Consider the following 55278-nt stretch of genomic DNA (forward strand, 5'->3'; position numbering starts at 1 on the left):
CGCTGTCGCCAGAGTTGACGCAACGACGACGGGGCCTCGGTCCAGGCGATGGCCGACTCCTCGTAGACGACCCGCCAGCCGGCCCGCAGCACCTTCATGGTCAGGTCGGTGTCCTCGGCCAGCGTGTCCGACGGCACCCCACCCACCCGCAGCAGCACCTCGCGGCGGAACGCACCGATCGCACCGGGGATGGTCGGCATGCACTCCAGCACGTCGTACATCCGTCGGTCGAGGTTGAAGCCGATCACGTACTCCAGGTGCTGCCACCGACCGAGCAGCCGACGCCGGTTGGCGACCTTGGTGTTGCCGCTGATCGCCCCCACCGACGGGTCGGCGAAGCCCTGCACCAGGCGGTACACGGTGTCCGGCTGGAAGACGGTGTCCCCGTCCACCAGCACCAGCAGGTTCGCCCGGGCGGCCCGGATGCCGGTGTTCAGCGCCGCCGGCTTGCCGGCGTTGGCCTGCCGGATCACCCGTACCCCGCGCAGTCGCATCCGCTCGACGATGTCGGCGGTCCCGTCGTCCGACCCGTCGTCGACGACGATCACCTCCAGCGCCGGGTACGCGCTGGCCATCAGCGACCGGACCGTGGCGGCGATGTTCGCCGCCTCGTTGTACGCGGGCACGATCACCGAGACGGGTGCCCGCACCTCCGGTCGGTCCCGCCGCGGACGGCGGACCCGGCGCACGTGCCGCTGGGCACAGACCACCTGCACCACGAGACGTGCGATCCCCAGTACGAGGGCGGTGGCGAGCAGCACGTTCATCACGTCGGCCGCCCAGCGGGCACCGGTCTGGGTCCAGCGCAGCGCGGTGCCGCTCAGCCGGGCACCAACGCCGGCCGGCACCATCGACGGCGAGGCGTCGATGCCGGCGGAGACGGTGGTGAACCGGTAGCCCTGCTCGCCCAGCGCGGGCAGCAGCCGGTCCAGCGCGGCGAGGGTCTGCGCCCGGTCACCGCCGCCGTCGTGCATCAGCACCACCGCTCCCCGGCCCTGCTTCGGGGTGGCCGCCCGCACGATCCGGTCGGCTCCGGGGCGCTGCCAGTCCTTGGTGTCCAGGTCGGTGAGCACCGCGACGTGCCCGGCACCGGCGGCGGCCCGCAACGCGGCGTACTCGGACCCGGTCAGCGCCGTCGGCACCGAGGAGAACGGCGGCCGGAACAGGGTCACCTCCCGGCCGGCGGCCGACGCGACCGCCTTACGGGTCAGCGACAGTTCGAGGTCGCGACGCCACGGCGACACGTCGGCGAGGTTGGCGTGGGTGAACGTGTGCGACCCGATCTCGTGCCCCTCGGCGAGGATCCGCCGGACCAGTTCGGGGTGCTCGTTGACCCGGGCACCCACCACGAAGAAGGTGGCGTGCGCGCCGTGCCGGCGCAGCACGTCGAGAACCTGCGGCGTCCACCGCGGGTCCGGCCCGTCGTCGAAGGTCAGCGCGATGGTGCGGTCCGGCAGCGCCCGACTGACCGGTTCGGCGCGGTCCAGCCGCAGCACCGGCCCGCCCGAGCCGACGGCGGCCGGGACGTCCGGCGCGGGCCGCGCGGTGGCGTTTCCCGAACCACCGGCGAGGCCACTCACCAGACCGTTGACGGTGAGCGCCGCGAGCAGCAGGAGCAGCCCGAGCAGGAGAAGCAGCCAGTGTGCCCGGGGGTCACGCCGGGCCACGTGTTTCGCCATCGTCACTGCGGCTTACCGGGCGACCTGCTCGGCTTGGCGGTGTTGCGGTGCTCGTCGCCGCGACCCGGTCGGTCGGTGGCCGACGGCGCACCGGTGACGTCGGCGGTCGTACCGGCAGGGGTGGGGCTTCGGTCGCCGGCGGTCCGGGTGACGCGCGGCAGCGGCGCCGACGTCCGGGTCAACGGCGACGGCGACGGCGAGGTGGCCACCCGGGGCTGGTTGATCTCGTCGACGCCGGCCTCCACCGGGCGCGTCCCCCGGGAGTCGTCCGACCAGCCGGGCAGCGGCACCGAGGTGTCCAGGAAGAGCCCCGCGACGATCAGGGCCAGGCTGGTGAGCAGGCCAAGGCCCATGGCGGTGCCAGCGATGACGGTCAGCCGCCGACGACGCCCGGTGCCGTCGACGAACACCGGCGGGGCGGTGCCCGGTTGGTTGTGCATCTGGCGAACTCCCATGGTCACCGTGCCGGGACCGTCGGGTCCGACACCGGAAACCCGATCGTCCGGGCCTCCGGTGCACACAGCGACGCCGCCACCTGCTGTGTTACATCGACTCAGGCCGTACGCAGCTCGTCCAACGCCGTGCTGGTGCGCAGGAAGAGCAGACCGACACCGACCGTCACCAGCACCGCGGCCAGCGTGCCGGCACCGAGCCAGGCCAGGTGCTCCAGGGGTACGGGAACGGCTCGCTCGATCCCGGGGGTGTACACGATCCGGGTGTACTGCTCGCGGGTGGCCGGGTCGTCGCACAGCGCGGCCGTGGCCTCGCAGATCTCCGCCGATGAGCCGCCCGTCGACACCTTCGCGATGAGCCCTCGACCGAGCAGCGTGCCCACGGTGAGCGCGAGCAGGATCGCCGGCACCGCCGGGGTCAGCGCCTGCCAGGCCACCGAACGGCTCAGCACGGCGCGGGGCACCCCGGTGGCCACCAGCGCGGCGTAGGCACGTCGGCGGGCGACGATCCCCTCGACCAGCGCGACGATCAGCCCACCCGTCGCGATCAGAATGGCCACGGCCACCGCGCCGTCGACGAGATCCATGGTGGACAGATAGAAGGGGTTGTCGCCACCGTCAATCCCGGCGAGTCGACTCTGCTCCCGCTCGAGCTGGTCCTTGGTGGCGAAGTAGGCGCGCTGGGCGGCCGCACCCCCGCCGAAGATCACGGCGGCGAGCAGCGCGGCGAACGTGCGGCTGCCCGCCCACGGGTCGGCCATCAGCCGACCGGCCGCGAGCAGGGCCGCGGGACGGCGGGCGTGCCGGCGCAGCAACAACCCGCAGTTGTACGAGATCCAACCGGTGCCGATCACCACGCCGACCATCGCCGCGATCCCACTCGCCGCGAACATCAGCGGCATCAGCCAGGTCACCAACTCCTCGTTGTCGTCGAACCGTTCCCCCACCGGCTGGATCGCCGCGAACGAAAGCACACCAAGCACGATCAGAACGCCGGCCCACGGTCGCGGGCCGCGCTCGCGGGGGGCCTTCCGGCTCACCCCGAGCGGGCTGGTGGTGACCGTACGCAGCATCACCGCGGTGGCCAACGCCGCGACGACCGGCAGACCGAGCACCACCCCGGCCAGCGCGCCGGGTGACGGCAGCACATCGGTGGGCAGGGCCAGTTGACCTCGCGCGTCCGGGCGGTGCAGCAGATCGCGACCCACCAGGTAGACACCCAGCCCGGTGAGCGTGCCGAACAGAGCGGCCACGCCGGTCTCCAGCACCACCAACCGGGTGACCTGCCCGGGAGTGGCGCCGGCCAACCGGAGCGCGGCCAACCGGCGGTCCCGTGCCGGCGCGCCGAGCCGGGCGCACTGACCGGCCAGCGCCAGCACCGGGAGCATCAGCATCAGCAGCGCGAACGCCGTACCGCCACGCAACCCGGGCTCCACCAGCAGCGCGTTGTGGTACTGCTCCGACCACCTGTTCGGGTTCTCCTCCGTCGCGGTGGGCGTGGGGATGGCCAACACGGTGAGCGCCGCGAGCCCGGCCAGTGTCGCCAGCAGGGCGCTGAGCGCCGTGAGCACCACCCGGGCGGTGTCGGTGCGGGTGCCGGCGAGGGCGAGCCGGACCAGCGTCGCCGGTCTCACCGCGCGCCGCCGGCCAGCGGCACGTCGAGCCCCAGGCCGGTGTGGTCCACCAGGCCGTCGCGCAGCACGATCTCCCGATCGGCGTACGCGGCGATCCGCGGCTCGTGGGTGACGAGCAGGACGGAGGTGTGCTGCTCACGGGCGAGCCGGACCAGTTGGGTGAGGACCTGTTCACCGGTGAGCGTGTCCAGCGCTCCGGTCGGCTCGTCGGCGAAGAGCACCCGCGGTTCGGTCACCAACGCCCGCGCCGTGGCGCACCGCTGCTGCTGACCGCCGGACATCTCACCCGGCCGGACGTCGGCCAACTCGGCCACCCCGAACCGTTCCAGCCAGGTGAGTGCCGCCACCCGCGCCTCTCGCCGCCCCGTGCCGGCGAGAAGCAGCGGCAGGGAGACGTTCTCCGCCGCGGTCAGTTCGGCCACCAGCTGGCCGAACTGGAACAGCACCCCGAACTCGGTACGCCGCAGCCGGGACCGGGCCGCCTCCGACCAGGTGTCGATGCGGTGCCCGCGCCAGCTGACCTCACCGGCGTCCGGCCGGAGGATCCCCGCCAGGCAGTGCAGCAGGGTCGACTTGCCGCAGCCACTCGGCCCGGTCACGGCGACGATCTCGCCCTCGGCCACGTCGAGCGTCACGCCGCGCAGCGCGGGCGTCGGACCGTACGCCCGAACCACGCCGCGAGCCTGGAGTTGCGTCACGGATGCACCTCCCGGTGCCAGTCGGCGACCCGGCCCAGGGTGGCGTGCAACCACCCCAGATCCGCGTCGAGGTGGGCGATCGCGAAATCGGCCGCGATCACATCGCTGAGGGTGGCGGTCGGGTCGGTCTTGACCACTGTCAGTTCCCGCAGGCGTGCGGTGTGCGCGGCCCGCTGGGCGACCAGGTAGGAGCGGGCCCGGTCGACGTCGGCGACCAGCAGCGCCACCACGACCTTGGCGAAGAGCGTGCTGGCCACGTACGGCATCGGCGGTTCCACTGTGGACAGCCACTGGTCCAGCGTGTCCCGCCCCTGGTCGGTCAACGCGTACGCGGTGCGGTCCGGCCCGGCCACGCGGTCCTGCCCGGCGGCGGCCACCAGCCCGTCGCGTTCCAGCCGGCCGAGAGTGGCGTAGACCTGCCCGAAGGCCAGCGGCCGGGCGCGCGGCAGCCGCTCGTCGTGCGCACGCTTCAGCTCATACCCGTGCCGACTGCCCCCAGCGAGCAACCCGAGCAGAACATGCGGCGTCGACACCCCGCCCACTATTCACCCAGCGAATACCCAAGTCAACAACCCCACCCCTCCTGCCCCCACCCCTCCCACCCCCATCTGAGTTGATCAAGAAGTTTGCGTCATCCAATCGACGAAATCTGACGCAAACTTCTTGATCAACCAGGACAAGGGGTGGGGTTAGGGGGTTTGGGGCCAGGTGGGGGTTCGGCCGGTCTGGGTCAGGAGGTGGGCCAGGTCCGAGGTGGGTGTCTCGGTGGGGGTGGTGGGCGGGACCGGGTCGGCGAAGACGCCCATCTTGCGGGCGGTGGGGCCCAACTGCTCCACCAGCGCGTGCAGCTCGGCCACCGCCTCCGGCGCCGGGTGGTACGGCTGGCCGGTGGCGACAGCGAGGTCCCAGCCGTGCACGATCAGGTCCAGCAGAGCCATGCCGCCGACGACGGACTGCGGCATGCCCATGCCCGGTGACACACCCTCCAGTGTGGATGGCTCCGACCAGGCGGCGATCAGTCGGCCGGTCTCGACCTCGAAGCGGTCGCGCCAGCCGTCGGCCAGGTGGTCGGGCTTCTCGGCCCACTCCACCTGCCGCTTCTCGGCCAGGTCCTGAAAGTTGATCACCACCTGGAAGAGGTGGTTGAGCAGATCACGGACCAGATAGTCCTGGCAGGGCGTGGGCAGGCCGAGCTGGTCGTCGGAGATGCCGCGTACCACGCCGATGGTTCCCGGAGCGGCAGCGGCCAGCAGATCGCTAGTCTGAGTGGACATAGGGCCAGCGTATGAGGGTGGTCTTGAACAAATGCGACAGCGACCGCGTGGCGACAGCCGGGGAATCCTGGACCCCGGGCGGCTGCTGCGCGAGGTGCGCTTCCGTCGGCACCTGCCGACGGAGTCGCTGCGCCAGTGGGTCGAGCACTACTGGTTGATCGACTGGTCGTTGAGCACACCGTTCGAGCAGCGGGTCGTGCCACACCCGGCGGTGAACGTGGTGTTCCGCAGTGACGACGGCGACGGCGACAACCACGCACACGGTCCCGAGGCCGGCGAGGTGGCCGGGGTGGGCCGCGACCTGTTCCGGATCACGCTCAGCGGCACCGGCCGGGTGTCCGGGGTGCAGTTCCGCCCCGGCGGGTTCCACCCGTTCTGGCGTCGCCCGATCAGTGAGCTGACCGGCCGTCGGGTGCCGCTGCCCGCCGGCCGGCTGACCCACCCGGATTTCTCGATGTTCGCGCCCTCGGGGCCAGCCCTCTCGACAGCCAACGACGATGAGCGCTGCCGGGCACTGGACACCCTCCTCACCGGCTGGCAGCCCGAGCCGGACCCGATGGCCGAGGAGGCCGTCCGGCTGGCCGAGGCGATCCGCACCGACCGGACCGTGCTGCGCGTCGACGACCTCGCCACCCGGCACGACGTTCCGGTCCGCCGGTTGCAACGGCTCTTCATGGAGTACGTGGGGGTCGGGCCGAAGTGGGTGATCCGCCGCTACCGGCTCCAGGAGGCGGTCGAACAGGCCGCCGGCGCTCCGCTGAGCTGGGCTGACCTCGCCGCCGACCTCGGCTACAGCGACCAGGCCCACCTGGTCCGCGACTTCACCGCAGTGGCCGGGGTGTCCCCCGCCGCGTACGCCCGCTCGGTGCGCTGAGCAAACCGGACGTCAGCGGCGACGCAGAACGACCACGGCGACGTCGTCCTGGATCTCCGGCGGGGCCAGTTCCACCAGCAGTCGAGCGCAGAACTGGTCCAGGTCACCGTCGACGGTCGCGGCGACCCCGGCCAGCGCGGCCAGCCCCTCGTCGATGGTGGCGTCCCGTCGTTCGATCAGCCCGTCGGTGTAGAAGACCAGCGTGGCCCCGGCCGGCAGCACGAACTCCAGGTCGGCCGGGCGGGGGGCGCGAACGCCGAGCAGCGGCGCCGAGTGCTGCACGAACTCGACCTTGCCGTCCATCACCATCAGCGGCGGAAGGTGCCCGGCGCTGGCCAGCCGGACCCGCCCGGTCGGCGGGTGCAGCAGCAGTACGCAGAGCGTCGCCAGCTCGTTCGGCAGCAGTGTCCGCATCAGCTCGTTGACGCGGTGCAGGATCTCGCCGGGCTGGTGGCCCTCGACCGCGTACGCCCGCACCGCGTGCCGCAGCTCGGCCATGACCGTCGCCGCGTGCAGCGAGTGGCCGGCGACGTCCCCGATCGCCAGCAGCAGGTGCCCGTCGAGCATCACCAGCTCGTAGAAGTCGCCACCCACCTCGGTCTGCGCGCTGGCCGGCTCGTAGCGCACCGCGAGGTCCAGCCCGGCCACTGTGGGCAGCCCACGCGGGAGCAGGCTGCGTTGGAGGGTGACGGCGATCCGGTGCTCCTCGTCGAACGAACGCTGCGCCTCCACGGCCGCCGCCACCGCCTGAGCCAACTGCTTGAGCACCGGGGTCCGCGCGGTCTGGGTGGCGGTCGGGACCACCACGTACAGCGGGGCACGGTCCTCGCGCAGTCGGGCGGCGGCGATCGTCACCGTGTCGTCCGCCGGCCAGTCGACAAGCCCCCAGTTCGCGGGGGCCTCCACCCGGACCGTGGCGCCGGTCGGCACCCCGGTGTCGTCGACGACCCACGGCACCACGGCGGCCACCGCGCCGGGGCCGGCGCAGACGCCCGCGAGGCAGTCACCGTCGAAGGTCTCGGCGATCACCGCCGCCGGGCTCTTGAAGATCTGGGCGGCGCCCTCGGCGGCGGCCTCCAGCAGGCGCGCGAAGGTCGGCGCGGCGTGCACGGCGACGGTCGTGTCGGCCAACCCGAGCAACCGCTCGGCGAGCAGTTCGGCCCGCTGCCGGGCCTGGTAGTAACGCAGCACCGCCCGGGTGGTGGCGATCAGCTCCTCGGGCTCGATCGGCTCGGTCAGGTACGCGTCAGCGCCCCGGGTCAGCCCCTGGGCGCGGTCGGCCACGTCCACGGCGTGCGCCGACACGTGGATCACGGGCATCGCCGGGTGCCGCGCCTTGATCTGTTCGCAGACCTCGTAGCCGCTCAGGTCGGGCAACCGGACGTCGAGAACCACCAGGTCGATCCGGTCCACCTCGACCCGGGCCAACGCCTCGGCGCCGTTCTCGGCCTCCAGCACCGTGAACCCGGCCCGGGTCAGCCAGCTGACCAGCAGGTAACGCTTGGTACGACTGTCGTCGACCACCAGGATGGTTGTCGGCCCGCCGTCCATGTCGTCACGCCCCGCCGGTGGGCAGGGAGACGGTGAACGTGCTGCCCTCGCCCGGCGCGCTGGTCAGCTCCAGCGTCCCGCCCAGCAGCGTCACCAGCCGCCGGGCGTACGGCAGGCCGAGGCCGGTGCCGCCGACCCGGGTGGCTCCGGGCACCTGGTAGAACTCCTCGAAGATCCGGTCGTGCAGCTCGGGAGCGATGCCCGGCCCGGTGTCGGTGACCTCGAACTGCCAGCGGTCGCCGTGTTGGCTGGCCCGCAGCCGCACCTCGCCGCGTTCGGTGAACTTCAACCCGTTGTGCAGCAGGTTGCGCAGCACCTGGCCGAGCAGCACCTCGTCGGTGCGCAGCACTGCCGGCCCGCGCGGCTCCTCCACCACCAGCTCCACGTTCGGACGGGTGGCCAGGGCGCGCAGGGTGCCGCGCAGTTGACCGAAGACCGGGCGCAGGTCGACCTCGACCACGTCCGGCTCGATCCGGCCGGATTCCGCCTTGGCCAGGTCGAGGAGTTCGTTGACCAGGTTGAGCAGATCGGCCGCCGACGAGCGGATCAGCTCGACCTGGCGGCCCTGCTCGTCGGTGAGCGGGTCGGAGGCGGAGTCGGTGAGCAGCCGCCCCAGGCCGATGATCGCGGTGACCGGGGCGCGCAGCTCGTGGCTCACGTTGGCCAGGAACCGGCTCTTCGACTCACTCGCCGCGCGGAGCTGGGCCGACTTCTCGTCCAGCTCGGCGTAGAGGGCGACGACGCCGCGGTTGGTCTCCTCCAGCTCCTCGGTGAGCTGGTTGTAGAGCGCCAGCACACCACGGTTGGTCTCGGCCAGTTCCTCGTTCAGCACCGCCAACTCGTCGCGCTGACTGCGCACCTCGTCGAGTGCGGCGATGAGCTGACCGTTCTGGGTGGTGAGCTCGTCCAGCGCGCTGGCCGGCGCGGTGCGGCCGAGTTCGGTGCGGAACTCGGCGAGCCGCTCCGGGGTCGGCGTCGGCGCGCTGGCCGGGACTCGTCGGGACATCCTCACGACCGTAACCCCCTCGACGGTCGACACGCTCAGTGTGTCAACCAGTCGGGACACCGCGCCGGACTGCGGCTGGTAGCGGCCGTCCGGCAACGGGGACATCGGGGCCAGGTCGGCGCGCAGGTGGAACCGGCCGTCGGCACCCGCGTCGACGTGGAAGGAGACGTCCGCTCCCGCTGTCGTCCGCAGCAGGTCCCGGGCGACCTCGCTCAGTGCGGTGGCGATCCGGACCTGGTCCTGGTGTTCCAGGCCGACCACCATGGCCACCTCGCGGCCCCGCTGGCGGATCACGAAGATGTCCTGCTCGACCCGCAGCGCCATCTGCAGCAGCGGCAGCGCGGCCGATCCCTCGGTCATGCCCACGACCTCGCTACCAGTACGCAGGCGTCGTCGCGGCGCACCCCGGCGTCCCGTAGCAGGGTCGCCGCCATGACCAGTGGGGATCTCTCCGCCAGGCCCGGGTAGTCGGACATCCGCCACCGGTCGACCACCCCGTCGCTGTGCATCACCAGCCGGGCACCGGGGCCGAACGGGTAGTCGTACTCCCGGATGGCCGGTCGTTGGTGGCCGGCGATGCCGGGCAGCGACACCAGCCCCCGGCGCTGGCCGCCTCCCTCGACGATCACGCCGGAGATGTTGCCCAGGCCGGCGTAGTGCAGCACACCGGCCGTCGGCACCAGCTCCGCGACCGCGAGGGCCGCGCCGCGGGTGTGCGACATGCTGCGGTGCAGGTGACCGACCACCACCGCCGGCGGGCCGGCGGGGGCGTCGCGGAACGCGGCCAGCGCCGCCTCGGTGGCGGCACCGGCCAGCGGGCCGTGCCCCAGCCCGTCGCTGACCAGCACCTGGTGCCGCCCGTCGGCGACCCGGACGGCGTAGCCGTCGCCGCTGACCGTCTCGCCGGTCAGCGGTCGGGTCAGAGCACCGGCCCAGGACGGCCGGGCCGCCTCGGCCGGCCAGACCTGCACGGCGAGGACGGTCCCCCGGCCGGACAGCGAGTATCCGTCGAACCAGCTGGCCTGCCGGACGATGGCACCCAGACCGATGCCGAGGGTGCCGGTGGTGGAGTGCCCGTCCCGCGACGAGACGGTCAGGTCGGCCATGCCGGGCCCGGAGTCGATGGCCACCAACTCCACCCCGGCCTGCCCGGCGCGGCGTACCGGCCGCAGCAGCAGGACACCCTCGTCGGCGTGCTTGACCAGGTTGCTGGTCAGCTCGGCCGCGACGATGGCCAGGTCGGCGATGCGCGCCGCACCTATCTCCACCTGCGCGCCGAGGCGCTCGGCGGCGCGTCGGACGGCGCTCGCCGCGCTGCTGGCCTCCACCCGGAACCAGATGCCACTGTCGGTGACCGCGTCGGCGTTCACCTGGACCACTTGGTGACCGTGATCCGCGTGCCGGTTTCCGCTGACGTCTCGATCTGGAACTCGTCGACCAGGCGGCGCGACCCGCTGAGCCCGAGGCCGAGGCCGCCGCCGCTGGTGTAGCCGTCGGTCATGGCCAGGTCGAGGTCGGCGATGCCCGGCCCGGAGTCGGCGAACACGATCTGCACACCTTTGCGTCGGCCGTTGTCCACGACCGTCACCTCGACCGAACCGCCGCCGCCGTACACCAGGGTGTTGCGGGCCAGTTCGCTCGCCGCGGTGACCAGCTTGGTCTGGTCGACGAGGGACAACTTGCTGGCCACCGCCACGGCGCGGACCAGTTGCCGAACGCGCACCACGTCCTCATCGCTGCGAACCGACTGCGCCTGTGGCTGGCCCAGGTCGATGCCCGCGGTCACGGCGTGGCCGTCTCGGCGTCCGGTTCGTCGTCGAGCTGGTAGTCGAGCTCTTCGGCGTGGGCCGCCGCGATCAGCTCCATGCCGCGTTCGACGTTCAGCGCGGTACGGATGCCGTTCAGCGACAGCCCCAGTTCGACAAGGGTGATGGCGACGGCGGGGCGCATCCCGACCACCACCGTCTCCGCGTCGAGCACCTTGGAGATCGACGCGATGGTGGAGAGCATCCGCCCGACGAAGGAGTCGACGATGTCCAGCGCGGTGATGTCGATGATGACGCCGTGGCAGCCGGTGGCGACGATCCGCTCGGCGAGGTCCTCCTGGAGCTGCACCGCCGTCTGGTCGGACATGTCGAGCTGGATGGAGACCAGCAGGATGTCCCCGATCTTGAGGATCGGCACCCGTTCCATCAGGCGTCCCTGCGTGGCTGCCGGCGGGCGGTTTCCACCCCGTTGAGCCGCAGCACGTGGCGCAGCGCGTCGGCGAGGCTCGCCTTGGTGGCGATGTCCCCGAACTCGATGCCGAGCGCCACGATGGTCTGCGCGATCTGCGGGCGGATGCCGGAGATGATGCAGTCGGCGCCCATCAGCCGTGCGGCCACCACGGTCTTCAGGATGTGCTGGGCGACCTGGGTGTCCACCGCCGGCACGCCGGTGATGTCGATGATCGCGTACGGCGAGCTGGTGTCGACCAGGGTCTGCAGCAGCCGCTCCATGACGACCTGGGCGCGGGCCGAGTCCAGGGTGCCGACCAGCGGCACGGCGACGACGCCCTCCCAGAGCTTGACCACCGGCGTGGAGAGTTCGAGCAGCTGCTCGGCCTGGTCGGCGATCAGGCTCTCCCGGGTACGGACGAAGCTCTCGAAGGTGAACAGGCCCATCTCGTCGACAAGCTTCGAGAAGGCGACGTAGTCCGGTAGCGCGGTCGGGCCGCCGGCCTCCTGCACCAGCTCGGCCAGCACGTCCTTGAGCGCGAAGATGCTGATCGTGGTCTCGCTGGCGGAGAAGCCCTGCCGGGCCCGACCCCGGGACAGCTCGGAGAGCGCGGCGCGCAGTTCGGCGGCGCTGTCGGCGGACAGGTCGATGATGCCCTGGTCGCCGGTGGCGACGATGGCACGGTGCAGGTCCTGGACCTGCCGGCGCAGCTCGGCCTGGCTCAGCCGGCCCCGCAACGAACTGGTGACAATCTCGGTCCACCGAGTCGTGACCCGTTCGTCCTGCTCGCTCAGCAGCGCGGCGAGCCGACCACTTTCTTCGGTGCTCAACGCCATTTCGAACCCCCTTGACCTGGACCGGGCGGACTCTATCACCGGGGCCTGACCAACTACTTGCCCCGTAGCAACGGAATGACGATGACCACCGGATCACGGCTCCCGTTCTACCTCCGAGGGTGGTCGTGGGATACCGTTCCCCCGATAACAGGAGGTCTGGCGAATGTCGTTGACGGTGCACACGGAACAACGCGGCGACGTGGTCGTCGTGGCGGTCGCTGGCGAGCTGGACATGGCCACCGCACCGCAGCTGCAGGACCAGATCACCGATCTGCTCGACAAGGGCCGCAACCGGCTGGTGTTCGACCTGGCGGACGTCTCGTTCTGCGACTCGACCGGTCTGTCGGTCTTCGTCCGGGCGAAGAACAGCTGCGACGAGGCTGGCGGCGTGGTCCGGCTGGCCGCCCCGCAGCGGGGTGTGCTGCGCATCCTTGAGGTGAGCGGTCTGGTCGAGGTGCTGCACACCTACCCGACGGTGGATGAGGCAGTCGCCGGCGAACCGACGCCGGCGTCCTCCTGACCGCTGCGGCTCGTCACTCGTCCTCGACGTAACGGGGACGAGCGATCGCCATGCCCGCCGCCGTCTGCACGGCGAGGGCGCCCAGCAGGAACCCGATCGGCGCGGTCCAACCACCGGTGGCCTCGTAGAGGATGCCGACCATCAGCGGGCCGAGGGCGGCGATCACGTAGCCGGTGCTCTGCGCGAACGCGGAGAGCGCGACGGTGCCCTCGGCGGTGCGGGCGCGCAGGCCGATGGCGGTGAGGATCATCGGGAACGCGCCCTGACCGATCGCCAGCAGGGCGACCCAGAGCAGCGCGGCACCGTGCGGTGCGAGCGCCAACCCCAGGTAGGCCAGCGTCGACGCGGTGGTCAGCCCGAGCACCAGCGGACGCAGGCTGCCCAACCGGCCGGCCAGGGTGGGCATCAGCAGCGCGATCGGCACGCCGAGCGCGGTCACCCCGGCGAGCAGCAGCCCCGCCGACTCCGGCTGGTAACCGGCGTCGCGGAACAGTTGGGCCAGCCAGCCCATGATCGCGTACCCGCTGAGCGACTGCGCCCCGAAGTAGACGGCCATCGCCCAGCCGAGCCGGGTCCGCGCCGGCCGGACCCGGGTGGGTGCGGCGACGGCCGCCGTCGGGGTCGCCCGCCGCGCCGCGGCGCGGGTCCGCAGCGCCAGCGGCACCCACGGGAGTACGGCCACCGCGGCCATCGCGGCCCAGACGCCGAGCCCGGCCCGCCACGACCCGAAGGCGTGCGCGATCGGCACCGCGGAGGCGGCGGCCACCGTGGTGCCCACCGTCAACGCCATCGTGTACGCCCCGGTGACCAGGCCGGTGCGGTGCGGGAAGTGCTGCTTGACGAGCATCGGCAGCAGGATGTTGGCGACCGCGATGCCGGACAGCGCCAGCGCGCTGGTGAGCACGAAGATCAAGGCCGAGTCGGTGGCGACCCGGAGCACCTGGCCGACGGCGAGGGCGAGCATGGCCACCACCAGCACCCGGGCCGGTGCCACCCGGCGGACCAGCCACGGGGTGAGCGCGCCGAGGCCGGCGAACGCGATGGTGGGCAGGGTGGTGACCAGGCCGGCGGTGGCGCCGGAGAGGCCCAGCCCGTCGCGGACCTCGTCGAGCAGCGCGCCGAGGCTCGTCACCACGGCCCGCAGGTTGAGCGCTACCAGCAGCATCCCGACCAGCACCAGCGCGCCACCGGTCGCCGGGTGCGTGCGCCGGCCGGCGCCGGGGTCCCGGCTCGGGCGGGGGTCGGCGGTGGCGGGGGCGGGCAGCGCCGGAGCGGCGGTTGGTGGCGGGGTCATGACCGCTAACCTACAATCATGGGATGAATTTGGGACCGGTGATGTAACCAGTGCCACCGTCTGTGGAATTCCCCTCCGCGCCGCCCGCGCCGCCCCGCGACCAGCCGCCCGCGCCGCCCCGCGACCAGCCGCCCGTGCCGCCCCGCGGCCATCGGGTCCGGCAGACCACCGAGCAACTCCGCGCGCGGATCCTCGGCGGCGAGTGGCCCGTCGGCGCGCGCATTCCCACCGAGCCACAACTGGTCGCCGCGCTGGGTGTCGGGCGCAACACGGTCCGCGAGGCGGTCCGCGCCCTGGTGCACGCCGGGGTGCTCGAATGCCGGCAGGGCTCCGGCACCTACGTGGTGTCCACCGACGAACTGGCACCCGTGGTCGCCCGCCGTCTCGGCGGCGACCGGATGACCGAGGTCGTCGAGGTACGCCGCGCCTTCGAGGTGGAGGCCGCCCGGCTCGCCGCGCTGAGGCGTACCCCCGAGGACCTGGCGGCGCTCGACGGCGCGCTCGCCCAGCGCGAGGCGGCCTGGCACGGTGGCCAGGTCGACGCGTTCGTCGAGGCCGACGCGGCGCTGCACACGGCGGTGGTCGCCGCCGCGCACAACGCCATGCTCGCCGAGCTGTACGCCTCGGTGGGCACCGCCCTGCGCAGCACCGTCGCCCAGGCCATGGGTGGGGCGCTCACCCCCGAGCGCTACGTCGACCACACCCGGCTGGTCGAGGCGATCCGGGCCGGCGACCCCGGCCGGGCGGCGCTCGAAGCCGGCGCTTTTCTGGAACCCGCCGTACGGGCATAGGTTGTGCCCGACAGAAAAGCGGACACCTCGGGAGTACGGATGCTCAAGGGCTTCAAAGACTTCATCATGCGCGGCAACGTCGTCGACCTGGCGGTCGGCATCGTCATCGGTGCTGCTTTCACGGGCGTGGTCACCCAGCTCACCAAGTCGTTCCTTGAACCACTGATCAAGGCAATCGGCGGGGGCACCAGCCTCTCGGCCGGGAAGTGGACACTCAACGGTCAGGTCTTCGACTGGGCGGCGTTCATCAACGCCCTGATCACGTTCCTGCTCACCGCCGCAGTGCTCTACTTCTTCGTGGTGTTCCCGATGAACAAGCTGGCCGAGCGGCGGCAGCGGGGCGAGGAGCCGCCGCCCTCGGCGCCGAGCGAGGAGGTCAAGCTGCTCACCGAGATCCGGGACGCCCTGGTCTCCGCCGGTCACACCACTCCCGGCCAGCAGCGCGGGGCGCTGGACGACGTGCTGGGCCGCCGTCCCGAGCCGCCGACGCAGCGCTGACGCCGAACGGATGCACATCGGCCCCTGTGGGATTCCCGCAGGGGCCGCACCTTCTCGTACGTGTGTTCGATAGAGTCCCGCCATGGAGCAGCGAAAGCACTGGTGGAACGGGAAGTGGGGGCGACTGGCCCGGCGGGACGTCTTCCTGCGGGTGGACGCCGACCGATGGCATGTCGAGCAGCGCGCCGGTGGCGCCGAGGGCATCTCCCGTTTCTACGAGTACGGCAGTGCGGACGAGGCCGAGGACACCGTCCGGGCACTGCTCGACGGGCCGGACACCTGGCGCGAGCTGTCTCCCCGACCGCCCGGCGGCTGGACCCTCCCGAACACCTGAATGGGCTGCGTGGCGGCCCGTCGCCCGCCACCTTGCGCGGGCCGTGGAGGCGGTATTGCTTTCGACGGTGATGCCTCTGAGGCATGGTGATGCCTCAGAGGCATCACGCTCTTCAGGCCCATCACCTGCGTATCTGCCGCCTCCGCATCTATCACCTCCGGGCCGGCGGCGTTTAGCGGCGCGACGCCCTGGGAACCGCAGCGGGATGGACCAGCAGGACGCGCAGCAGGCGACCATCTCACGGATCACCACCGGGATGCCGGTGGTCGACTCAGCCGGCACCGAGGTCGGAACCGTGGACCTCGTCCAGCGGGGCGACCCGAACGCGGTGACCGTCCAGACACCGACCGCCGACCCGGGCAGCAGCCTGGACGAGCTGATCGAGGCGACCGCGGTCGAGGAGCCGGACGTGCCGGCCGATCTGGCGGCGCGGCTGCTGCACAGCGGCTACCTGAAGGTCTCGACCGAGCTGACCCGCACCGGCGCGGTCTACGTACCGGCCGACCGGATCGGCTCGGTGGCCGACGGCCGGGTCCTCCTGGCCGTCGGCGTGGCCGACCTGCCATCCGAGGAGTAACCCGACGGCCCCGGCTCGGCGGGGGTGGCCTCGGCTGACGGGGCGGCTGGGCGGCGGTGGAAGAGCAGCAGCATCAGGCAGCCCGCGACCAGGCCCCAGAACGCGCCGCCCACGCCGATCAGCGTCACCCCGGACGCGGTCACCACGAAGGTGACAACGGCGGCCTCGCGGGTCGCCGGGTCGGTCACCGCCGAGGCGAGCGCGGTGGCGAGGGCGCCCAGCAGCGCCAGCCCGGCGACCGCCTCGATGAGGATCGGTGGGGCGACAGCGACAAGCGTGGTGGCCACCCCGGCGCCCAGGCCGAGCACTGCCAGTCCAGCGCCGGCCGTGACCGAGGCGATCCACCGGCGCTCCGGGTCGGGGTGCGCGTCGGGGCCGGCGGCGAGCGCGGCGGTGATCGCCGCGAGGTTCACCGCGTGCCCGCCGGCCGGGGCGGCGAGCAGGCTGGCCAGGCCGGTGGTACGTAGCGCGGCGCCGAACGGCGGCCGGTAGCCGTAGCCGACCAGCACCGCCATGCCGGGTACGTTCTGCGCGGCCATGGTGACCAGGAACAGCGGAAGGGCCACCCCGACCAGTGCGGACGCGTTCCAGGCCGGCGCGGTCAGGGTGACCGACGGGATCAGCGCGGCACCGGTCAGGCCGGCCGGCGGTGCGGTGAGCGCGATCGCCGCCACCGCCACCACCAGCGCACCGGGAACCGCCCAGCGGCGGGCGAACCGGTGCAGCAGCAGCCAGGCGACCACTACCGGCCCGGCCACCACCGGCAGCTCGACAAGCGCGCGGACCGGGGCTGTGCACAGCGGCAGCAGCACCCCGGCGAGCATCGCGCCGGCCACCGGCTTGGGAATGGCGGCCACCGCCCGACCGAGTGGCGGGAACAGTCCGGCGGCGACGATCAGCACGCCGGAGACGAGGAACGCGCCCACCGCCACCCGCCATCCGCCCGGTGGCGGCCCGGTCGCTACCAGCAACGCCGCGCCCGGAGTGGACCAGGCGGCGCTCATCGGTATCCGGTACCGCCAGCCCAGCCAGGCGGCGGCGAGGCCGCTCGCCACGCAGAGCGCGAGCAGGCCGGAGGCGGCCTGCGCGTCCGACGCGCCAGCCGCTCGGAGCCCGGCCAGCACGACGGTGAACGAGCTGGCGAAGCCCACCAGCGCGGTCACCACCCCGGCCAGCACCGGTTGTACGGGTCCCGCCACTCCAACCCTCCCGACTGTTCCGTTTACGGAACGGCAGCGTGTAGCACGATAGCCGGGTGTCACACCCACCACCAGCCCCGCGTCCGGGCCTCGACGTGGATCCCGCCGTCGTCGGACGCCGGGTCCGTGCTTTGCGCGAGGAGCGGGGGATCTCACTGTCCACACTCGCCCGGCTCGCCGGTGTCGGAAAGGCCACCCTCTCCGGCCTGGAGAACGGCACCCGCAACCCCACCCTGGAGACGCTCTGGGCGGTCACCGCGCAGCTCGGCGTACCGCTGACGGCCGTGCTGGCGGAGCCGGCCGCCGGGCCGACAGTGCACGGCTCCGCCGTCACCGCCACCCTGCTGGAGGTGTTCACCGACACCGACGCGACCTACGAGCTGTACCGGATGCGGGTGGCGCCCGGCCCCGGGCAGCTCTCCCCCGCCCACCCGGCGGGGGTCACCGAGCACGTCACCGTCTTCGCCGGGGTGCTGCGCGCCGGGCCGGCCGACGCACCGCTGACCGCCCCGGCCGGCGGTCACCTCCGCTGGGTGTCGGACGTGCCGCACAGCTACGCGGCGGTGGGTGACGAGGAGGTCGCCGCCAGCCTGCTCCTGCGCTATCCGCGCCGCTGAGAACGGGCCGACCGGTCACGCACCGTCGGGGCCGCCGACGAAAATCGCAATCATTTCTCGACCTAGGTAGGAGGCGTAGAGACGAATGCGGGTTGTTCTTGGCAAGCTTGACCCCATGACGCTGATCCTCCGCTCGGTCATCCTCAACGACATCGGCTTGGTGCGCACCAACAACGAGGACTCCGCCCTCGCCGGTGACCGCCTGATCGCCGTCGCCGACGGCATGGGCGGGCTGCCTGCGGGCGAGGTGGCGAGCGAGATCGTGATCCGGATCCTGGACGAGCTGGCTCCGCCGACCGACCCCGACGGCGCCGCCGACGCCCTGCGTGCCGTGGTCAGCACCGCCAACCAGCGCATCCACGCCGCGATCACCGTCGACCCGAGCCGGGACGGCATGGGGACGACGCTCACCGCGGCGCTGCTGGCCGGGGAGACGCTGGTGCTGGCCCAGGTGGGCGACTCCCGCTGTTACCTGCTGCGCGACGGGGACCTGACCCAGCTCACCCGGGACGACACGTTCGTGCAGGCGCTGGTCGATCAGGGCACCCTCTCGCCCGAGCAGGCCCGCCACCACCCGCAGCGGTCCCTGGTGACCCGGGCCGTGCAGGGCGCCGACACCCCGCCCGCTGTCGGTGTGCTCACAGTGGTCCCCGGTGACCGGCTGCTGCTGTGCAGCGACGGGCTCTCCGACTACGTCGAGGACGAGGCCATCGCGGCGGCCCTGGGCATGTACGCCGACCGTCAGCAGTGCGGTGAGCAGTTGGTGAAGCTGGCCCACCATGCCGGGGCACCGGACAACGTCACGGTCGTGGTCTCGGACGTCGTCACCCGCTGACCCGTACGACTCACTCGGCGGCCGGCTCCGGGCCGGCCGTCCGGGTGCCGTCGCCGACAGTAGATGGTTGTGCCATCTAGCTTGCGTCGCTACTGTCCATCGAGTGGATTCCGACCGGCGCGGGCAGTGGTTGCGGGGGGTGCTCGACATCTGCGTCCTGGCCCTGCTGTCCGAAGGCGAGTCCTACGGCTACCAGCTCGCCCAGGCGCTCGACACGGCGGGCGTCGGGCCGATCCAGGGCGGCACGCTCTATCCCGTGCTGCTGCGCCTGCAGAAGACCGGCCTGGTGACCGCGCAGTGGCGGGAGGGCAACGCCGGGCCGGCCCGCAAGTACTACCGGCTCACCGACGACGGGTACGCGGCGCTCCGCGCCGGCGGCAGCGCCTGGCTCACCTTCGTCCGGCCGGTGAACGACATCGTCACGAAGGGGGTCAGCCGGTGAACGCCGACGATTGGCTGCGTACGCTCACGGCCGAGCTGCACCAGCGGCGGGTCGCGGCGGACGCCGCGCGGCACGTGGTCGCCGAGGCCGCCACACACCTGCGCGAGGGAGGCGGCGACCCCTGGGTCGTCTTCGGCCCACCCCAGCAGTACGCGGGCGCCGTCGTGGAGAGCATCGGCACCGCGCCCGGACCGCGCCCCGGGCCGGTCCGGCTGCACGCCGCCGGCATCACCAAGAGGTACGGACGGCGGAGCGTGCTGCGCGACGCCACACTGACCGTCCGGGCCGGACAGATCGCCGCCGTCATCGGCGCGAACGGCTGCGGCAAGAGCACCTTCCTCCGGATCTGCGCCGGGCTGATGTCACCGGACGCCGGTGAGGTGACAGTCTCCGGGCGACTCGGCTACTGCCCGCAGTCCGGCGGCACCGCCGACTTCCTGCTCGCCGACGAACACTTCGTGCTCATCGGCGCCGGCCAGGGCGTGGCCCGGGGCCCGGCCCGCCGCGCCGGTCGGGCGGCTGCCCGTCAACTCGGTTGGGAAGCGGGCGGGGACGTGCAGGCCCGCCACCTGTCCGGCGGCACCCGGCAGAAGCTCAACCTGACCATGTCCACGCTCAGCGCGCCCGACGTGCTGCTGCTCGACGAGCCGTACCAGGGCTTCGACCAGGGCACGTACGTCAACTTCTGGGACCAGCTCAGCAGGTTGCGCGACACCGGCACCGCCATCGTCGTGGTGACCCACCTGCTCAACCAACTCGACCGGGTGGACATCGTGCTCGACCTGACCCCGGCGCGGGAGACCGGGTGGCACGCGCCCGGCATTCAGGGAGGTCGCCCGTGAACCGGCTCGTCACCGTCGCCGAGATGACACTGCGGGAGCTGCTGCGGCGTCGGGGCGTACTCCTGCTGTTGTTGTTGATGCCGTTGACCTTCTACCTGATCCGGCGGGACGCCTACCTCGGGCAGTCGGTTCGCTCGCTGCTGCTCGGCGTGGGCTGGGCGGTGAGCACCGCCGCGCTGTTCGCCACCACCGCGGCCCGCGAGCTGGAGCCGAGGCTGCGGCTGGCCGGCTACCGGCCACACCACCTCTACCTCGGACGGATGCTCGGCCTGTGGACGGTGGGGCTGGTCATCTCCGTACCGTTCTTCCTGCTGCCGATGATCGACGGCGCGGACCTGCGGTACGGCGGCCTGGCGGCGGCGATGCTCTGTTCCGTCGCGGTGGCCGCGCCGTTCGGGATGTTGATCGGTGCGCTGCTGCCCCGCGAGTTGGAGGGCACGCTGCTGCTGCTCACCGTGGTGACGGTGCAGATGCTGATCGACCCGGCCGGGTCGGGGGCCAGGTTGACGCCGTTCTGGTCGAGCCGGGAGATCGCCACCTGGACCGTCGACAACACCGACCACGGCTACCTCTCCCGGGGGTTGCTGCACGGGCTCGTCGTCACCGCCCTGCTGGCGGTTGGCGTGGCCGCGGTGGCCAGCGTCCGCCTGCGCCGCCGCCGGCACCTGCGGCACCTGCCGGTCGGGTGACCGCCGCACGTCGCGCGGATCGGGCCAATCCGGTTGCTGCGACCCGCGCGGCAGGTTGAGATGGGCGAATGACCATCCGCCGGGTGACCGACGACGACCGTCTCACCACCAGCTTCCCGCTGGCCGCGTACGCCTTCGAATCCTCGCCACTGAGTGCCTCCCGGACGGCCGAGTTCCGCGACTACCTGCCCTACAACCAGGGCAACCGGACGCTCATCGTCGAGGAGGACGGCACCACGTTGGCCGCCGTCTCGGCCATTCCGATGCGGCAGAACCTGCGCGGGGTGGTGCTGCCGATGGCCGGGGTCGCCGGGGTGGCGACCCATCCGTTGGCCCGCCGGCAGGGACACGTCCGGACGTTGCTGCACCAACTCCTCGACGAGATGCGCGACGAGGGTCATCCGCTCAGCGCGCTCTATCCGTTCCGGCCCAGCTTCTACGCCCGGTTCGGCTACGTCGGGTTACCCAAGCCACGCCGGGTCACCTTCGCCCCGGCCAACCTGGGTTCGCTGCTCCGGGTGGACCTGCCCGGCGAGGTGAGCTGGGAACGCATCGGCGCCGGCTATCCGGCGTGGCGGGCGTTCACCGAACGCAACCTCCGGGAACGGCACGGCTTCGCGATCTTCCCGGACTACCGGGCGGTCGGGATGCGCGACCGTGACGAGTACTGGCTGCTCACCGCCCGGGTGGCCGGGGAGGTCACCGGCGCGGTGACGTACCGGATCGACGAGCACGGCGGCACGCTGCACGGCAACGAGCTGCTGGTCTCCGATCCGCTCGCGCGGGCGCTGCTGCTGCAGTTCTTCGCCCGGCACGTGGACCAGATCGAACGGGTCACCGTCCAGGTTCCGCCCGACGAGCTGCCCGAGCTGTGGCTGACCGACCTGGACGTGCACGTCGAGGCCCGCACCGCCGTGCCGGGCGCGTCCGCGCCGATGGCCCGGCTGCTGTCGCTCGACGCGTTGCGCGGGCTGCCCGCCGGCCCGGGCCGGGTCCGGGTCGAGCTGACCGGGGACCGCTGGCTGGCCGGCACCCACCTGCTCGACGGCACGACCGGCGCGCTGGAGCTGGTCGACGACACCACCGGCCGCGCGCCGACCGCCACGCTCACCGCCGCCGGGCTCTCCGCCCTCGCGTACGGGGTGCTGGACCCGGCCGAGCTGCCGCTGCGCGGTCTGGGTGAGGTGCCGGGGGACGCCGCAGTGGAGCTGCGCGGCCTGTTCCCCCGCCGGGTGCCGTACCTCTTCGCCGACTTCTGAGCACGGTTTGCCGCCCGCACCCCACCGGGTACGGTCCCCGGAATGCCAGAGTGGTTACAGGCGGGCGGATGGGGACTGCTGGCCGGGTCGGCGCTGCTGATCGGGGCGGCGGTCGGCTGGTTCGTCCGCGTCCCACAGCGGCTCACCGCGTCGGTGATGGCGTTCGGCGCGGGGGTGCTGCTCTCCGCGGTCTCCTACGAGCTGATCGAGGTCGCCCACGACCAGGGCGGACTGCTGCCCACGGTGATCGGCGCGGCCGGTGGCGCGGCTGCCTACACCCTCGCCAACGTGGTGCTGGCCCGGCGCGGGGCGCGGCACCGCAAGCGGTCCGGCGACCAACAGCCCTCCGAGGGTGAGCAGCCCGGCTCCGGGTCGGCGATCGCGGTCGGCGCGCTCCTCGACGGCGTACCGGAATCGGTGGTGATCGGCGCCAGCCTGCTCAGCGGTGGCGCGGTCAGCCTGGTCACGGTGGCGGCGGTGTTCCTCAGCAACGTTCCGGAGGGGTTGTCCAGCGCGGCCGGCATGCGGCAGGCCGGCCGCACCCGACGGTACGTGTTCCTGCTCTGGACCGGGATCGCGCTGGTCAGTGGCGTCGCCGCGCTGGTCGGCAACACTCTGCTGGGCAGCGCGCCGCCGGAGGTGCTGGCTGCCATCACGGCGTTGGCCGCCGGGGCGATCCTCGCCATGATCACCGACACCATGGTCCCCGAGGCGTTCGAGAACGCGCACCTGCTGGTCGGTCTGATCACGGTCGCCGGCTTCCTGACCGCCTTCGCCCTCTCCCACACCTGATCACCGGTCACCGCGCCACATCCGGCGCGGCGGCGGGCGCGGCTTGGCGGCGGGCGGCGGGCGCGGCTTGGCAGCGAGCGGCGGGCGCGGCTTGGCAGCGAGCGGCGGGCGCGGCTTGGCAGCGAGCGGCGGTTTAGCAGTGCATTAAGCCGGCTCGGCGGATTCGTCACGGCGCGGTCGCGGCTCCTAGCATCACCTGGTGCGCATGACGTCGCTTGCCGCTCTCCTCGTCCTCGGTGTCGCCACCGCGACCCTGCCCGGCTGCGCGTCCGACGACCCGGCCCCCGCCTTCGAGGCCGGCTCGACCGCTTCGCCGACCGCTTCTCCGACCGGGGGTCAGAGCGCAGCGCCACAGGCCCGGGACGGCCTCGGAGGCCCCGGGGCCAGCGCGAGCCCGAAGCCCGCCAACAAGGTGCTCACTGCCGGCAACCCGAACGGCAAGGCGACCGTGCCGGCCGAGGCGCGGGCGGTGGACACCTCGAAGCCGACCCGGACCATCGGCACCGGCACCGCGGCGAGCTGCACCTCGGCGGCGGTGGTGAAGGCGGTGGCGGCCGGCGGTGTCATCACGTTCAACTGTGGACCCGCCCCGGTGACCATCAAGATGACCGCCACCGCGAAGGTCCGCAACGCCAACGGGCCGAAGGTCGTGCTGGACGGCGGCGGCACTGTCACGTTGAGCGGCCAGGGGCAGCGCCGGATCCTCTACATGAACACCTGCGACCAGGCCCAGGGCTTCACCACCTCGCACTGTCAGAACCAGGATCACCCGCAGCTCACCGTGCAGAACCTGACCTTTGCCGACGGCAACTCCACGGGCGAGAAGGCCGAGGGCGGCGGCGGTGGGGCGATCTTCGTACGCGGCGGGCGGCTGAAGGTGGTCAACTCGCGCTTCGTCCGCAACCGCTGCGACCGTACCGGCCCCGACCTGGGTGGCGCGGCCGTGCGGGTGCTGAGCCAGTACGAGAACAAGCCGGTGTACGTGGTGGGCAGCACCTTCGACGGCGGTTCCTGCTCCAACGGAGGGGCGCTGAGCAGCATCGGCGTGTCGTGGGTGGTGCTGAACAGTCTGCTGAGGAACAACGAGGCGATCGGCAACGGCGCCAACCCGGCGAAGTCCGGCACGCCCGGCGGCGGCAGCGGCGGCGCGATCTACTGCGACGGCAACGAGTTCACCGTACGGATCGCCGGCACCATCATCGAGAACAACAAGGCCAACGAGGGCGGCGGCGCGGTCTTCTTCGTGAGCAACAACCGCACCGGCACGATGAGGATCGAAAACTCGACGCTGCGCCGCAACCCCAGCGCCAAGTTCGAGACCCGCGGCTTCCCCGGAATCTTCTTCCTGGGCGCCCGCAACCCCACAGTGACAGCCTCCACCCTCTCCTAACCCCACCCACCCCTGCCGGCGCGCCCGCGCCCCGCGCCCCGCCCGCGCACTGCCCTGCGCCCGCGCCCCGCCCTGCGCCGGTGATCAAGAGGTTTCGGTCAACTGGGCGGCGTTTTTTGACCGAAACCTCTTGATCAACACAGTGGGGTGGGGGTTAGTAGGGGTTTCCCTGGCCTGGGGGGCGGGCGTGCAGGAGGGCAGCGGGGCGGCCGGGCAGGTCCCGGGCGCCGGACATCGGTGGGCTCGCCGTGTGGTCGCCGTCGGCCATGCCGGCGAAGAGTTCCCTGAGCGCCGTCAGCGCACTGATCTTGGGCTGCCAGCCCAGCTCGGTCTCCGCGCGCTCGCTGGACATCAGCGGGGCGTTCAGACCCAGCTCCACCCAGCCCGCGTCGACCGGTTGCAGCCGCGCCCGCCAGGTCAGCGCGGCCGCCGCCCGCAGCACCGGCGCGGCGACCGGCACCGTCCAACCGTGGAAGTGCCGGGCCACCAGCTCCGGAGTGAGCACCGGGTCCGCGGCGACGTTGAAGGCGCCGCGCGCATCACCCAACACCGCCCGGGCGTACGCATCGGCCACGTCGTCGGCGTGCACCGCCTGCATCCGCAACCGACGGTTCGTCGGCACCAGCGGAATCCGGCCGAAGCGCAACAACCGCACCGGCGCCAGCGGGCCGAGGAAGTACCGCGTGATCTCCGCACCGGCCGCCCGCTGGAAAATCAACCCAGGTCGCATGCGCACCACCCGCAGCGTCGGGTGATCGCGCTCGACCTGGTCCAGCAACGCCTCCACCTCGGCCTTGTGCTCGCTGTACGACGAGCCGGGCACACCGGTCGCCGGCCACCGCTCACTGATCGGGTGGTCCTTCGGGCCGGGCGCGTAGGTGCCGACCGACGAGGCGTACACCAGGGCCGGCACGCGCGCCCCGACCACCGCGTCGATCACCGCCCGGCTGCCCTCGACGTTGGTCCGGCGCAGCACCCGCTGGTCGTGGCTGGGCTGGATCTGCCAGGCCAGGTGCACCACCGCGTCCGCACCCGCGAACACCTCGGCGAGCTGACCGGTCGCGCTCGGCGCGCCGATGTCGCAGGAGTGCCACTCCACCTGGTCGTACGGCTCACCGGCGTCCGGGCCGGGCAACCGTCGTACGACCCCGCCCAGCTCCACGCCCCGCTCCCGGCGCAGCCGCCGCAGCAGCGCCGTACCGACGTTGCCGCTAGCCCCCACCACCACGATCCGCATGCCCGACCCCGTACCCGCCCAGCCGCAGCTCAACCACCCACCCGCAGCGCCCCGCGCAGCGCACGGCCCTCGCCCCGCGCTCTTGATCGACTCGACTTCCTGAAAGTCGGGGCATCACCGCGCGCAGAACACCCCGATTTCCTGAAACCCGAGTCGATCAAGGCCGCGGGGAATGCCGTACCCAGCCGTGCTTCTCCTTCCCCCGCCGGCCAGCGGTGGCGGCCAGGCAGCGTGGGCAGATCCAGCCCACCGCGTCCGCCTCGGTCAGCACGTCAGTGCCGGAGTAGTCGAAGCGCACATGCGGGAAGCGCCGCAGCCGGGTCCGGCTCAGCGCCAGGCCACAGACCGTCTGGTTCTGGCCGGGCAGCCAGGCGTGCACCTCCCCACCCGGCTGGCGTACGCCATCGGGCCCGACCTCCTCCCCGGAGGCTGCCACGGCCGGCGCGCTGCTTGATCCCATGCCGGTAGTGGTTCCCCGCCGGCCTACACCCATGCGCCACCAGGCGAGGTCGCCCTGATCCGCTCCCGGCCACCGACCCCGTGCAGATAAGCGCCGCATCGCCGATCCGGCGACGTCAGGTCCCAGTCGTCGCCGTCGAACGGTGGCCGCAGGTCGGGCAGGCCTTGTCGAGCACCTGTCGACGTACGCTCTGGTGGCGTGCGGACTGGCCGGCGATGGCCGCCGCCAGCAGTGCCGCACCGACAAGAAGGATCGTCCCGGTTGTGGTGGCGTAGGCCGCCGCGCCCGGTCCGCCTCCCCGACTGCCCCAGATCCCTTGGCTGAGCTGGTCGGCGCCGAACAGGCCAGCCGGGGTGGCGAGCAGCAGGGCCGCCCAGAGGCCGGCGTCGTCGGCTCGCAGGGCGCGGCCGAGCCCGACGAGCAGGACCAGCGCGAACATCAACCCCCCGGCCATGGCCAACAGTTCGGGCGTCGAGCCGTACGACGTGAACATGTTGCCGCCGTTCTCGGCGGCGCTGAACGCCACGGACGCGGCCGCCACAGCGCCGGCCGTGAGCGGCGGCAGGCTACGCGCGGCCCAGCCGGGATGGGCGGGCAGTGCGAGCGTGGCCAGGCCGAGCGCGACGGCGAGGATCAGCACGAACATCGGCGGTCGGGGTTGTCCGGCGAGGGCGGCCACGGGCGGTACGGCGATGGTCAGCAGGAGACCGCAGGCTGCGGCGATTCGGGTCCAGGAGCCGGGCAGCACCGTGGCGGTGAGGCCGACGAGCAGCCAGCCCAGCCAGATGACAGCGCCGAGGGTCTGGAACGGGCCGACCGGGTCCAGCCTGGCGAGGCGGGGGTCTTCGAACTCGACCTGCAAGAGGAAGAAGGCGGCGACCGCGACGAGGGTGCTCAGCGCGGCGGTCGCGGCCAGCGGGAGGGCGTCCGCCAGCCCAAGTGCGCCGTACCCCCGTAGTCGCTCCCGAATTCCGGCGCCGAGCAGGTCGAGGGCGTCGTGTGGGGACGGCCAGCGCCGCCCCGATTCGACGGTGTCGAGGTACGTCCCGACGATCTCGTCGCCCCGCTCGGCCTGGTAGTCACCCGGGTAGGCCCACAGCAGTCGCCGGTAGCGGGACTCCAGCGGCGACCCGGCACGATCCGGGGCGGGGTTGGGCTGGTTCATGCCGGGCCTCCGGTCGGTCGAAGGATGGGGCGGGCGGCCGTTCCGGGGACGGTGAGAGGGCCGCGTGTGGTGCCGCCAGTGCCCGCAGGTCGAACAGCCAACCGCTGGGTGGCGGCCTCGACGTTGCGGCGCAGTCGTTCGGTCTCGGCGGTGAGCACTGACCGGCCCTCGTCGGTGAGCCGGTAGTAGCGGCGAAGCCGTCCCTCGACGACCTCCTCGCGGTCCCGCTCGACCAGCCCTTCGTCGGTGAGGCGGTCGAGTGCGCCGTAGAGGGTGCCGGGCCGCAGCGCCAGCCGCCCGCCGGAGAGGGCCGCGACGTCGCTGATGATGCCGTAGCCGTGCATGGATTCCCGCGCGAGCGCGGTGAGGATCAGGAAGGTGGGTTCCCGCAGTGGCGTGGGTGTGTCCATGGCCTCAATATATCGGTGATGAAGCTATGTCGGTGACAAAGCGGTGCAGACGTTCCTTCCAACACCGACGCCGCCCCAGGCTTAGATCAACATCGCTGAACCAGAGCGGGGGCGGACATCAGCCGGGGCGAAGACGGTCGGGTAACCTGAGCGCGCGGGCCGCTAGCTCAATGGCAGAGCTGTGGACTTTTAATCCATAGGTTCAGGGTTCGAGTCCCTGGCGGCCCACCATTCGGCGCCTCTGAGCGCGACAGCTCCAACCGATGATCATCGGGCACGGCCAGGGCACAACTCAGGCATGATCTTGGCTTCCGAGATGTGCGAACGAGTTGCCGTCCGCCGGCCGCAGAAGGTTGCCGACCAGGCGGCGCGGGCGGCCCTCCTCCGGTGGGACCTGCGTGACGGATCGGTCTCAGGGCATGCGTGACGTGTCCCGGCTAGACGATCTACGGCCAGTCGTAGATTCTTCTGACCGGCGGCTGTGCCGTGCGCCGTGACGGAGCAGGAGAAGCCCGAAGACGCCCGATATCGCGACGGCGGTCAGGCCAAGGACGGCTGCGGTTGGGGCTCCTCGGGTAGCGCCGTAACCCGCGCCTGCCGCGACAATTCCGGCGGCGCTCGCCGCTGCCGACACCTGGGGCAGTGTGAGCATCGGGAGCACGCCGCGTGCCGACCACGTGAACAGGCCTCTGCCAAGAATGACGGCCAGCGCGACAAGGCAGGGCCACACCATCCAACGAGCGGCCATCGACTTGCCGGTGTCCACCGCGAACCAACCAAACAGCAACACGATCGCGGCCGGGAGGGTCACCAGGTGCATCGCGACGGTCAGGGTCCGGCGACGGAGCCTTCGATATTGCCTGGCCAGGTGCCATGCGGGGGCACTGTCCGGATTCGCGTTGAGCGCCCGCTGGATGAGCTCCTTGAACCGCGCTACATCGCGATCGACCTCGACGACGTTCTGGGCGAGCAGGCTCAGCGCCTCGTGGTCATCGGGTGCAAGCTCCACCGCGCGCTTCGCGTCGGCATACGAATCCCGACCCCGGTTGAGCAGGAGAAGAGCGAGCGCCCGGTAGCGGTAGGCAGTCACGTCCTCAGGGTCGATCTCGATTGCTCGACCAGCCGCATCGACCGCAGCGGCATGGTCGCCGAGTCCAATCAGGGCGCCGGCGAGGCGGCGCCAGGCAATGCCGTCATCCGGGTGCGCGTTCAGGTGCTCGCGTAGCAGTTCGATGGCGGGCCCGAACTGCTCGGCCCGAACCAACTCACGGGCACGTGCGACCGCGTCATCGCCGTTACCGGACCGCGGTGCCATGCCGCTGCTCCCTGTCTCCGCCTGATCAGCCAGCGAAGAAGTATCACCCAGACCCGCGGTGCCGGTCGGTGCGGGAGTGACAGACAGGTCCTGATATCGCTGCCACTCAGGTCCCGAGCCCGGACGGCCGCCTGTCGGGCGTTTGCGGACGCACCAGCACGGAGCACGCGCGCAGGGTCCTCACGCGGGCCGTCTACTATGGGCAGGTCGATGGGCTGAGACCAGGGTTGAGCCTGGGGCTGGCGCTACCCATCATGCTGCTTGCCTTTACCTGCTCGCTGATCTCCACGGCATTTCTGACGAAGATCAACGAAGGAGGCAAGGTGGTCTGGACGAAGATGATCGTTGGCTCTAGTACTGGCGTCCTCGGCGATCTGGCAACCAATTTGGCAGCATCAGCGCTGGTCTGAGCCCATCGACCCCACAATGGGAATGGTCAGCAAGATCACCGGGTGCGGCGCTGTCCGACACCTGGCGCCGAGAGCGGACGTCGATATCCTCTTCAGGTGCCGGCCTGTGTGTAGATCGTTGACACGGGTTCGGCACTGCGAAGGGACTATCGACATGCCCCGTGTGGTACCGGCGGTCAACCGCGCACTCAACGTCCTCGAGCTGTTCCTGGACTGCCCGCAACTGTCGGCGCGCCAGGTGATGGAGCGGCTCGACCTGCCCCGCACCACCGTCCACGAGCTGCTCGTGACGCTTGAGGCTCGTTCGTACCTGATCTCCGTACCGGGTCAGCCGGTGCAGTATCGGCTCGGCATGCCGCTGTTTCAGCTCGGCGCGGCGTTCGCGGGTCGGCTTGATCTGGTTCGGGAGGCGCAGTCCGTGGTGCGGGACGTGGCTGCCGCCTGCCACGAGGCGGTTCACGTGGCGGTGCTCGACGGCCCCGATGTCGTTTATCTCGTGAAGTTCGACAGCACGCACCCGGTCCGGATGGTCTCCGGGGTGGGGCGCCGGTTGCCGGCGCACTGCACGGCGGTCGGCAAGGTGCTGCTGTCGAGCCTCGATGAGGAGAGCCTGGACGCCGTCCTGACGAAGGGCGAACTGCCGGGCATGACGCCGGAGAGCATCACCGACCCGGACCGGCTCCGCGAGCATCTCGATCAGGTCCGGGCGGAGAGTGTCGCCGTCGACATCGGTGAGTCTGACAGCGCCATGCGCTGCGTCGCCGCGGCGATCCGGGACCATTCCGGTGCCACCATCGCCGCGATGAGCCTGTCCGCACCGATCATCCGCTGGACGCCGCAGGCGCACGTGGAGTGGACGGGGCTGGTTCGCGAGGGCGCGGCCGCGCTGTCGGCGCGCATGGGCTACCGGGCGCAGTCGCGGTAGTCGGCCTCCCGTTTTCGGTTCGAAATCACATCGAAACATTGACAGCTGTCTTGGCGCTGCTCTAGCGTCGCGACCACTCGATCCGGTATCTCGAACTCAGTTCGAAATCTCGAACGGTGGTGGTCTCGTGGCCCGACCGAACTCCAACGTCAGCGCAGCTTTCTCGGCCCGGTCGCCGATCGCCTCACCCTCGTCGCGCTACCCGACGAGCGGCGCGCGGAGTCTCTCGCGTGGCTCGCTCGGATGCCACGACGACGCGTGCGTCAGCGGACTCCCGACGGTGAGCGGCGGCGGGGCAACACCCGCCGCCGCAACCCCACCAACTTCGACAACGGGTACGCGAGCGCACTGATCGATGCGGGCGACGCGTCCGTGGTCGCCGTCATAGGCACACCTGGAGCACAGGCACGCCTTCGGCGTGCGGTGGTGCGGGGAGACAGAGGAGGCGAATTCCATGAACGACAACCTGGCGTGGTCCCGGCGTGGCTTTCTGGGGATGGGGGTGGGGGTGCTCGGCGCGGCCGGTCTGGCCGCGTGCGGGGGCACCTCCGAGTCCCCCAGCAAGGTGCAGCCGGACGTTCCGCAGGAACTGATCGACGCTGCGGCGTCGATGAAGGGTTCCTCGATGGGGATGCTGTCGCAGAAGCTCTACTCGACGGCGGCGAACGAAGCGCTCGACAGCTCGATCAAGAAGTTCGCCGACACCACCGGGACGAAGATCGAGAACAGTCTCGTCCAGGCTGACGCCGGTGACGTGGTCGCCAAGATCGACGCCGAGGTCAAGGGCGGGGTGGCCCGTGACCTGGCGTTCATGACCGACTCGCGGTTCGTCGCGCAGTTCCAGGCGCTGGGCGACCTGGAGGACGTGACGGACGTCGTCACGGCGTTGACCGCCAAGTACGGCGAGCCCTGCGCCGAGGCCAAGAACTTCTGCGTCTTCGACGGCAAGTGGTTCGCGATCCCGTACCACTTCATCGGGATCGGGTCGTTCCTGCGCAAGGACTGGATGCAGGACAAGGGCATCACCCCGAAGGACATCTACAGCTGGGAGGAGCTGCGGGACCTGTGCCTGGAGATCTCCGATCCGACCAAACGCCGGTTCGGCTGGGGCATGACGGTCAACCGCTCCGGCGACGGCAACGGCATGATCGAGGCGCTGATCAACGCCTACGGCGGGTCGATCGCCGCCAACGACGGCCGGAAGGTCACCTTCAACTCCCCCGAGACGGTGCAGGCGGTGACCTTCCTCGGCGACATCTACACCAACCCCAAGTACAAGCCGATGCTGCCGCCGGGGATCGCCAGTTGGACCGACACCAGCAACAACGAGAACTGGCTCGCCGGGATCCTCGGTTACACCCGCAACCAGTTCAGCGTCTACGCCGACTCCAGGACCAAGAAGAACCCGGTGCACGCGAACACCCACGTGTTCTCCGACTGCATCGGCCCGGCGACCGACAATCCGCTGCTGCTCGGCCAGTCGCAGGGCTTCGTCGTCTTCAAGGGTGCCAAGAACCCGGCGCTCGCCAAGCTCCTGGCGCAGTACCTGGTCAGCGCGCCCGCGCTGCTCGGGGTGGCGAAGGAAGCACCCGGCCTGGTGATGCCCGCCTGGGCGAAGGTCTGGGACGCCGACCCGTTCTTCACCAGCGGCGACCCGGCCTTCCCCATGCTGCGCAAGATCACTGAGTTGAAGCTGCCGCTGAACACGAAGAACGGCCTGGCCTTCCCGCAGAAGGCCAGCGCGGGCCAGCAGGCGGTCGGATCGGCCTACGTCCTGACCGACATGATGCAGCAGGTCGTGCAGGGCACGTCGCCGGCGCAGGCCGTGACGGCCGCCCACGCGAAGATGGTGCAGATCTTCAACCAGCAGGGGCTGCCGCAGTGAGCTCGGTCCGTCCTGCACGGGTCCCGACGGCGGCGAGGAAATCACCGCCGTCGGGGCCTGGCTCCCTCACGGCCGTCCAGCGGCGGCTGGGTCGCGACTGGCGACTCGCCGCCCTGTTCCTGGCGCCGATGGCCGTGCTGGTCGGCGGGCTCGTTCTCGTGCCGATCGCCCGGTCGATCATCACCAGCACCACCGAACGGCACGGGCAGGACAGCGTCTTCGTCGGCCTGGACAACTACCTCGCGCTCGTCGGCGACGACCAGTTCCACACCGGCGTGGTGAACTCGTTCGTCTTCACCGCGTACGCCGAGGTTTTCAAGGTCGTGCTGGGATTGGCCGCGGCCCTGCTGCTGCACCATCGCCGCCGTGGCCGGGCCCTGCTGGCCGGCCTGCTCCTGGTGCCGTGGGTGGTGCCGACGGTGGTGACGGCGTTCAGCTGGCGCGCGCTGCTCGACCCGATCTTCGGCAGCGTCAACACGCTGCTCACCGCCACCGGGATCGGGCCGCTGCTGGCCAGCGCGCACCTGGTCGACAGCTGGCCCGCGGGTTGGCTGTCCGACCCGTCGCTGGCCATGCCGTCGGTGATCCTGGTCAACGTCTGGAAGGGAGTGCCGTTCTTCACCGTGTGCTTCCTCGCCGGGTTGAAGGCCATCCCGGCGGACCTCTACGAGGCGGCGACCATCGACGGGGCCTCGGCCTGGCAGCGGTTCGCCAACGTGACGCTGCCCGGACTGCGCCACGTGATCACCGTGACGGTGACCCTGTCGTCGATCTGGACGTTCAACAACTTCGACCTCATCTGGTTGCTGACCCAGGGTGGCCCGGGCGACGTGACAGCGCCGTACGTGCTGATCGCCTACTCCAAGGCGATCCTCCAGCTCCAGTACGGCGCTGGGGCGGCGGTCACGCTCGTCATGCTGCCGATCATCGGCGGGCTGGTGTTCGTCCTGGTCCGGTTGTTGCGTCAGGACAGCAACATCAAACTGCCCCGCCGACGCCGGGCCGCACGATGGATCGGAACCCATCGGTGGACCGGTCCAGCCCGCAGGGCCCTGCCGTGGGTCATCACGGCGCTGGTCACCGGTCTGCTGCTCTGGGCATCGCCGGAGATCTTCTGGAAGGCGGCGGTGGTCCTCGGGGTGATTCTGCTGGTCGCGGCGGTGGTCGGCCGGGTCGTCTCGACCCTCCAGTCGCGAGGTGGCCGCCGGTCGTCGGCGGCGGTGTCGGGCGTCGGGTCCTGGGTCGCGCTGGCCGGTCTGCTCTTCTTCGTGCTCGGGCCGCTGTACTGGATCGCCGTCACGGCCTTCAAGTCCGAGGGCCAGGTCGTCATGCGTACCGACGACCTGTGGCCGACGCCGTGGACGCTGGAACAGTTCAGCGCCCTCTTCGCCAACCAGCCGTTCGGCCGCTGGTACCTCAACACTCTGCTGGTGTCGGCGGCGTCCACCGCTGTGGCACTGGTCTGCGCCGCCCTGGCCGGTTACGCGCTGGCCCGGCTGCGGTTCCGCGGGGCGCAGAGCTTCACCGTCACGGTGCTGCTCACCTACGTGATGCCGGGCGCGCTGCTGTTCATCCCGCTGTACCAGATGCTCATCGGCGCTCGACTCACCGACTCGTTGTGGTCGCTGGTGGTGACGTACCCGACCTTCACCCTGCCGTTCGCCACCTGGCTGCTGGTGGGGTACTTCTCGTCGATCCCCATCGAGCTGGAGGAGGCCGCACTTGTCGACGGTTGCAGCCGCGTCCAGGCGTTCGGCCGGGTGGTGCTGCCGCTGGCCAAGCCGGGGCTGCTGGCTGTCGCGCTCTTCACCCTGACCAACGCCTGGAACGAGTTCCTCTTCGCCTTCGTGTTCATCACGAAGGACGAGTACAAGACGCTCCCGGTGGGGATGCAGTCGATGATCGCTGGAGACGTCGTGCCACAGGGACAACTCGCGGCGGCGTCACTGCTCGTCAGCATCCCCGTGGTGATCATGTACGCCCTCGGGCAGCGCTTCCTGACCGAGGGACTCACCGCGGGGGCGGTGAAGGGCTGATCCGTTCTGGCCGCTGGTGCCGTCGGCGACCGGCAGCAGCGGCCAGATCGGACTGCCTACCCGCGAACCTGGCTACGGCCGGGGACCCGGACGGTAGGACCGCATCCACCGCTCATGCGGGCTCGTCTGCGGCCTCGGTGGGGTGTAGGTCAGGAAGAGAGCGCCACTGCCCAGGACGGTGTGGTCAGTCAGCCGCCAGGTACGTGGGGCGAAGACGGCGTCCCGGCCGAACAGCGGGATGCCGGCGCCGACGGTCAGCGGGGCGAGTTTGACGATCAGCTGATCGATCTCGGGATACAGGGCACCGGCCAGGGCACCACCGCCGATCACCCAGACGTCCTTGCCGTCGTGTCGCTTGAGCTCTCGTACCGTGGCGATCGGGTCCTGGTCGACGACCTCGACGGCCGGATCCGGGGTGCTGCCCAGCGTGCGGGAGAACACCAGGTGGCGCAGGTGGGGGTACGCGTCGGTGACGCCGGCCTTCAGCCCCACCTCGTAGGAGTGGCGTCCTTCCAGCACGGTGTCGAACCGGCTGCCCTCGTCGGTGATGCCGAACGCCTGTCGGGCCGGGCCGGGCAGGGTCTCCGGGTACTCGGCGACGAGGTGGCGCAGGTAGTCCTCCGGAACGGGCCAGAAACCGCCGGGGCCGGTGGGGTCGGCGCCGTCGGGGCCGGCGATGAAGCCGTCCAGGGTGGTGGCGATGTAATACACAAGCTTGCGCACTAACGACTCCTCGCGTGGGTGCCGGGGGCTGTTGTTCGCTCCGGCACCCACCAGCCTGCCCAGCGAGGCGGCGGTCTTCGAGGTCATTTTCGGTGCCGTGCCATCAGGTGGCGATCGATCCTGACCACTCGATCGGGTCTAGGCCAACCGCTTCTCGAACCAGTGGTGGGCGTAGTGCTCGGTGTTGTACGCCTCGATCTCCCGGTAACCGGTCGCCCGGTACAGGGCGATCGCCTCGGTGAGGTTGCGGTTGGTGTCCAGCCGGACGGCGGTCGCGCCATGCTCGGCGGCGTACCGTTCCAGCTCCCCCAGCAGCCGCCGCCCGACGCCGAGGCCGCGTACGGTGTCCGCCACCCACACGCGTTTGATCTCGGCGGCCTCGCCCCGGTGCAGTTTCACCCCGCCGCAGCCGATCGGTTCGCCGTTGAGGGTGGCGAGCAGGAGCACACCGTTGGGCGGGGCGAGCGCATCGTCGTGCAGCGGCTTGCTCAGTGCGGGGTCGAACCCGTCGTCGAGTCGTCGGGCGATGTCCCGGACGTAGGCCCGGAGGCAGGCACGGGCCCGCGGGTCGCCCGGCGGGCACGGCTCGATGACGACCATCGACCCGACGAGCAGCCGTTCCACCTCGGCCATGGCGGTGACGAGTCGTTCCCGGCGGTGTTCGGTGAGCGGTTCGAGGATCGAGGCGGCGAGATCGTCCGAGCGCTGATCGAGGTCGGCCCACTGGGTCCGGCCGGCGTCGGTGAGCGTGGCGACACGTACCCGGCCGTCGCCGCCGGTCCGGTCGACCGGACCGACGGTGATGAGACCGTCGTTCTCCAGGGTGCGCAGGAGCCGACTGAGGTGTCCGGAGTCCAGGCCGAGCCGGGTGCGTAGCGCGGCGACCTCGGCACCGGCGGGGCCGATCTCCCAGAGCAGTCGAGCCTGCCCCAGGGGACGGCCCTGGGCCATGTACTCGTCGTCGAGCGCACCCACCCGTTGGGTGACCGTCCGGTTGAACCGCCGTACGGCGGCGATGAGAGCCGAGTCCATACACCTGACCTTAGTCAGGCTTATTGCCTACGCACCAGATCGGTGGCGGTAGGACCGGATGCCGGCGTGATCGAGGACGACCACCACCAGCACCACAGTGACGGCGACCGCGCTGACCGCCACCAGCGGCAGCCGCAGCACGGCCGCCGCGCCGGCCAACACGAACAGGGCGGCGACCCGGGGCCAGGAGAGCCGCCGGTGGATCGTCGCCGAGAAGAGGATCCGCCCGACGAGGAACAGCGTCGGGCCGCTCAGAATGACCACGACAGCGGTCGTGTCACCGGTCCGTAGGGGGTGGACGATGCTCAGTTCGGCGCCGACGGCGGTGACCACCAGCCCGGCGATCATCACCAGGTGCAGGTAACCGGTGATCACGCCGAGGCGGGCCGGATCGGCGCGCTCGATGGCCGGGCCGAGGCGCTGGCCGGCAGGCGTGACGTAGAGCAGACCGATCAGCACGGCGAGGGTGAAGACCAGCAGAAACGCGACGGTCTGTGAGAAGTGCAGATCGGTGCCGGCGTACGACAGGCCGGCGACCAGGACGAGTTCGCCGAGCGCGATGATCATGATCTGCTGGTACCGCTCGGCGAAGTGCTCACCGGCCAGGTGCAACTCCTCCCGCGTGGTCCGGCCCATCCCGGGTGTGGGGTAACCGAGCCTCGGACCGGTGAGGTCGAGAGCGAGGGCGAGCAGCCACAACGGCACCCGCCACTGCGGCAGCAACCCACCGGCGAGCCACGGTACGGCCGAGACGCTGAACCAGCACAGGATCCGCAGCGTCCGAATCTGCCGCGGATGACCGCGCAACCCGACAGCGGTCACCACCCCACGGGCAATGTGCACCGAGACGTACGCGGCGGCGAAGAGCAGCCCCCGCCCGTCCAACGCCTGCGGGATCGCCACCCCGGCCAGCAGGGTGCCCAGCGCGGCGCCCACCAGCAGCCACCGCACCGCCGGGCTCTGCGGGTCGTACCAGTCGGCGAACCAGGTGGTGGGCACCCAGATCCACCAGACTCCGGTCAACAGCAGGGCGGTGTGCAGCGCGCCGACCACTGTGAGGTCGTGCAGCAGGTGGGCGGCCAACTGGCTGAGGACCAGCACGAACGCCAGATCGAAGAACAGCTCCAGGAACGAGGCGCTCAGCGGCGAGTCGCCGCCCCGCAGCAGCCGCTCGGGTCTGCTCGCCATCGGCGCTCCTCCCGCTGGCGCACGGCCCCTGCGTCCGTCGTACCACCCGAGGCCGCGCACCGGAGCCGAAAGCGGTCAGCCGCGTAGCGACGACCCGCTGACCCCTCGTGTCGTTGATCCGGCTGCGCCCATGGTCACCGCTGACCACGGTGGGGGCACCGACTCAACGAGGAGGGAAGCCGATGACCGCTCAGCGCGAAACCGTGCAGGTCGACAACGACCTGTTCCGCGCCGTGTACGACTCACCCGCGTCACTGCCCGGCCGACACCGCTGGACCACCCCCGAGTCGGACGTCCGGCGGCTGGAGAAGCTGCTCGGCATGCCCGCACGCAGCATCGGCGCCCCGCTCTGGGTCAGCGGCGACGAACCCGACTGCCCGAAGTGCCGCCGGCGGATCACCTGGTATGACATCGTCTCGTCGGCCCTCTCCGGCCTGCACGACAAGACCATGATCGCCACGGTCATCCTCGGCGAACGCAAGTACGTCAACACCGAGATCCCGGACGCCATCGCCGGGGTGCGCTGCTCCGACTGTCACACCGCGATCGACGGTCTGCGCAGCTTCAAGTGCCACAACTGGGCGTACGCCTTCGAGGACCTGGCGGCCGTCCGCGAACGGATGGCAGGTGGTCCCGCGCCGATCTGAGCCGAGCAACGGACCCGAGACCACCGCGCGACAACACCAGCGAGGCGGCTCAGTCGGCCGAGCGGCGGGTGGGGCGGCGGCCGGGCGGGGAGGGCGGTTCCGGGCCGGGGTCGGGCACCGGCGGCATCGGCCGGGTGACCGGCTCGGTGCCGGTGACCCGCAGCGACTCGCCGTGGTGCCACAGCTCGATCTCGGCGTCGCCGGTGGCGTCGGGCAGCTCGTAGCGGGCCTCCGTCGGAGTCAACGTGACCCGCAGCCGGTGGCCGCGCCAGCGCAGGCTGAACGCCAGCCGGTCGATCCGGCGCGGCAGGCGGGGGTCGAAGGAGAGCACCTCGCGGTCGTCGCGCAACCCACCGAAGCCCTGCACCAGTGCCAGCCACGCGCCGGCCAGCGAGGCCAGGTGCAGCCCGTCGGCGGTCTTGTCCCCCAGGTCGGCCAGGTCCTGCAGCACCGACTCGGCGAACAGGTCGTACGCCAGGTCCAGGTGCCCGACCTCGGCGGCCAGCACCGCCTGCGGGGCGGCCGACAGCGACGAGTCGCGGACCGTGCGGGCCTGGTAGTACGCCAGGTTGCGCGCCTTCTCGTCGGCGCTGAACTCACCGGGGCGAAGTTGCATGGCCAGCACCAGGTCGGCCTGCTTGACCACCTGCTTGCGGTACAGCTCCAGGTACGGGAAGTGCAGCAGCAACGGGTAGTCGTCGTCGCCGGTGTTCGCGAAGTCCCACTCGGGTTGCTCGGTGAAGCCGGCGGCCTGCTGGTGCACCTCGCGCTCGCTGTCGTACGGGATGGCCATCGCATCGGCGGCGGCCCGCCAGCCGGCCACCTCGTCGCGGTCCACGCCGAGCCGGCCGGCCACCTCCGGATGCCGCTCGGCGGCGTCCGCCGCGCCGCGCAGGTTGCGCCTGGCCATCAGGTTGGTGAAGACGTTGTCGTCGACAAGCGCGGCGTACTCGTCCGGGCCGGTCACGCCGTGCAGGTGGAAGCCGCCGTCGCCCGACCAGTGGCCGAAGCCGTGCCAGAGCCGGGCGGTCTCCACCAGCAGTTCCAGCCCCGCCTCGGCCAGGAACCGCTGGTCGTCGGTGGCCGCCACGTAGCGCAACACCGCGTCGGCGACGTCGGCGTTGACGTGCAGCCCGGCGGTGCCCGCCGGCCAGTAGCCGGAGCACTCCCGGCCGCCGATGGTGCGCCACGGGAAGGTCGCGCCGGTCAACCGCAGCTCGGCGGCCCGCTCCCGCGCCTCGGGGAGGTGGGCGTGCCGCCAGGTCAGCGCCGACCGGGCCACCGCCGGGGCCAGGTAGGTGAGCACCGGCAGGACGTAACTTTCGGTGTCCCAGAGGACGTGACCGTCGTAGCCGTTGCCGGTCAACCCCTTGGCCGAGATGGTCCGGTCGCAGTCCGGGCGACCGGCCTGGATCAGGTGGAACATCGCGAACCGAACGGCCTGCTGAAGCTCCGGATCGCCGTCGAGCCGCACGTCGGCGACCTGCCAGGCCGCGTCCAGGGCGGCGCGCTGGTCGGTGAGCAGGGCGTCGAAGCCGTCCGCGCGGGCGGCGTCCGCCTCGGCGGTGACCAGGGCGGCCAACTCGTCGGCGGGCGTCTCGTCGACCGCCGCCCACTCGTAGGCGGCGAACTTCGTCAGCCGCAACCGCTCCCCCGGGTGCAGACGACCCGTGACGGTCAGCCGTACCCGGTCCGGGGTGCAGTCGCCGGTGGTGGTCACCGTGTCCGGCCCGTCCAGCAGGTGGCTGACGGCGACCGCGACGCGTTGGCCGCTGCGCTCGGTGCGGTGCACCAGCACGCCGTCGAGGCCGGTCGCCTGGTACGTCTCGGCGGTCAGCGGGTCGGTGGGCACCGAGGCGGCCCGAGGGTCGTCCGAGCGCTCCGGCACCTTCTCGTTTGCCAGCAGGTCCGAGCAGACGCGCAGCTCGACGGCGGTGTCCAACGGCTCGACCTCGTACCGGACGGCGGCCACCGGGCGACGCGGCAGGGACACCAACCGGGTGCTGCGCAGGCGCACGCCCCGACCGGCGGGTGAGATCCACTCGGTCTCCCGAGTCAGCACGCCGGTGCGCAGGTCGAGCACCCGTTCGTGGCGGCGCAGCGTCCCGGTCCGGAGATCGAGTGGCTCGTCGTCGACCCAGAGCCGGATCAGCGCGGCGTTCGGTGCGCTGATGACGGTGTCGCTGGCCGACGGGAACGCGTACCCCTCCTCGGGGTAGCTCAGTTCGCGCCGCTCGTGCAAGCCGTTCACGTAACTGCCCGGCATCCCGCACGGGGCACCCTCGTCGAGCACCCCGCGCCAGCCGATCCACCCGTTGCTCAACGCGAAGATCGACTCGGTCTCGCCGAGCCGGTCCTGGTCGGCCGCCGTGCGCCGGATCCGCCAGGTCTCGTCGTCGGCCAAGCCGGCGGTGGACTGCGGTTGATCGGTGGTCGAACCGGTTTGCACGAAGTCTCCTGTCGGCCGATGTCCTGCACCAGCCAACCAGAGCCGGCTGGACGAATCCTGGACGAAGGTCGGCAAAGTCACTCGACCTTCGACAGCGGCAGTGCCCTCTGCCGCGTTCGTAGGGTGTCCCCCAGGTGAACGAGGTATGAACGTGAAGTGAGGTGATGCATGGTCGACAACGGCAGCGTTGACGTTCCGGAGATCAGCGCCGAGTGGTACCGCGACGTCGTCGACGCCGCGGCCGGCAGCCCAGAGCCGGTGCAGTGGTTCGTCGGACACGCCACCGAGGGGGTGATCCTGCTGCTCGGCGCGCTGCTGCTGATGGCCGCGCTGAGCCGCCGCTCCGGCGGCTCGCACGACCGGGCACTCGCCCTGGTCGCGCCGCTGCCGGCCATCCTGGCGTACGTGGGCAGCGAGTTCCTCAAGACCGTGGTGGACGAGGAGCGCCCCTGCCAGACCATCGGCCGGGAGATCATCGCGAGCGCCTGCCCGCCCCCGGGCGACTGGTCGTTCCCCAGCAACCACGCCACCATCGCCGGCGCGCTGGCGGTCACCACGTTGCTGCTCTCCCGCCGCCTCGGCCTGGTCGCGTTGCCCCTGGCCGCGCTCGCCGCCTTCTCCCGGGTCTTCGTGGGCGTGCACTACCCGCACGACGTGATCGCGGGGGTGCTGTTCGGCGCCCTGGTCGCCGTGGTGATCACCCCGTTGCTGGCCCGCCCGATCGGCGAGGTGCTGCGCCGTCGGGCCGACCGTCAGGACAGCCCGGTCCCCAAACTGGCCGGCCGCTCGCGACAGTGACCGGCGACCCGGCCGGTCGCCGCCCGCCGGGTCAGGCCGCCAGCAGGACGGCACCCACCGTGCCGAGCAGCAGGAACGGGCCGAACGGCATGTGACTGCTCCAGTTGGCTCGGCGGGTGGCCAGCAGGCCCAGACTCACCACCGCGGAGAGCCCGAAGGTGAGCAGCATCCCGAACAACAGCACCGGCCAGCCGTACCAGCCGAGCAACGCCCCGACGCTGAGCGCCAGCTTGGCGTCGCCCAGCCCGAAGCCGCGGCGGCCGAGCAGCACGGCGGTGCTGGCGAAGAAGAGCGCCAGCCCGGTGCCGCCGGTGACGGCCCGCAGCCAGTGCCCCGGGTCGGCATCGAGTGCGGCCACGCCGAGCAGCAGCCAGGTCCCGGCCGCCGCGGGGAGGGTGAGCCGATCCGGCAGCCGGTGCACGGCCAGGTCGACGAGGATCGCCGGGATCGTCCAGCCGAGCCACCAGATCAACGCCGGCAGCGCCCCGCCCGACGGGCCGCCGACCGCCAGCAGCACCACCGCCGCGAGCACGGCCACCTCGACGGTGCCCGGCGGTGGGCCGACCCGGGCGCGGCAGTGCCCGCACCGGGCCGCCGGGCCCAGCGCCGGCCAGGGGCGGGTCAGGCCGACCGGCGCGCCGCAGGCGTCACAGCCGGTCCGGCTGGGCAGACCCGGGGGTACGGCGTAGCGCAGCGCGGCCAACCGCATCAGCGGACTGACCGCGAGGATCGCGAGCACGGCCAGCCGCGACCTCGCCACGGTGAACACGGATCGTGATCGAGGGCTCGCTGTGGTGTGACGGATGGCGCGGAAAGCGACCTGCCGACCTGAGCCGGCGGGGCTGCTTTCGACCGCTTCGGCGTCGGGCGGGGCGGCCCGCTGATCGGTCGGCGACCCCGTTCGAATGCCGGGATGACGCCACGATGTCCCACTCCCGCGCCCCGTGGCGAGACTCCGATGAGCCCGTTCGACCCAGCGACGTCCCATCAACAACGACCTTTCGCTCGGCCTTCGCTCCGGGCGCGGTGCGAACACCCGCCACCACCACCTGTCATCACGCAGAGTGTTCACTTGAATTGCCTCTGTTGCATTGGCGAGCGTCAGCCTATGCTCGCCCCTTGGGTGTGACGCAAGCCTCACCTTCACCATCGGACGACACAGGAACCTGAATTCGCAAAAGATCCGTAACGGTGAATGCCGAAGCGCAATGAACGGCTCCGGATGTGCTGATCCGGGCGCGCTTCCGCATGCCCGACGGCGGTGAACAGCCACCGCCCCGGGCGACCACGAGGAGGCTCGACGGTGCGCGGACGGCAGCTCAGACGAGCGGCAATCTGCCTGCTGGCGATCGTGGCGGCGATACCGGCCACCGCCTGCGCCAGCGGACGGGGAACGGTCGAAAGGCCGACCCCGGTACGCGACGACGGGCACCGGACCAATCCCGACGTCGATCGGCACGCTGCCGAAAAGGCGGCGCTTGACGCGTACTCCGGTTATCTCACGGCCTCCCGTAAGGCGGGCCAACGCAGTGATCCGCGTTCGCCGGAACTGTCCCGGTTTCTCGCTGATCCACTTCTGACTCGGGTCCGGGTGTCCATTCGCGAGGCTAAGGAGCACGGCGCCATGCGTACCGGAACGGTGAAGTCCGACCCGACCGTGACCGCCGTCAGCCTGGACGCGAAACCGGCCACCGTGGAGATTCAGGACTGTCTCGACACGACCGGCTACCGGCTGGTCTACGCCAAGGACAAACGTCCCGTGCCGGGCAGCGGCGGCGGCCGGCACCTCTCCACCGCCACCGCAACCCGGTACCCGGACGGCCGCTGGTTGATCAACTATGGCGCGACGCACCGGGACCAGCCGTGCTGACCCGGCCCGGGACAACCCGGCGGGCACTCGCCGGGATCGGCCTCGCACTCCTGCTGGTGCTCGGTGCCACACTGCCGGCCACCGCCGCTCGACGGGCCGACCCGGGGGCCGGTTGCCCGCCCGATCAGCCCGACTGCAGCGTCTGGGACGACGAACCCGGCAACCCGGGCGGTCCCGGCGGCGGAGACGACGGTGGGGGTGAAGACGGCGGTGGCGGCGGGGGCGGTGTCTGCCAGTGGAACGGGCGGACCATTCCCTGCTACGACGAGGACCTGGGCTGGTTCAACAACGGCGACGGGTGCTACTACAAGCTGACCGAGGGGCCGACCGAGCCACCCGAGGGCGAGCAGTGGTACCTGCAGACCTGCAACGGCGGCGACCTCGGTGCCCAGGACGTGGTGACGCTGGCCGACCCGCCGGCCGGCTTCGGCGCACCGCCGAACCCGGAGGAGCTGGCCCGCCGCGCCCTGGCGTCGATCAAGCTGCTCCCGGCGCCGCTCAGGGTCGCGCCCCGCAAGAGCATCGGCCCCGGACTCGTCGGCCTGCCCGTGTGGATGTGGGCGGCACCGAGCACCAGCTACTTCGGACCGCTGACCGCGTCCGCGTCCGACCGGGACGTGACCGTCTCCATCGAGGCGAAGGTCCGCGAGATCGTCTGGGACATGGGCAACCAGGAGCAGGTCGCCTGCGACGGCCCCGGCACCCCGTACGACCCGAAGGGTGACCGGGCCGGCGGCACCTCCCCGGACTGCGGCTACGACAAGGGCTACCAGAAGGCCGACACCTACCAGGTCACCGCCACCACGTACTGGACGGTGACCTGGAGCGGCGGCGGCGAGAGCGGAGTGATCCCGGTGACCCGAAACAGCGGCACGGTGCCGATCCAGATCAACGAACTCCAGGTGGTGACCCGATGAGCCTCGCGACCCGCAACGGGACCGGATCCGTGGACGCGCCCGTCAACCCGCCCACTGTGGTCCGCCAGCGGCGGGTCCGCCCCGGGCTCCTCGGTCTCGCCGTCCTCCTGATCGCCCTGGGCGGGCTGGGTGCGGCATTCGCGGTCACCTCGGTCCGGGCCACCGGCAGCTATCTGGCGGTGGCCCGCCCGGTGGAGGTGGGCCGCGAGATCAGCGCCGCGGACCTGGTCACCGTGCAGGTCGCCGGCGGGCAGGGGCTGCGCCCGGTGCCCGCCGGACGGCTCGACGAGGTGGTTGGCAAACGGGCAGCTGTCGCGCTGCTTCCGGGCACGCTGCTCACCCTGGGACAGGTCACCGACGACCCGCTGCTCGGCCCCGGCCAGCAGCAGATCGCGCTGGGTCTGAAGACCGCCCAGGTGCCGGCCCGTGAACTGCACCCCGGCGACAAGGTCCTGCTGGTCAGCACCCCGGACACCAGCACCAACGGAGACCCGCCCGCCGCCGCCGGCACCCGGTTCCCGGCCACCGTCATCGACATGGTCAGCCCCGGCAACGACGACAAGGTCCTGTACCTGGCGCTACTCACCCGTGACGTGCCCGCCGTGGTGGCGCTCGCCGCACAGGAACGGCTCGCCGTCGTGCTGACCGAGGCGGCCTGAGCATGGCGATCATCGCGCTGGTGTCCGCGAAGGGCTCACCCGGCGTCACCACCTCGGCGCTGGCCTGCGCGCTGGCCTGGCACCGACGGCTGGTGGTCGCCGAATGTGACCCGGCCGGCGGCTCGATCCTCGCCGGCTACCTCGGCGGCCAACTGGACGGCCCACGCGGCATCGGCGAGCTGGCCGTCGGGGAGCTGCGCGACGGCAACCTGGAGACCGGGTTCTGGTCGCAGCTGGTCGACCTGGACGCGCCCCACCGGGAACGGCTGCTGCTGCCCGGCCTCGTCGACCCCGCCCAGAGCGGCAGCGTCACCCCGCTCTGGCAGCGCTTCGCCGACTACTTCGACGCCCTCGACCGCGGCACACCCGGCTACGACGTGCTTGTCGACTGTGGCCGGTTGCACGTGACCGGGCCGCCGTGGCCGGTGTTGCGGGCCGCGTCGGTGGTGCTGTTGGTGACCCGGGCGCACCTGCCGGACCTCTCCGGCACCCGCGCGGTGGTCACCACCATCGAACGGGACTTCGCCGAGCACCGGGTGGCCCCCGGCACCCTGCGGCTGCTGCTGGTCGGCGACGGTCACGGGCGGGCCGAGATCAGCCGGGCGCTGAAGCTGCCGGTGATCGCACGGCTGCCGCACGATCCGCGTACCGCCCGGGTGCTCGCCCTGGGCGGGACCGTGCGCGCCGGTCGGCCGCTGATGCGCGCGGCGGCCGCGCTGGAGGTCCCGATCGGGGCGCTCCTGGAGCGGCGACGGGCCCGCCTGGCGTGGCCCGTGCAGCAGGGGGTGCCGGATGCGGTTTGAGCCGGTCTCCACCGATCCGCGCCAGCAGCCACCCGGCGTGACCTCGACCGCGCCGCCACTGGCCGTGCCGAACGGCCGGCACCACCAGTCCGTGCCGCAGCCGATGCCCGCGGTGACCGCGCCGCCGGAGCCGCCGCCCCGGCCGCGAATGGACTTCCAGGTGGTCCGGGAGCTGCGCCGGGAACTCACCGAACGGCTCACCCTCTGGCAGCGCGGCCGGGAGTTCACCGTCGACGAGGAGGACACCGAGCGGGCCCGCCTCGCTGTCACCGTCGTCGCCGCGTACGCGGACTCGGTGCGCCGGGCCGGTACGCCGATGGCCGCCAGCGAGGAACGTCTGCTGCTCGACCAGGTGACCGCCGAGTTGGTCGGGCTCGGCCGGCTACAGACCCTGCTTGTCGACGACACCATCGAGGAGGTGCACATCCTCGGCTGCGACCAGGTACGCATCACCCGGCACGGCGGTGGGGTGGACTGGGCCGAGCCGATCGCCGACAGCGACGCCGAACTGGTGGAGATCCTCCAGGCGGCGGCCCGGCGGGCGGGCGCCACCGAGCGCTCCCTGTCCACAGTGAAGCCGACCCTCGACCTGCAACTGCCCGACGGCAGCCGGTTGGCAGCGGTGTTCCTGGTCAGCCACCGCCCGTACGCGGTGATCCGCAAGCACAACACCCTGGACGTGAGCCTCGACGACCTCGCGGGCGCCCGCAACGACCTGGACGAGATGATCGACCCGCTGCTGCGCGACTTTCTCCGCGCGGCCATGCGCGCCGGTCTGAACATCATGGTCGCCGGGTTGGCCGGTGCCGGAAAGACCACTGTCATCCGGGCGCTGATGAACGAGATCCCACCCGACGAGCCGTACGTGCTGCTGGAGGAGAGTCGGGAGCTGCTCCCGGCCCGCCGCCGGGAACGGCACCGGGCGGTGATGAGCTTCGAGGCCCGGGAGGGCCACGGCGAACGCGGCTTCGACGGCCGCCCGGCCGGTGAGGTGACCATCGCCGACCTGATCCCGCTGTCGCTGCGGATGGGCGTCCTGCGGATCATCGTGGGTGAGGTGCGGTCCCGGGAGATCGTGCCGATGCTCCAGGCGATGACCACCAGCCGGGGGTCGATGTGCACCATCCACGCCCGTACCGCGGCGGGTGTGGGTGAACGGATCGTCGAGCTGGCGTTGGCGCACGGCCGGGAGATGACAGTCGACCAGGCCCGCCGGATGGCCGGCAACGCGCTCGACCTGATCGTCTACGTCACCGTCGAGGACGAGACCGCGATCGGTGGGCGCAAACACCGGTTCGTCTCTCATGTGGAGGAGGTGATCGGGGCCGGCGAAGCCGGTCGGATCACCACCACCACGGTCTTCGGGCCCGGCCCGGACGGTCGTGCGGTCCCCCGGCACCTGCCGGAGCGGGTCCGTGACCAGTTGCTGCGGGTGGGTTACGACGCGCGGCTGCTGACCCGGTGGGTCGAGGCCGGTGCCGGCGCGTGGCGGCGGCCCCGGCAGACCCGACTGGCCCGGCGGTGACCTGATGCTCGGCAGCCTGGAACTGATCGCGGTGATCTCCGGGGCCGCCTGTGTGGCCGGGTTGCTGCTGGCCGTGGTCGCGCTGGTCGGCACCCGCCGGCCGCCCGGGCCGACCCCGGGCGGCGGCCCGGGGCTGAGCCGACTGTGGCGGGGGCCGGGCAGCACTCCGGCCGAGCAGCGGGCCTACCAGGCGCTGCTGGTCGCCGCGGTGGCCGCCGGCGCGCTGGCGTTCCTGTTGACCGGTCTGCCAGTGGTGGGCCTGCTGGTGGCGGTGGCGGTGCCCGGCACCCCGTGGCTGTTCGGGGTGGGCAAGGCCGAACAGCGGGCGATCGCCCGGATCGAGGCGGTCGGCGAGTGGACCCGCCGACTCAAGGACGTCTCCGGCACCGGGCAGGGTCTCCAGCAGTCGATCATCGGCACGATCGGCAGCGTGCCACCCGGCATCGAGGACGAGGTACGGCTGCTCGCCGCCCGTCTACAGGCCGGCTGGCTGGCCCGTTCCGCGCTGCTGGCGTTCGCCGACGAGATCGCCGACCCGGTCTGCGACCAGGTGGTGGCGGCGCTGATCCTGCACCTGTCGGACCGGGGTGAGCGGCTGGGTGACGTGCTCGGTTCGATCGCCGGCGCGGCGTCCGCCGAGGTGGCGACCCGTCGGGAGATCGAGGCCAAGCGTACGCAGCCCCGGTTCGCGGTCCGCTTCCTCACCGGAATGACCCTGGCGACCCTGGCGTACGGGCTGATCAACATCGAGTACATCAAGCCGTACGGCACGCCGGTGGGTCAGCTGGTGATGGCCGCCCTCGGTGCCGCCTTCATCGGCCTGCTGGCCTGGGTGCGGTCGATGAGCCAGCCGCGACGTCCGGCCCGGTTCCTGCCGGCGCCCGACCCGGCCGAGGTGATCGCGTGATCGTGAACTGGCAGTTGGCTCTCGCGGTCTGCGGTGGCGCCGGGATCGGTCTGGGTGTTTTCCTGGTGGTCCGGGAGCTGGTGCCGGCGACACCGGCGCTCGGGCCGGCGCTGCGCCGGCTACACCAGCCACCGGGCACCGGCCGGGTCGCCACGCCCGCGTCCCGGCGGCTCGACTCGCTGACCGGGTTGTCCCGCTGGTTGCGACCGCCGCAGCGGCAGCTGGCCCTGATTGGTCAGACGCCCGAGCAGTACGCGCTGTCGGTGCTGCTCTCCACGCTGATCGGGCTGGCCACGCCGACGCTGCTCGGGGTGACGCTGTGGGCGCTCGGCGTCTCGTTCCCGCTGGTGGTGCCGGTGCTCGGCAGCCTGGGCCTGGCGCTGCTGGGCGGTCTGCTGGCGCACCGGGCGGTGCTGACCAAGGCGGATGCCGCCCGTGACGAGTTCCGCCAGGCCGTCTGCACCTACCTCGACCTGGTGGCGTTGCAGCTCTCGGCGGCGCACGGGCCGGTGCAGTCGCTGGAGCGGGCGGCGGCGGTCTGTGACGGCTGGGTGTTCGACCGGCTGCAGGAGTCGCTGCGGATCGCCCAGATGCAGATGCACGCGCCCTGGGACGAACTCCGCGACCTCGCCGACAAGGTCGGCATTCCGGAGTTGGGGGACGTCGGCGCGATCATGCGCTCGTCCGGCAGCGAGGGCGCGCAGGTGCACGAGACGCTGCGCAGTCGGGCCGACTCGCTGCGCGACCAGATCCGCACCGACAACCTCACCCGCGCCGAGGGGGTGACCAGCAAGCTCGACATCCCGGGCGCGCTGCTCGTCTTCGTGCTGCTCGGGTTCGTCCTCTATCCGTTCATCACCCGTGTCTGACCCCACCCCCTTGAAGGAGAACGCGATGTCCATCCTCAGCTATCTGCACGTCGTGCTGACGACGCGCCTGGCCGAGTTGCGCCGCGACGGTGAGCGGGGCGACAGCCCGGTGCCCACCGCGGTGATCATCGCCGGCCTGGTCGCCGTCGCCATGGCTGTCACCGCGTTGGCGCTGACCAAGGCCAACGACTGGATGACCAAGATCCCGGGCTACTCGCCCCCGAAGTAGCCGGCGTGAGTCGAGCAATGTCGTCGAGGTGGAGCCGGGCGGTCACCGCCGCCCGGCACCCTCTCGCGGCCGACGACCGTGAGCGGGGGGCCAACCCGGTGGAGCTTGCCGTGATGATGCCGCTGATCCTGGTGCTGCTCTTCGCCTCGATCCAGGTCGCGGCCGTCTTCCTGGCCCGCTCCACCGCGTTGAACGCGGCGCAGAGTGGCGTCAACGCGCAGCGGACCTATGAGGCGCCCGACGGCGCCGGGGTGGAGAGCGCCTCCCGCTTCCTGCGAGCCGCCGGTGGCTGGCTGGTGGGCTGGGACAAGGCCGGCCCGACCTGCGTGACCAGCCCGACCGAGGTGACCTGCACGGTGAGCGGCCGCTCGCTGTCCGTGGTGCCCGGCGTGGACTTCGCGATACAGCAGACCGCCCACGGCACGGTGGAGAGGGTGACCCCGCCATGACCCGGGCCGCCGAGCGGGGCTCGGTCTCCATCGAGGTGGCGGTGCTGGCGCCCGCGTTCATCGCGCTGATGGTGCTGGCCGGCGTGGTCGGGCGCAGCGCGGTGGCGGCGGAGGCGCTCGACGCGGCCGCGCACGACGCCGCCCGGGCGGCCTCGATCTCCCGCAGTTCCGCCACCGCCAAGACGGCGGCGTTGGAGGCCGCCCGGAAACAGCTGGACTGGCACGGCCTGGCCTGCGCCAACGACCTGGAGCCGACGTTCACCGGCTCGATCGCCGGCAAGGACTCCGGGTTCGACGACGCCTTCAGCAGCTCGGTCGGTACGGACGCCACGGTGACGGTGACAATCAGCTGCCGGGTGTCCTTCCGGGACATCACCCTCGACATCCTGCCTGGGATGACGAGTGAACGGCTGATCACCGGGCAGTTCACCTCCCCGCTCGACCGTTACCGGAGTCGGCGATGACGGCCACCACGTCGGCCGCCGGGCCCGCGCGGGCAGGTGAGCACGGCCGGGTGAGCATCTTCCTCGCGGTGACGATGATCGGCGTACTGGCCATCATCGGTCTCTCCTTCGACGGCGCCGGTCAGCTCCGCACCCTGCAACGGGCCCAGAACCTGGCCGCCGAGGCGGCTCGGGCCGGCGGTCAGGCCATCGACCGGGCCACCGCCATCGAGGGCGGCCCGAAACGGATCGACCAGCCGCAGGCACGCGTGGCGGTCGCCGACTACCTGGCTGCCGCGAAGGCCGCCGGCCACACCGTGAGCTTTCCCGAGGTCGACGGGGAGATCCTGATCCGGGTGACCGTCTCCATCACCTACCACCGCTCGATGCTCGGACCGTTCGTCCAGGACAAGACGGTCACCGTCACCGGCGAGGCGACCGCACGTGCCATCACCGCAGCAGCGTAGGAAGGAAGGCAGCCATGCCCGTATCGGGTGGGTCCGTGGTACGGCGGACCGGACGGATCCTCACCGGCATCGGCGCACTGGCCGTGCTCCTGGTGCTGCTGGTCGGCGCGCCGATCGCGTTGCTCGCCTTCGCCGGTAACCCCCTGCCCGATCACCTGCCCACCCTCGGGGAGGTGGGAACCGCGCTGACCAGCCGGGATGACGGCCAGCTCTTCCTGCGGGCGTTGGCCGTTGCGGGTTGGTTCGGCTGGGCCACGTTCGCCTTCTCCGTCCTCGTCGAGCTGGGCGCGCAGACCCTGCGCCGGCCGGCGCCGAAGCTGCCCGGAATGGGCCGCCAGCAGAAGGCCGCCGCCGCGCTGGTCGGCTCGGTGGCGCTGATCCTGGTGGCGAGCCCGGCCGCCGCCAGCGCCGCGGCGGTCTATGGAGCTCCGGCGTACGCGAATCCGGGCGCACCGGCCGTCACCACGCTGGCCGCGCCGACCCGCGCCGCGACGACACCGGACACTGCCGCGCCGGTGGCCCGGGGCGGGCTGCTCGGCCTGGCCGGGGCAGGGCTCGCCGCACCCGGCGGCCCGGCGGCGACCGACGAGGCCGCACCGGTGTACCGGGTGGCGCGGGGCGACTACCTCGGGGAGGTGGCCGAGCGGTACCTGGACGAGTTCGGCGACTACCGGCAGCTCGCCAAGCTCAACAAGCTCGACGACCCGGACCGGATCCGCCCCGGCCAACTACTCCGACTGCCCACCGAGGCCACCGACCAGGGGGCCCGGCAGCACGCCACCGGCCGGCTCGTCGACCGGCCCACGGCGCCGAAGCCGCCCGCGCCCCGGCCAGCACCCGAGCAGGCCGCACCCCCGCGGGTGACCCCGGCACCACCCAGCGGTACGCAGTCGACGGGCCAGCCGCCCGCGATGACGGTCGGTGCGGCCCGGGCCGGTGACGTCGATCGGGTGAACCGCCCGCTGGCGGTCTCCGCCGTACTGGCCGTGGCGAGCATCGTCGGCGCCCAGATCGGCGCTGTCCTGGGACTGCGCCGCCGCCCGGCCACCGCAGCCGGCGCTCCCCGGCTGGCCGCTCCCTCCCGCAGACCCCGAGGCGGCGCGGCCCGGAGCAGCAGCGGCGGGGCGGGCCGGAACACTGGCGGGGCGGGCCGGAGCGGCGATGGGGCAGGGCTGAGCACTGGCGGGGCGGGCCGGCCGACCAGTGGTGGGGCGGCCGGTAGCGGGGCCGCGTGGGCTGCCAGCCGGGCGGCGGCCATCGAGGGCCCCTCGACACCGACCGGTGGCGCGGCACCGGGCGGGAACGATCTCGCACTTCGCGGCACCGGGATGACGCCTAATGGCAGCGGCGTCGCACCTACCGGCAGCGGCACGGCACCCGCCGGCGGCGGCACGGCACCCGCCGGCGGCGGAATGGCTACCGATGGCGCTGGCGAGTGGAGTGGCGACGACGGCTGGGCCGGCGCCGGTGCCGAAGGCGGGCTGTTCAACGGTGAGCACGGGTTGGATTCCGTACCGGACGGACCGCCGGTCGGCCGCCACCGACGCAGCTGAGGCGATCGACCCGCGCGACGCTGTCGCACGGCTGGCCCTGTTCAGGCTCCGCGTCTGGTGCGGGGGTGTGCCGCCTGGCCGCAGGCCACGACGATCGGCCAGCACGCGCCGACGGTCTGGTCACCCGGTCGCAGCGGGAGCGCCCCGAGGCAATTCCTCGGGAAGCGAGATGCCTGTGAGTCATAAAGATGACCCACAGGCATCGGCGTCGAGCGTGTCATTGCCTCCGGGGCCGCCACGGAGTGTTACCGGGTGCGCCGACGTGTCGCGGGCCGGCCCGCTCGATGGGGGCCGTGCACGAGCATCGCCGCCGACCAGAGCAGCGGTCGCGGCCGATGGTCAGGGCAGGCGGGTCTGGAGCACGCCGTTCTGGATCCGGGTGGGCAGGACCTGCTGGTCGTTGCCGGACGGTCCCTGCACTACCTCGCCGCCGTTGAGCCGGAACGCGCTGCCGTGCCACGGGCAGACCACACAGGCGTGACCGTCGATCTCCTGCACTTCGCCCTCGCCGAGCGGCCCGCTCTGGTGCGGGCAGCGCTCCAACATCACCGTCACCTCGTCACCGTGCCGGTAGAGGATCACCGAGATGTTGTCGTCCACCTCCCGGGTGATCAGGGTGCGTTGCGGCAACGTCGCCATGTCGGCCAACGAGTGCCAACCGTCGGTCATCCGGTGCAGCTCGGAGATGCTCTGGTTGACCTGCGCCCCCTGCTTGTACGCGAGGTGACCCCCGATGTACGCCCCCAGGCTCACGGTGGAGAGCCCGAGGAAGCCGAGCGCGCGGCCCATCCCGTGGCGGCCGGACATCCGAGCGGCCAGCGAGCCGGCGTAGATCGCCATGCCGACGGTGTTGGCAGCGGCGTGCACCAGGCCGACCCGACGCTGGTCCCGGGCGAGCGCCGCCCAGTCGTTCAGACCGGCGACGGCCGCTGGCAGCGCGCTGACCGTGCCCAGACCGACCAGCACGGCGGCCGGCCGGCGCTGCCCGGGCATGAGGTCCAGCACCGCGGCGCTGATCCACGCACCGACCGGCACCTGCACCATCGCCGGGTGCAGCGGGTGCCCGAGGGTCACCCCGTGCAGCAGATCGCGCAGCCGGCGCGGACGCAGCGTCCCCAGGACGACCTTCTGCAACCGGTCACCCGCGCCATCCAGCCGGGAGTCCTGCTCAACTTTCGTCAATAGTGCTCGCACGAGTACCGACTTCCCGGCGATCGTCGTCGCAAACCGGTCGGCGGCGACAAACCTGCCGCACCCCCAAGCCGCCGATCGCGCAGGCCCTGCGCCGAGGGTCCGGGGCACAATCCGCATAACGCCACCCGGAAGTGCAAGATCGACGGGGATTGTGGGGGTGCGGCGGGCCGGGCATGCTGGCGGGATGGGTGTGCGGGTGGAGCGGCGTGGACCGGTCAGCACAGTGGTGCTGGATCGGCCGGCGACGCGGAACGCCGTCGACGGTCCCACCGCGCGGTCGCTGGCGGACGCGTTCCGGGCCTTCGAGGCCGACCCGGACTCGGCGGTGGCGGTGCTCTGGGGTGCCGGGGGCACGTTCTGCTCCGGTGCCGACCTCACGGCGATCGGCACGCCGAGCGGCAATCGGGTGGAGCCGGAGGGGGACGGCCCGATGGGTCCGACCCGGATGACGCTCAGCAAACCGGTGATCGCGGCGATCTCCGGGTACGCGGTGGCCGGCGGCCTGGAGTTGGCGCTCTGGTGTGACCTGCGGGTCGCCGAGTCCGATGCGACCCTCGGCGTGTTCTGCCGCCGCTGGGGAGTGCCGTTGATCGACGGCGGCACCGTCCGGCTGCCCCGGTTGATCGGCGAGAGCCGGGCGATGGACCTGATCCTCACCGGCCGCCCGGTGCCGGCCGATGAGGCGTACACGATGGGGTTGGTCAACCGGGTGGTGCCACCCGGCCAGGCGCGGGCGGCGGCCGAGGAGTTGGCGGCGTCGATCGCCCGGCACCCGCAGACCTGCCTGCGCAACGACCGGGCCGCGGTGCTGGCCGGCGCGGGGCGGCCGGAGCCGGAGGCGCTGGCGACCGAGTTGGCGTACGGGATGGACTCGCTGGCGGCGGACGCGCTGGCCGGCGCGGCCCGGTTTGCCGCCGGCGCGGGCCGGCACGGCACGACGCCGCCGGAAGAGGGGACCCTCCCGACGGCGTCGACCACGCGCTAGCTCAGTTGCGGTTGATGGTGAAGGTTGTCGTGGTGTTGCGGATGTCCTGGTAGTTGTTGGTCAGCCGCAGGTTGGTGAAGGTGACCGAGCCGACCGCCGGGCCCTGACCGGGTTCCGGCATCTCGTTGGCCCAGATCGCGAAGCCGGACTTCGCGTCGTACGCGTCACCGCTCTTGCGGACGCCGCTGATCGATACGTTGGTGAAGACCGTGTCGGTGATCGGGTTCTCCGGCTGCGACCCGTTGTACTTGGTCTGGAACATGATCCCGGTGTACGTCGGGTCGACGATGTCCACGTCGGACACCCGGATGCCGCGGAACTCCTTGGATGCGGAGAAGACCCAGATCGCGGGGAACGTCTGGGAGCCCCAGAAGTGTCCGCCGGCTCTGACGATCGAGATGTTCTGGAACTGGGTGGGCGGGCTGGCCCCGAACCCGATGAACGGGTAGCCGAAGTCCAGCGAGCTGATGGTGATCCCGGAGTACGTCAACATGTCCGCGATGTAGAGGTTGCGGAAGATGTTGTTGTAGCCGCCGTAGACCGCCAACCCGGCCGCCCGCCACGTCAGCGTGGCCGTCAGGTTCTCGAACACGTTGCCGTTGTTGCCGACCGAGGCACCCTGGTCGGTCGCCGAGAAGAGAGCGAACGCGTCGTCGCCGTTCGACCGCCCCTCGGTGTTGGTGATCAGGTTGTTGGTGCTCCCGTTGGTCAGGTTCACCCCGTCGGCGAAGGTGTTGCGGAAGCGGCTGTTCTTGATGGTCAGCCCGCTGACGCTCACCCCCCAGTACGCGCAGACGGTGTGCTCGACCCAGACACTGTCCAGGGTCATGTTGTCGACGTCCTTCAGCTCACCCCACACCTTGCCCGGCCCGTCGATCCGGTTGGTGTAGTTGCCGAAGAAGGCCAGGTGCGAGAAGGACGACCCGCTGGCCGAGGACTCCACCCGGAAGCCCGCGTCGGTGTTCTGCTGGCCGGTCGGCGTCTGGAAGCGGGTGTACCACATGCCCGCGCCCGTCACGGTGATCGGCTTGCCGTACACCTGGAACTTCTGGGCGGTCTCGTAGGTGCCGGCCGGCAGGTAGACGCCGACCAGGTTGCCGGTGGTGTCCATCCGGACCGCGTCCAGCGCGTTCTGCACGTCCTGGTGGCTGAAGCCGGACGGCACCCGGTAACGGGCCGGGTCCGGGTTGGCCCGGGGTGCGACCAGCTCCAGGTTGACGAAGTCGATCGCGTACGTGGTGGTGTTGGCCGGGTCCTTCTGCAGACGGATCCTGCTGCCGGCCGGGATGGTCGAGTTCAGCATCACGTTCGCCTCGTCGTACAGGTGGCGAGGCGGGCCGGCACTCGGCGAGTCACTCGGGCTGGCCTCCGCGCCGTACAACCAGATGTGCTTGGAGGTCAGGTTGATCGGCTTGTGGAGGGTGCCGT

General features: G+C 71.7%; 58 protein-coding genes, 1 tRNA gene and 2 pseudogenes (2 of these 61 only partly in view). 34 read left to right on the forward strand and 27 right to left on the reverse strand.

Annotated features, from left to right (window positions below; translation table 11 throughout):
- The 6 genes from KBX26_RS07660 to KBX26_RS07685 all read right to left on the reverse strand — a co-directional run.
- Positions 1-1679, reverse strand: partial view of a bifunctional polysaccharide deacetylase/glycosyltransferase family 2 protein gene (locus KBX26_RS07660; protein ID WP_030334003.1) — the 5' portion only. The gene continues 439 nt to the left of window position 1, outside the view; only the first 1679 of its 2118 coding nucleotides appear in the window; it begins with the start codon at positions 1677-1679; the stop codon falls past the left edge of the window.
- A gap of 2 nt (positions 1680-1681) precedes the next feature.
- Complete coding sequence (locus tag KBX26_RS07665; RefSeq protein WP_210865018.1) at positions 1682-2119, reverse strand: hypothetical protein; 438 nt, start codon at positions 2117-2119, stop codon at positions 1682-1684.
- Positions 2120-2232: 113 nt separating this feature from the next.
- Complete coding sequence (locus KBX26_RS07670; protein WP_210865019.1) at positions 2233-3765, reverse strand: FtsX-like permease family protein; 1533 nt, start codon at positions 3763-3765, stop codon at positions 2233-2235.
- Positions 3762-4463: an ABC transporter ATP-binding protein gene (locus KBX26_RS07675; protein WP_210865020.1), complete on the reverse strand. Its 702-nt coding sequence runs from the start codon at positions 4461-4463 to the stop codon at positions 3762-3764. Before KBX26_RS07675 ends, KBX26_RS07670 begins: the two co-directional genes overlap by 4 nt.
- Positions 4460-4996, reverse strand: a complete 537-nt coding sequence (locus KBX26_RS07680) for a PadR family transcriptional regulator (protein WP_030333995.1) — start codon at positions 4994-4996, stop codon at positions 4460-4462. Before KBX26_RS07680 ends, KBX26_RS07675 begins: the two co-directional genes overlap by 4 nt.
- Before the next feature lie 156 nt (positions 4997-5152).
- Positions 5153-5737 carry a TIGR03086 family metal-binding protein gene (locus KBX26_RS07685; protein WP_030332380.1) on the reverse strand — a complete coding sequence of 195 codons (585 nt, stop codon included), beginning with the start codon at positions 5735-5737 and terminating at the stop codon, positions 5153-5155.
- A gap of 31 nt (positions 5738-5768) precedes the next feature.
- Between KBX26_RS07685 and KBX26_RS07690 the strand changes: the two genes are divergently transcribed.
- Positions 5769-6611 carry an AraC family transcriptional regulator gene (locus KBX26_RS07690; protein ID WP_210865021.1) on the forward strand — a complete coding sequence of 281 codons (843 nt, stop codon included), beginning with the start codon at positions 5769-5771 and terminating at the stop codon, positions 6609-6611.
- A gap of 12 nt (positions 6612-6623) precedes the next feature.
- Here the strand turns inward: KBX26_RS07690 and KBX26_RS07695 are convergent, their stop codons facing one another.
- From KBX26_RS07695 to KBX26_RS07720, 6 genes are read right to left on the reverse strand one after another with little or no spacing between them, the layout of a single operon-like run.
- A complete protein-coding gene (locus KBX26_RS07695) occupies positions 6624-8162 on the reverse strand; it encodes a SpoIIE family protein phosphatase (protein WP_210865022.1) in 1539 nt (512 codons plus the stop codon).
- Between the two features lie 4 nt (positions 8163-8166).
- Complete coding sequence (locus KBX26_RS07700; protein ID WP_030332374.1) at positions 8167-9528, reverse strand: sensor histidine kinase; 1362 nt, start codon at positions 9526-9528, stop codon at positions 8167-8169.
- Positions 9525-10538: a SpoIIE family protein phosphatase gene (locus KBX26_RS07705; protein ID WP_036411541.1), complete on the reverse strand. Its 1014-nt coding sequence runs from the start codon at positions 10536-10538 to the stop codon at positions 9525-9527. Before KBX26_RS07705 ends, KBX26_RS07700 begins: the two co-directional genes overlap by 4 nt.
- Complete coding sequence (locus KBX26_RS07710) at positions 10535-10954, reverse strand: anti-sigma regulatory factor (RefSeq protein WP_030332370.1); 420 nt, start codon at positions 10952-10954, stop codon at positions 10535-10537. Before KBX26_RS07710 ends, KBX26_RS07705 begins: the two co-directional genes overlap by 4 nt.
- The gene (locus KBX26_RS07715; protein ID WP_030332368.1) at positions 10951-11361 is read right to left on the reverse strand and encodes an STAS domain-containing protein; all 411 of its coding nucleotides are present in this window, start codon (positions 11359-11361) and stop codon (positions 10951-10953) included. The genes KBX26_RS07710 and KBX26_RS07715 overlap by 4 nt, the downstream gene beginning before the upstream one ends.
- Complete coding sequence (locus tag KBX26_RS07720) at positions 11361-12221, reverse strand: STAS domain-containing protein (protein ID WP_030332366.1); 861 nt, start codon at positions 12219-12221, stop codon at positions 11361-11363. Before KBX26_RS07720 ends, KBX26_RS07715 begins: the two co-directional genes overlap by 1 nt.
- Before the next feature lie 163 nt (positions 12222-12384).
- On the opposite strand from KBX26_RS07720, the gene KBX26_RS07725 reads away from it, so the two are divergent.
- Positions 12385-12741 carry an STAS domain-containing protein gene (locus KBX26_RS07725; RefSeq protein WP_030332365.1) on the forward strand — a complete coding sequence of 119 codons (357 nt, stop codon included), beginning with the start codon at positions 12385-12387 and terminating at the stop codon, positions 12739-12741.
- 13 nt (positions 12742-12754) lie between these two features.
- Here KBX26_RS07725 and KBX26_RS07730 read toward each other — a convergent pair whose 3' ends face one another.
- The gene (locus tag KBX26_RS07730) at positions 12755-13906 is read right to left on the reverse strand and encodes an MFS transporter (protein ID WP_245233630.1); all 1152 of its coding nucleotides are present in this window, start codon (positions 13904-13906) and stop codon (positions 12755-12757) included.
- A 263-nt stretch (positions 13907-14169) separates the two neighbouring features.
- Between KBX26_RS07730 and KBX26_RS07735 the strand changes: the two genes are divergently transcribed.
- From KBX26_RS07735 to KBX26_RS07750, 4 genes are all read left to right on the forward strand, one after another.
- A complete protein-coding gene (locus KBX26_RS07735; protein WP_030332361.1) occupies positions 14170-14826 on the forward strand; it encodes a FadR/GntR family transcriptional regulator in 657 nt (218 codons plus the stop codon).
- Between the two features lie 39 nt (positions 14827-14865).
- Positions 14866-15324 (forward strand): large conductance mechanosensitive channel protein MscL, encoded by a 459-nt coding sequence (mscL, locus tag KBX26_RS07740; protein ID WP_030332359.1) that lies wholly within the window; start codon positions 14866-14868, stop codon positions 15322-15324.
- An 82-nt stretch (positions 15325-15406) separates the two neighbouring features.
- Positions 15407-15658, forward strand: a complete 252-nt coding sequence (locus KBX26_RS07745; RefSeq protein WP_030332357.1) for a hypothetical protein — start codon at positions 15407-15409, stop codon at positions 15656-15658.
- A gap of 205 nt (positions 15659-15863) precedes the next feature.
- Positions 15864-16235, forward strand: coding sequence for a hypothetical protein (locus KBX26_RS07750; protein ID WP_030332355.1), 372 nt, complete (start codon positions 15864-15866; stop codon positions 16233-16235).
- Here KBX26_RS07750 and KBX26_RS07755 read toward each other — a convergent pair.
- Entirely contained in the window at positions 16148-17434 is a 1287-nt protein-coding gene (locus KBX26_RS07755) for a benzoate/H(+) symporter BenE family transporter (protein WP_081883829.1), read from the reverse strand. The two genes, KBX26_RS07750 and KBX26_RS07755, sit on opposite strands and share 88 nt — an antisense overlap.
- A 56-nt stretch (positions 17435-17490) precedes the next feature.
- Between KBX26_RS07755 and KBX26_RS07760 the strand changes: the two genes are divergently transcribed.
- From KBX26_RS07760 to KBX26_RS07795, 8 genes are all read left to right on the forward strand, one after another.
- On the forward strand, positions 17491-18051 hold the full coding sequence (locus tag KBX26_RS07760; protein WP_245233627.1) for an XRE family transcriptional regulator: 561 nt from the start codon (positions 17491-17493) through the stop codon (positions 18049-18051).
- 115 nt (positions 18052-18166) lie between these two features.
- On the forward strand, positions 18167-18886 hold the full coding sequence (locus KBX26_RS07765) for a PP2C family serine/threonine-protein phosphatase (RefSeq protein ID WP_210865023.1): 720 nt from the start codon (positions 18167-18169) through the stop codon (positions 18884-18886).
- 103 nt (positions 18887-18989) lie between these two features.
- A complete protein-coding gene (locus KBX26_RS07770) occupies positions 18990-19328 on the forward strand; it encodes a PadR family transcriptional regulator (protein ID WP_030332341.1) in 339 nt (112 codons plus the stop codon).
- Positions 19325-20170 carry an ATP-binding cassette domain-containing protein gene (locus tag KBX26_RS07775; RefSeq protein ID WP_051708479.1) on the forward strand — a complete coding sequence of 282 codons (846 nt, stop codon included), beginning with the start codon at positions 19325-19327 and terminating at the stop codon, positions 20168-20170. The genes KBX26_RS07770 and KBX26_RS07775 overlap by 4 nt, the downstream gene beginning before the upstream one ends.
- Entirely contained in the window at positions 20167-20859 is a 693-nt protein-coding gene (locus KBX26_RS07780; protein WP_030332337.1) for a hypothetical protein, read from the forward strand. The genes KBX26_RS07775 and KBX26_RS07780 overlap by 4 nt, the downstream gene beginning before the upstream one ends.
- Before the next feature lie 68 nt (positions 20860-20927).
- Complete coding sequence (gene eis / locus KBX26_RS07785; RefSeq protein WP_210865024.1) at positions 20928-22118, forward strand: enhanced intracellular survival protein Eis; 1191 nt, start codon at positions 20928-20930, stop codon at positions 22116-22118.
- Between the two features lie 42 nt (positions 22119-22160).
- Positions 22161-22910 carry a ZIP family metal transporter gene (locus KBX26_RS07790; protein ID WP_210865025.1) on the forward strand — a complete coding sequence of 250 codons (750 nt, stop codon included), beginning with the start codon at positions 22161-22163 and terminating at the stop codon, positions 22908-22910.
- Between the two features lie 205 nt (positions 22911-23115).
- Positions 23116-24300: a hypothetical protein gene (locus KBX26_RS07795; protein ID WP_210865063.1), complete on the forward strand. Its 1185-nt coding sequence runs from the start codon at positions 23116-23118 to the stop codon at positions 24298-24300.
- A 154-nt stretch (positions 24301-24454) separates the two neighbouring features.
- Here the strand turns inward: KBX26_RS07795 and KBX26_RS07800 are convergent, their stop codons facing one another.
- The 4 genes from KBX26_RS07800 to KBX26_RS07815 form a co-directional block, all read right to left on the reverse strand.
- Entirely contained in the window at positions 24455-25537 is a 1083-nt protein-coding gene (locus KBX26_RS07800; RefSeq protein ID WP_210865026.1) for an NAD-dependent epimerase/dehydratase family protein, read from the reverse strand.
- 157 nt (positions 25538-25694) lie between these two features.
- Positions 25695-25973, reverse strand: a complete 279-nt coding sequence (locus KBX26_RS07805; RefSeq protein WP_307857765.1) for a hypothetical protein — start codon at positions 25971-25973, stop codon at positions 25695-25697.
- Between the two features lie 139 nt (positions 25974-26112).
- On the reverse strand, positions 26113-27162 hold the full coding sequence (locus KBX26_RS07810; protein WP_210865028.1) for a GlsB/YeaQ/YmgE family stress response membrane protein: 1050 nt from the start codon (positions 27160-27162) through the stop codon (positions 26113-26115).
- Complete coding sequence (locus KBX26_RS07815; RefSeq protein ID WP_210865029.1) at positions 27159-27572, reverse strand: PadR family transcriptional regulator; 414 nt, start codon at positions 27570-27572, stop codon at positions 27159-27161. Before KBX26_RS07815 ends, KBX26_RS07810 begins: the two co-directional genes overlap by 4 nt.
- A 156-nt stretch (positions 27573-27728) precedes the next feature.
- On the opposite strand from KBX26_RS07815, the gene KBX26_RS07820 reads away from it, so the two are divergent.
- Positions 27729-27803, forward strand: a tRNA-Lys gene (locus tag KBX26_RS07820).
- Positions 27804-27984: 181 nt separating this feature from the next.
- Here KBX26_RS07820 and KBX26_RS07825 read toward each other — a convergent pair.
- The gene (locus KBX26_RS07825; RefSeq protein ID WP_210865030.1) at positions 27985-28887 is read right to left on the reverse strand and encodes a tetratricopeptide repeat protein; all 903 of its coding nucleotides are present in this window, start codon (positions 28885-28887) and stop codon (positions 27985-27987) included.
- A gap of 227 nt (positions 28888-29114) precedes the next feature.
- Here KBX26_RS07825 and KBX26_RS07830 point away from each other — a divergent pair, with 227 nt between their 5' ends.
- Together KBX26_RS07830 and KBX26_RS07835 are read left to right on the forward strand one after the other, a co-directional pair.
- Positions 29115-29297 carry a hypothetical protein gene (locus KBX26_RS07830; RefSeq protein ID WP_210865031.1) on the forward strand — a complete coding sequence of 61 codons (183 nt, stop codon included), beginning with the start codon at positions 29115-29117 and terminating at the stop codon, positions 29295-29297.
- Positions 29298-29451: 154 nt separating this feature from the next.
- Complete coding sequence (locus tag KBX26_RS07835; protein WP_210865032.1) at positions 29452-30222, forward strand: IclR family transcriptional regulator; 771 nt, start codon at positions 29452-29454, stop codon at positions 30220-30222.
- A 263-nt stretch (positions 30223-30485) separates the two neighbouring features.
- On the opposite strand, the gene KBX26_RS32685 is transcribed toward KBX26_RS07835, so the two are convergent.
- The gene (locus KBX26_RS32685) at positions 30486-30608 is read right to left on the reverse strand and encodes a hypothetical protein (protein WP_280940604.1); all 123 of its coding nucleotides are present in this window, start codon (positions 30606-30608) and stop codon (positions 30486-30488) included.
- Positions 30609-30676: 68 nt separating this feature from the next.
- On the opposite strand from KBX26_RS32685, the gene KBX26_RS07840 reads away from it, so the two are divergent.
- Complete coding sequence (locus KBX26_RS07840) at positions 30677-32107, forward strand: extracellular solute-binding protein (RefSeq protein ID WP_030332306.1); 1431 nt, start codon at positions 30677-30679, stop codon at positions 32105-32107.
- Between the two features lie 128 nt (positions 32108-32235).
- Complete coding sequence (locus KBX26_RS07845) at positions 32236-34143, forward strand: ABC transporter permease subunit (RefSeq protein ID WP_245233626.1); 1908 nt, start codon at positions 32236-32238, stop codon at positions 34141-34143.
- Positions 34144-34215: 72 nt separating this feature from the next.
- On the opposite strand, the gene KBX26_RS07850 is transcribed toward KBX26_RS07845, so the two are convergent.
- The 3 genes from KBX26_RS07850 to KBX26_RS07860 all read right to left on the reverse strand — a co-directional run bounded on the left by KBX26_RS07850 (position 34216) and on the right by KBX26_RS07860 (position 37086).
- Positions 34216-34866: a dihydrofolate reductase family protein gene (locus tag KBX26_RS07850; RefSeq protein ID WP_210865033.1), complete on the reverse strand. Its 651-nt coding sequence runs from the start codon at positions 34864-34866 to the stop codon at positions 34216-34218.
- Positions 34867-35004: 138 nt separating this feature from the next.
- Positions 35005-35898, reverse strand: coding sequence for a helix-turn-helix domain-containing GNAT family N-acetyltransferase (locus tag KBX26_RS07855; protein ID WP_030332300.1), 894 nt, complete (start codon positions 35896-35898; stop codon positions 35005-35007).
- A gap of 27 nt (positions 35899-35925) precedes the next feature.
- A complete protein-coding gene (locus KBX26_RS07860; protein WP_051708475.1) occupies positions 35926-37086 on the reverse strand; it encodes a low temperature requirement protein A in 1161 nt (386 codons plus the stop codon).
- A 182-nt stretch (positions 37087-37268) separates the two neighbouring features.
- Here KBX26_RS07860 and KBX26_RS07865 point away from each other — a divergent pair, with 182 nt between their 5' ends.
- A complete protein-coding gene (locus KBX26_RS07865) occupies positions 37269-37733 on the forward strand; it encodes a hypothetical protein (protein WP_030332298.1) in 465 nt (154 codons plus the stop codon).
- 49 nt (positions 37734-37782) lie between these two features.
- Here KBX26_RS07865 and KBX26_RS07870 read toward each other — a convergent pair whose 3' ends face one another.
- On the reverse strand, positions 37783-40182 hold the full coding sequence (locus KBX26_RS07870; RefSeq protein ID WP_210865034.1) for a glycoside hydrolase family 65 protein: 2400 nt from the start codon (positions 40180-40182) through the stop codon (positions 37783-37785).
- A gap of 168 nt (positions 40183-40350) precedes the next feature.
- Between KBX26_RS07870 and KBX26_RS07875 the strand changes: the two genes are divergently transcribed.
- The gene (locus tag KBX26_RS07875) at positions 40351-40980 is read left to right on the forward strand and encodes a phosphatase PAP2 family protein (RefSeq protein ID WP_210865035.1); all 630 of its coding nucleotides are present in this window, start codon (positions 40351-40353) and stop codon (positions 40978-40980) included.
- A gap of 31 nt (positions 40981-41011) precedes the next feature.
- Here the strand turns inward: KBX26_RS07875 and KBX26_RS07880 are convergent, their stop codons facing one another.
- Positions 41012-41689 carry an A24 family peptidase gene (locus tag KBX26_RS07880; RefSeq protein WP_210865064.1) on the reverse strand — a complete coding sequence of 226 codons (678 nt, stop codon included), beginning with the start codon at positions 41687-41689 and terminating at the stop codon, positions 41012-41014.
- Between the two features lie 594 nt (positions 41690-42283).
- On the opposite strand from KBX26_RS07880, the gene KBX26_RS07885 reads away from it, so the two are divergent.
- The 12 genes and pseudogenes from KBX26_RS07885 to KBX26_RS07940 form a co-directional block, all read left to right on the forward strand.
- Positions 42284-42850, forward strand: a complete 567-nt coding sequence (locus KBX26_RS07885) for a hypothetical protein (protein ID WP_210865036.1) — start codon at positions 42284-42286, stop codon at positions 42848-42850.
- The gene (locus KBX26_RS07890; RefSeq protein WP_210865037.1) at positions 42844-43767 is read left to right on the forward strand and encodes a hypothetical protein; all 924 of its coding nucleotides are present in this window, start codon (positions 42844-42846) and stop codon (positions 43765-43767) included. Before KBX26_RS07885 ends, KBX26_RS07890 begins: the two co-directional genes overlap by 7 nt.
- Positions 43764-44426 carry an SAF domain-containing protein gene (locus tag KBX26_RS07895; protein ID WP_030332281.1) on the forward strand — a complete coding sequence of 221 codons (663 nt, stop codon included), beginning with the start codon at positions 43764-43766 and terminating at the stop codon, positions 44424-44426. Before KBX26_RS07890 ends, KBX26_RS07895 begins: the two co-directional genes overlap by 4 nt.
- Before the next feature lie 2 nt (positions 44427-44428).
- Positions 44429-45229, forward strand: coding sequence for a ParA family protein (locus KBX26_RS07900; protein WP_030332279.1), 801 nt, complete (start codon positions 44429-44431; stop codon positions 45227-45229).
- Positions 45219-46754, forward strand: a complete 1536-nt coding sequence (locus KBX26_RS07905; protein ID WP_210865038.1) for a CpaF family protein — start codon at positions 45219-45221, stop codon at positions 46752-46754. Before KBX26_RS07900 ends, KBX26_RS07905 begins: the two co-directional genes overlap by 11 nt.
- Positions 46715-47661 (forward strand): annotated as a pseudogene (locus tag KBX26_RS07910) (type II secretion system F family protein). The gene KBX26_RS07905 and the pseudogene KBX26_RS07910 overlap by 40 nt, the downstream one beginning before the upstream one ends.
- On the forward strand, positions 47661-48530 hold the full coding sequence (locus KBX26_RS07915) for a type II secretion system F family protein (protein ID WP_030332275.1): 870 nt from the start codon (positions 47661-47663) through the stop codon (positions 48528-48530). Before KBX26_RS07910 ends, KBX26_RS07915 begins: the two are co-directional and overlap by 1 nt.
- Before the next feature lie 25 nt (positions 48531-48555).
- Positions 48556-48759: a hypothetical protein gene (locus tag KBX26_RS07920; RefSeq protein ID WP_030332273.1), complete on the forward strand. Its 204-nt coding sequence runs from the start codon at positions 48556-48558 to the stop codon at positions 48757-48759.
- 17 nt (positions 48760-48776) lie between these two features.
- Entirely contained in the window at positions 48777-49208 is a 432-nt protein-coding gene (locus KBX26_RS07925) for a TadE/TadG family type IV pilus assembly protein (RefSeq protein WP_030332271.1), read from the forward strand.
- Entirely contained in the window at positions 49205-49672 is a 468-nt protein-coding gene (locus KBX26_RS07930) for a TadE/TadG family type IV pilus assembly protein (RefSeq protein ID WP_030332270.1), read from the forward strand. The genes KBX26_RS07925 and KBX26_RS07930 overlap by 4 nt, the downstream gene beginning before the upstream one ends.
- A complete protein-coding gene (locus KBX26_RS07935; protein WP_030332268.1) occupies positions 49669-50118 on the forward strand; it encodes a pilus assembly protein TadG-related protein in 450 nt (149 codons plus the stop codon). Before KBX26_RS07930 ends, KBX26_RS07935 begins: the two co-directional genes overlap by 4 nt.
- Positions 50119-50132: 14 nt before the next feature.
- Positions 50133-51200: pseudogene (locus KBX26_RS07940) on the forward strand (LysM peptidoglycan-binding domain-containing protein); the annotation flags it as partial.
- Positions 51201-52010: 810 nt separating this feature from the next.
- Here KBX26_RS07940 and KBX26_RS07945 read toward each other — a convergent pair.
- On the reverse strand, positions 52011-52865 hold the full coding sequence (locus tag KBX26_RS07945) for a Rieske 2Fe-2S domain-containing protein (RefSeq protein ID WP_030332264.1): 855 nt from the start codon (positions 52863-52865) through the stop codon (positions 52011-52013).
- 184 nt (positions 52866-53049) lie between these two features.
- Here KBX26_RS07945 and KBX26_RS07950 point away from each other — a divergent pair, with 184 nt between their 5' ends.
- A complete protein-coding gene (locus KBX26_RS07950) occupies positions 53050-53850 on the forward strand; it encodes a crotonase/enoyl-CoA hydratase family protein (protein WP_210859477.1) in 801 nt (266 codons plus the stop codon).
- Position 53851: 1 nt separating this feature from the next.
- Here KBX26_RS07950 and KBX26_RS07955 read toward each other — a convergent pair whose 3' ends face one another.
- Positions 53852-55278 carry the 3' portion of a discoidin domain-containing protein gene (locus tag KBX26_RS07955; protein WP_210865040.1) on the reverse strand. Its footprint extends 2272 nt past the window's final position, so only the last 1427 of its 3699 coding nucleotides appear in the window; the start codon falls outside the window, past its right edge; the stop codon is at positions 53852-53854.

The sequence above is a fragment of the Micromonospora sp. C97 genome (assembly GCF_018070385.1).
In the GTDB taxonomy this organism is placed as follows: Bacteria; Actinomycetota; Actinomycetes; order Mycobacteriales; family Micromonosporaceae; genus Micromonospora; species Micromonospora parva.

Excerpts from the sequence above, each read along its gene's own strand:
- KBX26_RS07665 (WP_210865018.1), bottom strand. The coding sequence starts at position 2,119 with ATGCACAACCAACCGGGCACCGCCCCGCCGGTGTTCGTCGACGGCACC.
- KBX26_RS07685 (WP_030332380.1), bottom strand. The coding sequence starts at position 5,737 with ATGTCCACTCAGACTAGCGATCTGCTGGCCGCTGCCGCTCCGGGAACC.
- KBX26_RS07690 (WP_210865021.1), top strand. The coding sequence starts at position 5,769 with ATGCGACAGCGACCGCGTGGCGACAGCCGGGGAATCCTGGACCCCGGG.
- KBX26_RS07695 (WP_210865022.1), bottom strand. The coding sequence starts at position 8,162 with ATGGACGGCGGGCCGACAACCATCCTGGTGGTCGACGACAGTCGTACC.
- KBX26_RS07700 (WP_030332374.1), bottom strand. The coding sequence starts at position 9,528 with ATGACCGAGGGATCGGCCGCGCTGCCGCTGCTGCAGATGGCGCTGCGG.
- KBX26_RS07715 (WP_030332368.1), bottom strand. The coding sequence starts at position 11,361 with ATGGAACGGGTGCCGATCCTCAAGATCGGGGACATCCTGCTGGTCTCC.
- KBX26_RS07720 (WP_030332366.1), bottom strand. The coding sequence starts at position 12,221 with ATGGCGTTGAGCACCGAAGAAAGTGGTCGGCTCGCCGCGCTGCTGAGC.
- KBX26_RS07725 (WP_030332365.1), top strand. The coding sequence starts at position 12,385 with ATGTCGTTGACGGTGCACACGGAACAACGCGGCGACGTGGTCGTCGTG.
- KBX26_RS07730 (WP_245233630.1), bottom strand. The coding sequence starts at position 13,906 with ATGCTGCTGGTAGCGCTCAACCTGCGGGCCGTGGTGACGAGCCTCGGC.
- mscL (WP_030332359.1), top strand. The coding sequence starts at position 14,866 with ATGCTCAAGGGCTTCAAAGACTTCATCATGCGCGGCAACGTCGTCGAC.
- KBX26_RS07745 (WP_030332357.1), top strand. The coding sequence starts at position 15,407 with ATGGAGCAGCGAAAGCACTGGTGGAACGGGAAGTGGGGGCGACTGGCC.
- KBX26_RS07750 (WP_030332355.1), top strand. The coding sequence starts at position 15,864 with ATGGACCAGCAGGACGCGCAGCAGGCGACCATCTCACGGATCACCACC.
- KBX26_RS07765 (WP_210865023.1), top strand. The coding sequence starts at position 18,167 with ATGACGCTGATCCTCCGCTCGGTCATCCTCAACGACATCGGCTTGGTG.
- eis (WP_210865024.1), top strand. The coding sequence starts at position 20,928 with ATGACCATCCGCCGGGTGACCGACGACGACCGTCTCACCACCAGCTTC.
- KBX26_RS07790 (WP_210865025.1), top strand. The coding sequence starts at position 22,161 with ATGCCAGAGTGGTTACAGGCGGGCGGATGGGGACTGCTGGCCGGGTCG.
- KBX26_RS07795 (WP_210865063.1), top strand. The coding sequence starts at position 23,116 with ATGACGTCGCTTGCCGCTCTCCTCGTCCTCGGTGTCGCCACCGCGACC.
- KBX26_RS07800 (WP_210865026.1), bottom strand. The coding sequence starts at position 25,537 with ATGCGGATCGTGGTGGTGGGGGCTAGCGGCAACGTCGGTACGGCGCTG.
- KBX26_RS07810 (WP_210865028.1), bottom strand. The coding sequence starts at position 27,162 with ATGAACCAGCCCAACCCCGCCCCGGATCGTGCCGGGTCGCCGCTGGAG.
- KBX26_RS07815 (WP_210865029.1), bottom strand. The coding sequence starts at position 27,572 with ATGGACACACCCACGCCACTGCGGGAACCCACCTTCCTGATCCTCACC.
- KBX26_RS07825 (WP_210865030.1), bottom strand. The coding sequence starts at position 28,887 with ATGGCACCGCGGTCCGGTAACGGCGATGACGCGGTCGCACGTGCCCGT.
- KBX26_RS07835 (WP_210865032.1), top strand. The coding sequence starts at position 29,452 with ATGCCCCGTGTGGTACCGGCGGTCAACCGCGCACTCAACGTCCTCGAG.
- KBX26_RS32685 (WP_280940604.1), bottom strand. The coding sequence starts at position 30,608 with ATGACGGCGACCACGGACGCGTCGCCCGCATCGATCAGTGCGCTCGCG.
- KBX26_RS07840 (WP_030332306.1), top strand. The coding sequence starts at position 30,677 with ATGAACGACAACCTGGCGTGGTCCCGGCGTGGCTTTCTGGGGATGGGG.
- KBX26_RS07845 (WP_245233626.1), top strand. The coding sequence starts at position 32,236 with ATGGCCGTGCTGGTCGGCGGGCTCGTTCTCGTGCCGATCGCCCGGTCG.
- KBX26_RS07855 (WP_030332300.1), bottom strand. The coding sequence starts at position 35,898 with ATGGACTCGGCTCTCATCGCCGCCGTACGGCGGTTCAACCGGACGGTC.
- KBX26_RS07860 (WP_051708475.1), bottom strand. The coding sequence starts at position 37,086 with ATGGCGAGCAGACCCGAGCGGCTGCTGCGGGGCGGCGACTCGCCGCTG.
- KBX26_RS07865 (WP_030332298.1), top strand. The coding sequence starts at position 37,269 with ATGACCGCTCAGCGCGAAACCGTGCAGGTCGACAACGACCTGTTCCGC.
- KBX26_RS07875 (WP_210865035.1), top strand. The coding sequence starts at position 40,351 with ATGGTCGACAACGGCAGCGTTGACGTTCCGGAGATCAGCGCCGAGTGG.
- KBX26_RS07880 (WP_210865064.1), bottom strand. The coding sequence starts at position 41,689 with ATGCGGTTGGCCGCGCTGCGCTACGCCGTACCCCCGGGTCTGCCCAGC.
- KBX26_RS07895 (WP_030332281.1), top strand. The coding sequence starts at position 43,764 with ATGAGCCTCGCGACCCGCAACGGGACCGGATCCGTGGACGCGCCCGTC.
- KBX26_RS07900 (WP_030332279.1), top strand. The coding sequence starts at position 44,429 with ATGGCGATCATCGCGCTGGTGTCCGCGAAGGGCTCACCCGGCGTCACC.
- KBX26_RS07905 (WP_210865038.1), top strand. The coding sequence starts at position 45,219 with ATGCGGTTTGAGCCGGTCTCCACCGATCCGCGCCAGCAGCCACCCGGC.
- KBX26_RS07920 (WP_030332273.1), top strand. The coding sequence starts at position 48,556 with ATGTCCATCCTCAGCTATCTGCACGTCGTGCTGACGACGCGCCTGGCC.
- KBX26_RS07925 (WP_030332271.1), top strand. The coding sequence starts at position 48,777 with ATGTCGTCGAGGTGGAGCCGGGCGGTCACCGCCGCCCGGCACCCTCTC.
- KBX26_RS07930 (WP_030332270.1), top strand. The coding sequence starts at position 49,205 with ATGACCCGGGCCGCCGAGCGGGGCTCGGTCTCCATCGAGGTGGCGGTG.
- KBX26_RS07935 (WP_030332268.1), top strand. The coding sequence starts at position 49,669 with ATGACGGCCACCACGTCGGCCGCCGGGCCCGCGCGGGCAGGTGAGCAC.
- KBX26_RS07950 (WP_210859477.1), top strand. The coding sequence starts at position 53,050 with ATGGGTGTGCGGGTGGAGCGGCGTGGACCGGTCAGCACAGTGGTGCTG.